Genomic DNA, 57,671 nt, shown 5'->3' with positions numbered 1-57,671 from the left:
AACTGTGAATCCCGGCGGGGAGTCCGTGCCGCACCCGCGGCGGGAAGACCGCGACGAAGTACCACACCCCACGCTTCATTCTCGTCCCCGCGCTCCGCGAGGAGCTGGAGGTGCTCATCCCCGAGGACCGCGAGAGGCGGCCGTAGAAGCCGGGCCCGCCCATCGATGCGGCCCCGGCGGCGCTGGCCACTACGCCGATCCGGGTTTGGACGCCCATCGTTCAGCATGAGGACATTTCCAAGCCAGAATTTCTCATGCCTCGCGAGGCGTCGGAGGTTTACGTGCTGAGCTGACTGAGCTGCCCTATCTCAAGTTAGTCTGACGGTTCCTCTGCCTTCGGGCTGTCGCCACTTTGGGTGGGTCGTCCCCGGAAGGCCGAACCCTTCGTGACTCTGGACCCGACCCGTTCAACGATGCGGTCGATGACCCGTTGGGGATCTTTCCACTTCATGGCCAGCCGATCGTGGTCCATCCCGTGTTCGGAGACGATGTCCCGCAGCTGTTCGAGGCTGAGTTCCTTGAGTCGCAAGCGCAGGCCGGACTCACCCGACTCGGCGAAGACGGCAAAGGGGTCGATGACACCTGGGGTTCGTCTGCTGGGACGCCTCGGCCGTTCACTAGGACGTGATACCGACGGCGGCTCGGGGCTAGCAAGTGCTTTGTTGAGTGCCTTGGCAAGACGCGATGTGCGTGCGGCTTCGGATGCGACTACGCCAAGGACACGCGCGAGCGTTCCTGCAAGTTCTGGATCGGACGCTCCGAGCTTCAACAGGGCTTCGCCGGCCTGCTGAACTTCGGCATGCAAGGTGATGCTGTTGTTCCGACTCGGGGCGCCCTCGCCGGAGGAATCGCCGCCCACGGCGTCGGGCTGGCTGTTGCTCTGCTCGGTCATGCGTTCTCCTCGACCAGTTCGATGAATTCCTCCGTCATCGAACGAAATGCTTTGTACTCGCCTTGGTATCCATACTTCTGTCGCAGAGTACTGCGGCCGACGAATTCCGCGGAGCCAGCGATGTTATCCCTCTCCGGGATGTAGGTCGGCAGCACGACAGGAAGCTCTTCGTCGTCTTCAAGCCTGGCGACGGTGTTTCGGTGCACAGCAGAGGCTGCCCTGTATTTTGTTACGACGATTCCGATTTCAGTGATCGTCTCTCCTAGGCTGTCAGCGAAGGCACGCACGCGCTGTTGAATCTGAGGGATTCCGTAGGTCGAAAGGACGTCTGGAATCGTGGGAATGATGTAGCCGTCGGAAATTCGAAGACCGTTCAGGGTGACAATCCCGAGGTTCGGCGGGCAGTCCACCAGCACGTAGTCATAGTCGTCGAGGATCTTCCGAACCGCCTTGCGCAGAAGGTCGGTCGGATTGTTGGAATAGAAGCGTCCCGAAGACATGGACGCCAAGCGGTCCTGGACATCGATGAGATCAAGCGAAGAAGGGAGGAGATCCACCTTTCTGACTGCATCAACTGACGAGACATTTTGCTGGAGAGTCTTTCCCAGGTCGAATTTTGGAGACTCGCCTTCAGGGCGGAGGGCATCCTGGAACAGAGTGGCCAGGGTATAACCACTGTCGTTGAGGCTCTCCCACTTCTGCTCCCCGACGAGGACCGTTGTCAGATTGGTTTGCGGATCAAGATCGATCACCAGGACTCTCTTATTGAACTCCGCAGAGAGAAACTCTGCGAGCGCAGCCGTGGTGGTCGTCTTTCCGACCCCGCCCTTCAAGTTGATGGTCGCGATGACATGGGCCATATGACTCTTCCTCCGCTTGAGATAACGACGAATCTGGCTTGCACGAAAAACCGGGCCGCTGCGCAGGTCTGCGATGGGTGCCGGGAAGCGCTTGTCGCGAGTGCGCCAGTTCGCGACGACCGTCCGACTGACTCCGGCCATCTCGGCCACTTCGAACAGCCCGACGAGCTGGTCGCCCGACTCGGATGTATCCGGCAAGGCGCCTCCTGTGAACGTCATTCACGCTTGCCTGACCATCGTGAATGACGTTCACACCTCCAGTCAAGTCTCCAGCTCGGTTCCATCGGCCCATCAGGCGAGGGGCGAGCAGGTGAAGCTTGGCGTCTGTGGTGGCCGCCGACTCCTTCCGCAAGTAGGAGATCTCTGCGTGCTGGGCTGCGAGGCGGGAAAGCGCCTCGGCTAGGAAGCTCTGGAGCTCGTCGAGTTCCACGTTCTTCCTGCTGAGGCGTTCGCGCAGAGTCGCGACCTCGCCCTTGAGCCATTCGATCTGCGCCAGTCGTGGGTCGGGATGCTGTCCGGCTTCTTGGGCGGCGGCCCGCTGACGGTCGAACTCGGCTTTCAGGTGCGGGTCGGTGCGGTAGAACGTCGCGCGCGGCACTCCCGCGAGGGTGCAAAGGCTCTTGACGTCGCACTTCAGGCCGTCGGGAACGGGGCCAACGAGGAGTTTGCGCATCGCGTTCGCGTGCATCAACAGGTACATGAACACCGCCGCCAACCCGGCGTCCCGCTGGCTCTTTCCAACGCCGTCCCGGCCAGCCTCTCGGCCCCGATCACCTGTCCTCGCTCCTGAACCAGGTCGGAATCCCAATCGCCGCCGCCCGCGGCGCCGCAATCCGCCAGCAACTCGTCGAACTGCCCGCACCTGTGGTCGCGGACGCTCTCGGCTACCACGACAAGACCACCAGCCGCTTCCGCAACGAGACAGGTGGAACCTGGAGCCGATACGCCGCCGGAGACCACGGAAGGTCGCCAGCAGGCTGGGTACCTCGGGGAACCAGCAACCGCTGAACGCGGGGCCAACTACTACCTCGGCCTAATACGGCGCGGCTGTGCTGATGTTGTCCGCTAGATCGGTCAGTCGAGACGCAAGCTTCTGGAAGCGGCCCTGCCGCTTGGCCCAGGGCCCAGCGCTGCCAATTCGTTGCAGCTTGAGGACGTTGAGTACCTTGGCCTTACTTGCCGGACTCTCGTGGGCTGCGAAGTTCCGCAGAGCGACAAGTTGGTCCAGCGCATCCTTGAACTTCGGGTCCTTCACAGCCGTGGGCAGGTAGTGGGTGGGGGGCATGAACTGCTTGAGGACCTTGAGCAGGCCGTCCCGTCCCTTGAAGTCGAAGTACCCCCCACCTGTCACGAGGTACTCACACACCTCATCCGTAAGATGTTTCGGGAAGTTGATCCCGGTCTGACTAGAAATCGTCCCAGTGTCGTTATTCACTGCGCAGACGATGCACTCAAGCATGAGGTGCTCGAAGGCGACGGCGGTCTTGATCAAGGCGAGCTCGAATGTCCAGGTCATCGCCTGGTCCGTGAGCTTCGAGTCTTCGGCCTCTTGAACGAAGGCAAGGATGCGGTCGATCTCGTTCTTGAAGGCGTTGGCGGCGTACTTGGCGCTCTTCTTTCGGCTCACGGGCGAACACTAGGCGGGGCCATTGGTCCAAATCCACCAATGCACCGAACTACATCACACCCGGTCACCAGCAGAGTGGCAGCACACGCACAACTGACGACGGCTGAATACGAGAGCCCACCAATAGCTGTACCGCCGTGCCTACCGGCCCCGTCACCTACGGCGCCCCAAGGTTGGCAGGCCACCGGAAACCGTACGCAGACTGACCGAGGGGGTGCGTTCGTCCTGCCGTCCGTGCGCCGATTGCCGCCGCTCCGCCTCGCGACGCTTCGCCACCTCTTCAGCCTCTCGGCCAGCCTCAGTCTCTGGGTGCATCTCCACCGCGGACGTCACCAGCTCGATCAGCGACTGCCTGCCCTTACCCGTCTGCGACCCGGCCACAAGGGCGCCCCGGTTGGTGCTCCTCGTGATCACGATCTGGCGGGGTGGCGTGGGTGGATCAGGAACCGCTACGCGTACGCCTTCTCCGGCTCTCAGACGGTCGAGAACTATGTCGAGCGCGGCCAGGTTCGTCGTCAGGCGGACCTTGGTGTACGTCCAGCCCTTTCGTGGAGTCAGGGACGCCTCGACGACATCGCCGTCGGCGCAATGGACGAAGGCCACGAAGCTGGGCCACGGCTGACGGCGTTCGCTATTCCCCATGCATCCGAATGTTCCACCAGATGCACAGCTGCCACCATCCCCCCAACGGGCCATCCCCGCATGTGATTTTGCCGGTCCAGCAGTGCGGAGGAACCTGCGAGCCGACACCGCTGGCGATCGCACAGGGTCACCAGCAGGGTGGGGCCCACGAGGAACTGGCGACAGATGAACAGGCGAGCCCACCAGTACCGAGGCCGTCCTAGGCGGATCTCATCTACTCCAGGCTGCGTGACCGAACGTGTCAGACCCGGCCGGACGGTTGACACCTGGACCGGAGAAACGTGAGCCCACCAGTAGGGCCGTACAACTCGCTTTCCCTCCCTCGGAGTGGGCCGCGTTCGTGCGTTTGTGCCGTGGAACGCGGCCCACTCCGAGGCCCTGAAGCGGCTCAGACCGGCAGGTAGGGGCTCGGCTTGTCGTGCCAGCTGATGCGGAGGGCGTCGCGGGCGCGGGTCGCGGCCACGAAGAGCAGAGAACGGGCCCTGAGTTCCTCGCGGGCGCAGCGCCGGGGGTCGGTGGTGCGGTAGCGCTCGAGGATCTCCGTGCGGGGGATGACGCCGTCGCGGGCGCCGACGATGGCGAGCTTCTGGTACTCGAGGCCCTTGAAGCGGTGCATCGTGCCGACGTGCACCTCGCCGTCTCCCTTGGGGCCGTCCTTGGTGAGCTCGGCGACGGTGATGCCCGCCTTGGTGGCCAGGTGGAACATCACCTGGCTGGCCATGTCCCGCTCCGCGACGCACACGGCGATGCTGCCGCGAGGGTCACGGCGCGGGCCGGCGCCGCCGTTGCCCGTCGCGATCTCCTCGCGCCAGGCGGTCAGCGTCGTGGCGAGCCGGTCGAGTTCGTCCTCCCAGGAATCGCAGCGGACCAGGTCGGGCACGGGGCCCCGCAGGACGGAGCGGTACCCGTCGAGGGTGTCGGTGCTGTCGTCGAGGTCGTCGTAGGCAAGGTCCTTGCCGGTGAGGTCCACCACCCGCAGGGCCCGGGAGAGGATCTCCCTGGTGGTGCGGTAGCTGAGGGTGAGCCGGGAGGAGCGGCCCCGGATATTGATGCCGACGGTGGAGAGGGTGACCTGTTGGTCGTAGATGCGCTGGTGGGTGTCGCCGGCGATGAACAGGTCGTCGGGGCCGGGGGCGACCATGGCGCGCAGCATCTTCCAGTGGGCGGCGCGCAGGTCCTGGGCCTCGTCGACGACGATGTGCCGGTAGCGGTGGTGGAGGAAGCGCATGCCGGAGCCGTCGTCGCGGTGGATGAGGTCCTTGCCGCCAACGGCCTCTTTGTGCTCCTGCCGGGCCCTGATCTTCGCGTCGCGCTCCGCCTCGAGGCGGGCGGCGCGCTCGGCGGCCTGCCCCCAGGTCTCCAGCCCCTCTTTGTCCAGGCGGGCCGTGAACTGCTCCAGGATCTTCCAGATCTGTGCCCGTTCAGGGCGGGTGACGGAGCGGCCGCGGCCGGCGCGGCGGGCGTCGAAGTACGCCTTGCGGGTGCCGATGGACTGGCCGAGGATCACCTGGTCCCACTCCTCGTAGAGGAACTCGGCGTCCCAGCGGCGCTCGTCGAGTTCGAGCAGGAGTTGGCGCAGCACGTTGAGCGCGGTGCTGTCGTACACGCGCTGCCGGGCCGCGCCCTTGACGGAGTTCTCGCTGAGGACACGTGCGGCGAGCTGGTCGATGTGGGCGATCTCCACGCGGGCGAGCAGCTCGGGCTCCATCAGTGAGGCGAGGCGGGCGCGCAGGTCGGTGGTGAGGTTCTTGGTGAACGTCGTCAGCAGGATGGGCTTGTTGTGCCCGGGCGGCAGCTGCTGCGCGAGGTGCTTGACCCGGTGCAGGGCGACGATCGTCTTGCCGGTGCCGGGACCGCCCGAGACGCGGGCCGGACCGCTGTAGGCGCGGTGGACGAGCTTGGCCTGGGTGGGATGCAGGAAGACCTTCCAGGCGCGGAAGTCGCCCTCCTCCAGGGCGGCCTGAATGTCGGCGTCGATGGTGGTGACGGTGGTGCGGGCGAGCGCGGCGCCGAGGTCCTGCGCGTAGTCCTGGCCGAGGTCGACCTTGACGGGGGCGGTGATCTCCTTGCGGACCTCGTCCAGGGGCATGCCGGCGGCGAGCCCGTACAGGATGTCCTTGGACAGCAGGGGTGCGCCCTCGACCAGCTGGTCGAGCTCCTCGCTGCCGGTGACGGCGAGCGCGAGGTCGATGAGCTGGTCGGCGACGCCGAGGTCTCGCAGGTCGTCCGCGGTGACGCCGGTGAGCAGGGGCTCGGCGGCGGCCGGGACGGATTCGGGCTCGAGCTCAGGTTCTGGCGCGGGCGCGGGTTCGGGTTCGGCGGGGGTGAGGGTGACGCCCGCGCGGCGCAGCACGCTCTCGCCCACCACGGAGAGGTCCACGAACTCGATCTCGCCGGTGACCCGGTTGATCGCGACCGAGAGTTCCTCGTAGACGTGCTTGCGGTGGCGCACCGCGATGACGAGCCAGTTCTCCTGGCCCTTGTCGTCGACGCCGGCCCTGGCCAGCAGGGCGCGGTACGACTGGTCGATCTTGGCGCGAAAGACCCGGCCGTCGCCCTTGAGGGGCTTGAGGTCCAGGCCGGGGTGGTCCGGGTCCTCGCGGAAGCGGTGGCAGAAGTCGTAGAACTTGCCCTTGACCGAGCGGTCGAGCTTGTACAGCTCCTGTTCGGCCTTCTGATACAGGCTGAGCCGGGCGGTCATGGGATCAGTGCTGCCTTCCGTCGTCGGGGAGTCGCAGGAATTGTGAAGGCCGGAGGAGTAGCGGAGGTCGTAGGAATCGCGGAGGTCGTCACGACCGGGGGAGTCGTTCGTGCCGGGTGCTCACGAGGCATCGGGGAGCCTCTCGGTGAGCGAGTCGAGGTCGTCGAGCCAGTCGGCCGCCGTACGGGCCGTCCACCCCGCGTCGGCGTAGGCCTTGTCTCGGCGGAGGGCCTCCTCGTCGTCCTCGCCGTGCGGTGCGGCGACGACGGCGATATGGACGCCGGAGTCCTGCCAGGCGAAGTCGGCCGGCCAGCCGCGTTCACCGAGCTCGAAGCCGAACACGGGGGCCCGCTTGCCGTGTTCGGCGAGCGCGCGGGCGAGCCGGGTGAGCGTCGAATCCGGCTCGTCCTCCTCGAGGAGGGGGAGGATCTCCTCGTCCCAGGCGGCGTCGCGCAGCAGCCCGGCGACGGCCCGCTCGGCCACCGAGCCACCGGCCTCCGCCTCGGCGACCGCAGCGGCCACGGCAGCACCGGTGCCGGTACCGGCGGGCGGCGCCTCCCGCGCCACCGCCCCCTCCGCCGTCGGCATGTCCCCCGGCCGGCGCACGGCGATGAGCGAGTCGAGTTCGCCGACGCCGCCGGTGACGGCCAGCACGTCGACCGGGAAGGCGGACGCGCGGCTGCCGGCCAGCTGGACACCGTCCCCGCCGGCGAACGCGAGGAACTGCAGCAGGTTCGACCAGTAGAGCCAGGCCCGCCAGCGCAGCTTGTGCGCGTCGGTGCCCAGGGCCTCGTCACGGTCGTCCAGCACGGCGAGCGCGCTCCACCGCACCGCCTCCGGCTCCTCGCCGTCGCTCGCGTCGACGGTGAAGAGGAGCGGGAGCCCGTACGCGTCGCTCGCCTGGAGCACCAGAACGGCCCCGTCGCCGGTGACCGGTTCCGCGGACGACGGCTCTCGGCCCGCGCCGTATGCCTCGAGCGCGGACCTCAGTGCCTGGCGTGCCTGGGTGCGGTCCGCTTGCATGGCCAGGGCGGCGGGCTCGTCCATGAGGCCGGCCACCAGGGCCCTGGCCCGGCGTCCCCACCGCTCCTTTGCCGGGTCGCGCAAGTAGGCGAGGAGCGTCTCGACGGGGTTGGCGAACACGGCCTGTGCGAAGTCGGCGCGCGCGCCGTCCATCTCCTCGTACCAGTCCTTGGCCGCGTCCTGCGCGCTGCGCGGGTACGGCGGCCAGACCGGCTTGGCCTTCGCGGCCGCGCCCTTCTCGAACAGCTCCAGGTCGTCCCAGGTGAGCTGGAAAACGACGTGGTTGTTGTCCCGCAGCCGGTTGCGCTTGTCGCAGTCCGCGGCGATCCGGTTGTGCGCGCGGGTGGCGTGGTAGCGGTGGCCGTCGAGGTAGACGGTGACGTACTCCTTGGGGCCGTCCGTGGACTCGAAGGTGAAGTCGGTCCGGGTGTACTCCATGTCCCGCTGCGCGGTGAGCCGCCAGTTGGTGCCCTGGCCGAAGCGCAGGTAGCCGCTGGCCGTGCTGCTCTCCTCCAGTACGGCGTCCCGCTCCTCGCCGGTCCAGGCGCGCAGGGCGGCCAGGAACCGGGCCTCCAGGTCGGACTCGACCTGCTTGTCCAGGCCGATCAGGTCCGTGCTGGGCAGCTCCGCCACCTGCCAGAGGTCGACGGGCCGCCCGTCCTCGCCGAGCACCGGCTCGCCGTCCTGGTCGACCGGACCCAGCAGGTCGTTGATGATCCCCAAGGCCTCGAGACGCGAGACGGTGTCCTGGTGCCGCTCCTCGGTGTAGCGGTGCAGGCAGCGGTGACAGGCGTGCCGCCCCTCGTCGCGGCACGGGCACGTCAGCAGCGCCCGCCGCGCGTCGGCGAGCGCCGCCCGGAAGTGGGCCGGATCGGTGAGCCGGTGCAGATAGCCGGTGCCGCCCGGCAGGCGGTCGAAGAGCACCAGGAAGTGCCGCGTCTCGCCGGTGCCGTTGTCGGGCATGCGCGCCAGGGTCGCGTCCAGGTGCTGCGGATCACCGCCGAAGTGGTGGTCGACGCCCAGCCGCAACGCGGCCCGGAAGGAGTGGATCTTCTCGTCGACCAGGACGGTGGCGGCCGGCAGCAGCACCCGTAGCGCCTCGGTGCGCAACTGGTGGGCCAGCAGCACCGGTTCCTGCGCCACGTCCTGCGGGTTCTTCCCCCGGCGCAGCGGGCACCACGGCTGGTGGTGCTTCAGCTTGGGGTTGCGCGCCGCCGCCGAGTCGAGGGCGTCGGTGTCGTGGTCGAAGACGGGCCGCCCGTCGGCGGTCGCCGCGCCGCAGCCCGTGCACACGTGGAACGGCGCCATCCGCACGCTGTGCCCGGCGAAGTCGTCCTCCGCCTTCGCGTCGAACCGCATCGGGCCGACGTTCACCCGCCGGATGACCGCCTTGCGGCTGAAGTCGACGCCGAACGTCTGTGTCGCGTGCCGCCAGGACGTCTTCGGCTCGATGTCCTGCGACGCGATGTCGACGGCGTCGATCACCGTGTAGTGGCGCTGCTCCCGGTCGTCCTTGTCGTCGCTGATCCGGGCGTCCTCGCGTTTGTCCCGGGAGGTGACGACGGCGGGCTCGACGACCTTGTGCAGGCAGGAGCCGTCGTCCGCGATCCGGGCGCTGCCGCAGCGCGGGCACGGCGAGCGGTCGCCCTCCGCGTTCTCCGTGCGCACGTACCCGCACTCCTGGCAGAACCGCCACAGCCGCCAGTCGGGATCGGTGGCGGTCCCGATCTCCAGGCCGGTGACCTGGTGCTTGTAGCCGTTGACGTAGAACGTGTTGCCCGGCGCGAACTCGGACAGCGCGTAACGGCGGGGCCGCTCGTAGGCGCGCGGCTTGGACTTGTACGTCTCCCGGCCGGTCTTCTCGTCGACGCCCTCCGGCCAGTACAGCGTGGCGTTCAGCGTGGTCACCGCGTCGATGAGCGCGTAGTTCGGCAGCAGCGCGAGGTCGCACAGGGCCTGCTGGGCCGTGGTGAGCCCCAGCGACAGCAGCCGCTTGCCGACCGACCGGTGCTCGGCGTCCAGCTCGGCCTTCTGGCGCGCCTGTTCGTCGTCGCTGTCGTGCAGTTCGTCACGCGCCTCGCCGATCAGCTTCAGCCGGCGGCGCAGCACCTCCTCGCCGCGCCGCCACTGGCGTTCGGCCTCCTCCGCCGCGCTGCGCAGCCTGTGGGTGGCGTACTCGCGCAGTTCGGCCCGGGCCTGGTCGCTCACCCCGCCGGGGAACAGCTCCAGGAAACCGTCGACCATCTGGTCGCCACGGGCGAGGGCTGCCTCGACCAGGTCGGCGAGGTAGCCGGAGGGGCCGAACAGCTCCGGGGCCCTGGCCGGTATCGCGGCCAGGGGCTTGCCGTCGGGGCGCGGCAGGCGCCCGCGCGCGGCCAGGTCCAGCAGGTGGGCCAGGTACTGGCGGCGCAGGATCTCGATCGCCGACAGGTGGCTGCCCGGCGGCACGATCCGCCCGGCGATCATCTCGCGCGGCTGGTCCAGGAAGTACAGGTCGCGGCGGCTGCGGTCGGGGATCGTGAGTAGGAACGCGTTGCCCGTCCGCCGCCCGGCCCGCCCGACCTGCTGGGCGTAGTTGGCGGGCCGGCGCGGCAGCGCGGCCAGCACGACGGCGGACAGGTCGCCGATGTCGATGCCCATCTCCAGGGTGGGCGTGCACGACAGCACGTTGGGGTCCTTGAACCCGGTGCCGTGCTTGAACGCCGCCTCGACCCGTTCCCGCTCCGGCCGGGTGAGCATGCCGGTGTGCTCGGCGGTGACCACCTGGTAGGTGCCCGCCTTGCGGTACAGCCGCCGGTAGTAGTCGTCCCGGTAGTTGCGGTCCCGGTGGTGCATGCCGAGTTCCTCGGGGCGGTTCCCGGCGACCAGTCGGCCCCGGCGGCAGCGGTATGACGGGCACGGCTGCCCGTGCCATTGGTCCAGCAGCTCCGGGTGGACCGTCTGCTCCCAGAAGCAGACCGGGCAGCGCACGAAGGCCTCGTTGACGACGTCGTCGGCGAGCAGCCGCACGTCGACCGCGCCCGGCTGCAGCCCGTACACGCGCAGGCTGCCGTCGGCCGGGGTGCGCACCGAGAGCAGCCCGGCCGTGACCAGCTCGGGCAGCAGCCGGTTCCAGAAGCCGGCCGTCTGTTCGCGGGGCAGGTCGAGGCAGCGCTGCGCCCACCGCTCGTACCAGGACAGCCGTCCCGTCGCGAAGTCGAACTCGCTGTTGGCCTTGGGCTGATCGAGCAGGAACACCGGGGCCGCGACGCCCCGGGGGAAGGCGCGCATGCCCACCGGCCGCTTGCCCCAGATGAAGTAGCGGCTGGTCCCAGCCTCCCTCAGATAGCCGTCCAGCCACTTGTGGCCGATCGCACCCCTGGTGCGCAGCCGCTCCAGGAGGATCCGCAGGAACGCAAGGTAGCGGGCGTCGTCCTGCTCGACGGGAGGAAGCCCGCCGTGCCGGCCCTCCTCGGCCAGGTGCGCGTCCTTCACGAGCGCGACCGCCGCGGCCACGTCCGCGATACGCACCTGGGCCGCCGCCGTCCGGGTCAGCTCCAGGGTGCGGCCGTTGCGGGAGCGGAACCCGAACTCCATCAGCGCCTCGAACGCGAAGCGCTCACCGATCAGGTTCCACGTCCTGCGGTCACCGCCCCGTCCCTGGCCGGACAGCAGCCGCTGCACACCCCGGATGTCGTGCAGATCGGTCGGTACGACGGCGGCGAGCGTCGTGCGGTCGGTGGTGGCCGCGACGACGTCCGCGATCAGGTCGTTGAGCGCGGTCGGCCGATCCTCCGACAGATGCTTCTTGAACAGGGCGCGCAGGGAGAAGGTGTACGAGCGGGAGGCGACGAAACCGGCCCGGTGCGCGGCGTCCTGCACCGAGTCGTTGAACATCAGCGTCTTGTCCTCGCCCTGCTCCTCGTCCAGCTCACCCCCCGTGAACAGCTGGGTCACCGAGGCCGCGGCGAGCGCCGCCGCACCCGTGCCGAGGAAGCGGATCGCGTTGCGCGACCCGCACGCCGGACACCAGTCCTCCTCGGCCGCCGTGTTCGCCGTCTCGCCCAGGTTCACCAGCACGAAGGCCGAGTCACCGGTGGCCGGACGCGGGTCCCCGGTCGAGGGCTCGTAGTCCCTGACGGGATCGGGCAGCCGCAGCGTCCGATTCGGCCCGTCCAGCACGCGCAGCTGCCCGCCCCGGCCGGCGGACAGCGCGGAGACGGCCCGCCCGCCGTCCGCCCCGCGGCCGGCCGACGCCATCGGCGCGGCACCGGATCCCTCGCGCGCCTCGGCGTGGGTCGCCGCGATCAGGTTGCGCACCCGCATCTTGTCCTGGCTGACCGAGGCCCGCCGGATCTTGTGCGAGTCGACCTGCACGTCGGTGTCGTCCGTCTCCGGCGAGAACACCGCCCAGCCCGAACGCCCGCAGTCACGGCAGTAGACGGCGGGCAGGAACAGGTTCGCGGCCTGACCCGCCGTCGCCGTGGTGACCGGCGCCGTCCGGGCGTGCCGGTCGCTCTGCCGGTCCGCCGCACCGGCCGCGTCCCACTGGAACTCCGCCTTCGGCCACGGCAGCACCCCGCGGACCAGGCGGGAGACCGAGCGGGCCCACTGGTGCACCTCGATCTGCACCAGGGGCCGCGGCCGCTCCGGCGTGGACCCCGGATCGCGGGCGACGGCCAGCAGCGCCACGAACCGGGCGAGGGCCGAGGCGGCGACCTCCGGCCGCTCGGTGATCGTCTTGCCCCACGACCGCGCACCCCTGCGCCACATCAGGTCCAGCACCTCACCGGTGGTGCGGACCTCGCCGTCCAGCGCCTGCATGACGGCCGAGGTCAGCGTCTGCCGCTTCAGGTTCCGGCCCAGCAGGAACGGGTCCGGATCGCGCGTCCCCGTCACCGTCTCGACGAGATCGGCGAACTCCGCCTTACCGAGGGACGGATCGGGCAGCAGCGCCAGCTCGTCGGGGGAGGGATCCGGCAGCGCCGGGTCGAAGTCGTCCGGCGGGATGAACTCGTCGACGCTCTGCCGGTCCTCACCGATGATCGCGTCCTCGGTGAACTGCGTTCCGAAGACCTGGGTCGCGACGTCCAGCAGTTGACGCACCCCGTCCCCGTCCGTACCGGACGCGAGCGTCGCGGACGTGGCGACCGGACAGATCCGCCCCAGCGGCCTCCCCGGCTCCGGCGCCCCGACGGCGGCCGCCAGCCGCCGCAGCAGCATCGCCACGTCGGTGCCCTGGGCGCCGTCGTAGGTGTGGAACTCGTCCACGACGACGTACCGGATGTCCGCGCCGTTCCACAGCGCCGCGTCCTGGGACCGCTGGAGCAGCAGATCCAGCATCTTGTAGTTCGTGATCAGGACGTCCGGCGGCGACACCCACATGTCGGAACGGCGGGTGTACACCCGGTCGTATGTCGTCTCCGCCCGGTCGCCGATGTACAGGCCGGCGCGGAGTTTGCCGAGGTCCGCGTCATGCTCGCACAGCAGGTCGTTGATGCGCTGCGCCTGGTCGGTGGCGAGCGCGTTCATCGGGTACAGGAACACGGCCTTGACGCAGTTGTGGCCGGCGTCGCGCTCGCGGGCGCAGTGGTCCAGGACCGGGTAGAGGAACGACTCCGTCTTGCCGGAACCGGTACCAGTGGTGACGAGCGTCGGCCGAGGGGTCCGGCCGCCGGCCGACGACAGCCGCGCGAACGCCCTGGCCTGGTGGGCGTACGGGGTCCAGTCGTCCGTACGCCGCCAGTCCAGCAGCTCCTTCCAGGAGTCACCGGCCCGCGTGAACGGCGTCCGGATCCGCAGGAACGGCCCCCGGAACATCCCGGACGTCTCGTCCCCCAGGAACCGGTGCAGTGACTCCCGGGCGCCCTCGTCGGTCAGCGCGTACGTCGTCGACAGGTACTGCAGCAGGCTCTCCTTGAGCCCCTGCGCCTCGAGCGTCGGCCTCACGGCGCGGGCACCTCCTGCTTCACCGGGTCCCACTCACCACGGGCCACGGCCTCGTCCAGCCGCTTCTGGAAGTAGGCGTGCGCCTCGCGCATCTCCTTCTCCCGGTCGGCCTTGTAGAAGGGGGCGGTGTAGCCGTCGGGGACGGGGGCGTTGTCGGGGTCGGCGAGGTAGGCCTGGAACTGGGGCCAGGTCTCCTTGGTCTGCCGCTGCCCGATCGTGCGGGCGTTACCGGCGAGCTTCCATCCCTCGGCGTCGAACCAGGTCACCGCCTCGTACTTCTGCAGCACGGGGAACCGGCCCCGGTAGGCGGCGATGAGCGCGTCGGCGTCCATGCCGAGCCAGACGGCCACGAGGGCGTCGATCTCGACGAGGGCAGAGCGGCGGGCGCGTTCCGTACGGAGTGGGGTGTTTCGCTGCCAGGTGGGGGTGACGTGATCCAGATGCTCGAGGCCAGACCATGGGATGGCCCACGGCTCGTTGCCGCACCAGGACGGAGCGTAGAGCTCGGACCAAAGGTCGGCGTAGGCGTTAGTCAGGCAGTTGAGGCGGAGGATGCGGAGGAGAAGTGGGCTTGCCAACGGGTGGTTTGTAGTGGGGACAGGCATGGCTCGTACCACATGCGCATGTAGATCGCTGCAGCCTGTGGCGCGGACGAAGTAGTCAACTGGCAGGGATGCAAAGAATCCGGCAGTCAGCGATGTCAGCCGTGCCGTGCTCATGGCCAGGCTATTGATGCCGCTAACGTGGGCCGTGCCTCGCGGCAGCAGAGCTGCGTAGAGCGCACGCTCCGTGTTAGGGGCCACTTGACGTCGGTAAGCCAGACGGGGGTACGTCACATACCGTCGACGCGCCCATTGGGCCAGCACTTCATCCATCTGCTCTTGTTGCACGGCCTCTTCGGGTACCTTTTCCCGTTGCGCCACCACGCCTCTCGCCCGCACGAGTGCGGACTCCGACGCACGCAGGCGCGTAAGCCCCTCCTGACTGAGCCACCGGGCTTGGTCCGCGAGGTATTCCTGTGTCCGCCCTGGAACCCGTATGTACAGCGTGTCCGGAACGAAGTTGTCAGGGAGAGACACCAAGTCAGTGCCGTATGGATCGTTACTGTTTGCATCATGACGTTTGAATACTGGTGTAGCTACGCTGATCTGCGTGCCTTTGATGATGGTGTGGCGCCATCGGACAGGCTGGAATTCTTGGCCAGTGGCAGGAGCGGGTCGGTTGTAGTCGATTAGGTTGGCTTTCTTGGCTGCGCTCTCGTCATAGCCACGTGAGATCTGCGGGCCGACCATGCCGAGTCGCAGCGGGTACATGGCCAGAGCCTCGATCGCCGCAGCTTCCGCCGTGCTTACCGGAAAGAGGAGTCGGGCCTGGGTAGCAGGCGCATCGGTATCGGACATCATGCGCTGCCACTGGTGCAAGAGTGCAGAGGTTACGCGGACAACGCGCGACTTATGTGCCCGAATATCCCAGGCGTTATCGCGTTTCACGCCGGGCGGAGCACCTGATCCATCATGACGGAGGGAATCACGCAACGTGTCGACCGATACAAGCCACGACAAGTGGACGAAATCAACACTGGCTCGCCGACCGTAGATGTGAACACCGAAGTGAGTATTCTCATCTACCGGTTTGGGGAAGAACCGGTGACCGGGGTTTACGAAGTCCGCGTGAATTCGCAACCGTTGATACGCTGCCTCCCGAATTATCCCTTCCTTGTCCCCGGTGAAGTGTGAGTCTGGGTGTACCATCCCGGACGTACCGTCTGCCGAGGTATGCGCCCACACTTGAGACATAAATGCCCGATAGAGGTCCGGGCGTGTCCCTTGGAGTAGGGGGTACATCTGAGACGAGCCGTACACCGCGGCCTGTCCGCTGGTGTGCGTCGCCTCGGCTAGGACGTACGCCAGGGCCTGCGGGGACCGTAGCACTTCCGCACGATGGTGGGCTTTCTCCTCTATTGAGGGCTTTTCCGCCAGTTCGAACCATGGCTCCTGCTCCGCGTAGACGGCTGCTGCGTCCCAATCGGGCCGTACCCACGGTGGGTTCCCCACTTGCAGGTCAAATCCGCCTCGCTTTGCGAAGATCAAAGCAAAGTCCAACTCCCAGTGCAGGAAGCCTTGTTCCTCCGCGATGTTGGTGACTGTGTGCATCCAGGGGAAGCGGGTCTCCGGGTCCGCGAGGTCCATCCCCATCAGGTGAGGAAGGTTCTTCTCGAAGTCCTTGAGCGCGTCCAGGTTGTCGAACTCGGTGACCAGGTTCTGCTCGTCGGGGTCGACGGTGCCCAGGAGGGACTCGAGGAAGTCCAGCCAGTCGTCCAGCTCGACCAGCGGGATGGTGTTCCGCCACGTCCGCCGCTTGGACTGCCTCGGCGCACCGCGCCTGGACTGACCGGGCACCTCCACCGTCTGGAGGTCGATCAGCGGCTCATCATCCGCCAGTGCGGACGTCAGGGTGTCCTGCGTCGGTCCCGACGCGAACAGCACGGTCTGCTCGGTGAAGCGCGGACCCGGGATCGCCGCCCGCGCGCCCTCGCCGCTCTCTCCGCCCCCGTCCGGGGAGATCGCCGCCGCATCCCCGCCGACTAGCGGCACGCCCAGCAGGTCGCCGAGCGCGTCGGCGGAGGCCACTGCTGGCACCGTGTCGTCGTACATCCCGTCCGTGCCGTCCAGCAGGGACGCCTTGTCCGCCGGCCAGAACCACAGGGCACACCACGCGTCCATGACCTTCTTCAGACGCCAGTACGGCGTCTCGGTGGCCTCGAACAGGTCGGCCATGACCTGCTCCTTCGGCGTCGCGCCCGCCGCCGTGCGCAGGAAGTCGTACTCGGGGTCGTCCGGCTGGGCGCCCCACACGTCGATCTTCCGCGCGATCGCGGCCTCGGACAGCTGCATGCGCTTGATGACGAGCGACCACAGGAACTCTGCCCGCTTGGCCGCGTCCCGCAGCCGGGTGAACTGGGAGGCGGCCTCACGCTTCGGCCTGCCCGCCTTGTCGAGTTTGGGCGTGCCATCTTTGTTCAGGTGCGCGGTGCTGCGCTTGGGCCGCTGGAGGACGCCCTTCTTCCAGGCAGCCAACTGCGCAACCTCGGCCTTGGCGAGTTCCTTGGCCTCCTTGGAACCGGTCACTGCCGCCCACCCGGGGCTCGGCAGCAGGAACTGATGGACCGCGTCGGCAGGCAGCGGCTGCGGCTCGCCGTCTTTCAAGAACGGCAGCGGCGTCGGCGCGAGCGTGTTCTTCGCGGCGAGCCAGGCCTTCGCCGGGGAGGCGACGTCTTCGCCCGCGTACACCGCCCGCCGTCCGCCGATCAGCGAGTTGCCCCGCCGCAGGTGCAGCCCGAACCACGGTGCCCGCATCCCCGGGTGCATGGTGTTGAGCCACAGGGAGACTTCGGCCAGCTCCACGCCCGTGGCGTTGAGGTCGACCCCGTACGCGTTGTGCAGGGCGACGTACGCCTTGACCTTCTGCTTCTCCGTCAGCGCGGCCGAAGCCGGGAGGGAGACGCCCAGCTCGTCCTGCCGACGGCGCAGGTATTCCTCGGCGACCTGGTTGATCGCCTCGTTGAGGAAGGCGCCGGAGCCCAGCGCGGGCTCGCAGATCTTGTACTTCAGCAGTTCCGAGGCCCGCGTCCGGACGACCTCGCCGTTCTCGTCGCGCTCCTGGTCGAGGAGGTGCTTGAGCGCCAGCTCGACGGTGACCTTGGTCAGGGACTCGGGGGTGTAGTACGAGGCGGATGTCTCGCGGTCGCGGCCGGCCAGCCGGTAGACGAACTCGCCCACCTTGTACTTCTTCGGTCCGCGTCGGCCCTTGACCGCGTCGTGCTCGTCGTACTCGACCCAGGTCTTCTCCGGGTACTCCTTCAGGCGGTGCGCGGGCACCAGCCAGGAGCCCTTCTCCGGGTCACCGCCCTTGGCGACCTCACACAGTTCCTCCTCGGCGATGATGCCGGTGTACGACATCAGGCCCTCGTACACGGCGCCGAGCTGGTTGATGCCGAGGTTGCGATAGGAAATGAAGCCGCCGCGCTCCCCGCGCCGCCTGGCCTTCTTCATGGTCAGCAGCCGCAGCACCTCGTGCAGGGCGTGGTTGCGCAGCCGCAGGTCCAGCCACTTCGGCTCGGTGTCCTCGTCGCTGCGGGGGTCGAGGACACCCCGGCCGATCAGCCGGATGGACTTCGGCTCGAAGAGTTCGCTGCGCAGCGGCTCGAAACGCAGGCCGCGGTCCTCGCTGCGCCGCTTCGCCTTGAGCTTGCGGGTCTCCTCGTCGTCGTCCGGCAGGTCGTCGTCGGGCTCGGTGCCGTACAGGCGGTGGCCGCGGTTGACCTTGTTGAACAGGACGTCAAGAGAGGCGAAGAGGTGGTGGCCGTTCTTCGCCTCCTCCTCGACGAGCTGCTCGTCGCGCTCGACGAGCTCCCGCAGTCGCGCCACCGAGTAGCCGGCCTCGTAGGTGCCGTCGTCGGCGGGCAGGATGCCCAGCTCCGGGCGGGCCTCGGCATACAGCAGGAAGAGGATGCGGTAGAGGTAGCGCAGCGACTCGCGGGTGAGTTCCTTGGCGAACGGCAGCTTCGGGTCCTCGATCTGCCGGGGCTCGATGCCGGCCTGCTTCAGCCGGGCCAGGACCTCGTTGGCGATGATCTCGACCGAGCGCTGCAGTCCCTCACGCAGTTCCCCGGAGACACCGACCGCGTTGTCGCGGGAGGCCTTGACCAGGGCGTCGATGCCCGGCCCCTTGCCGTCCTCGGCGGGGGCGAGCAGTTCGTGGCTGAACAGGGCGGCGATGGTGGCCAGCTCCCCGCCTTGCTTGCGGTCGTTGCGTTCCAGCGCGGCGTCGAGGTTGGCGGCGAGGAAGCGGCCCTCGCCCCACACCTGGCGGTCGGCCAGGACGATCACGCCGCCGCACAGCAGCAGCACGAAGCGGGGTGGTTCCCCGCCCGGCTCGCCCAGTTCGCTCTGGAAGAGCCAGGTGGCGAGGGACTGGCCGCTCTCGTAGACCTCGCTGCCGCTCACCCGCAGCGGGTGCGGCAGGCGGCCGGGGCCGTCCGCGTCCAGGGCCGTGTCGTTGCCGGCGGCCCAGCCGCACTCGAGGGCCACGATGCCGTCGCCGTGCCAGGCCGTGGTCACGGTGTGCTCACGGCCGGCGCGGTGGACGGTCAGCTGCCGCCGCTCGGAGGCGCCGGCGAAACCGAGAGCCGCCAGCACCTTTCCATGCCAGGCGCTGAGTCGCTCGCGCCAGTCGCCGTCGTTGTAGGTGTTCAGGCGCGCTCCGGCAGCGGCGCTGTTCTCGTCGGCGTCGTCCTCGGCGTCCAGCTTGGCGCGTTCGGCGAAGAAGTTGCGGTACTCCTCCGAGAGGTACGTGCCGCGCAGGGCGCGCAGCATCTCCCTCGGTGTGGGACGCGGGTCCTTCTCGTCGGTCTCCCGGACGGTCCAGGTGGCGAGCAGGCCCTTCTTGAGGTCCTGGCCCAGCTGCTCGGCGAAGTAGTGCGCCGACAGGTACTCGCCGCGGTTGGAGAAGGAGTCGAAGTCGGTGCTCATCGGGTGGTCTCCCCAGCGGCGGCGGTGGACAGGGGCTGCAGGACGCAGAGCAGGCGCAGCATGGGCGCTCCCGAGGTCTTCAGCGACTTGATGAGGGTCTTACGGCGGCTGGCCGTGAGGTTCACGTCGTTGCGGTCCTTCGCCGAGCGGGCCGAGGCGAACAGCGCGTCCTGCTGCCACCGCGTCACCCGCTTCTCGTACGGGGCGAGCATGTCGTCGATGCGCCGCGCGTACTCGGCCTCCTGCTCGCGCAGGTACCGCGCAGCCTCGTCGACCGCCTGGGGGACGAGCCGCTGCAGTGCCTCGCGCTCCTCCTCGGACACGGCGCGGCCGGGCATCTTCGGTCCGACGCCGCACGCGGCGAGGAAGGCGGCGTTCATGCGTACGACCCGGGGCGCGTCGGGCAGTCCGACGACGGCCATCCACTCCACCACGGTGGGGCGGCCCACGGCGTTGGAGTGGATGCCCTGCACCAGACAGACCGGCCCGGACAGTTCCGCTGGCAGGCGGGGATCCAGCTTGGCCGCCGCGGCGATGTCGGGACGGTAGGCGAGGACGAACGCCTCGTCGTGCCGCAGGGACGCGAGCGCCTTGTCGGTCACCCAGTCCAGGACGGGATGCACGTCCGAGACGTAACTGACGTTGGGCCATTGGGTCTTGGACGACTCGCGGGCCGCCTTCAGCCGCTTCTCCCCGAGCCCCTTGTCGAAGGTGATGCGCAGCCGGCCGGGGGCCTTGCTGGTGGGAAGGATGTGCTGCTCGGTCAGGTACGACTTGGGCAGTGCCTTGAAGCGGTACTGGAGGTCGGCCGGCGGCTCGAACGCGATCGTTCCGTCGTCCTCGTGGCGCAGCTTCAGCTCGTTGTCCGCGCCGGTCGGGCAGATCTGGCGCAGGGCCTCCTCGAAGTAGGCGGAGGTCGAGCGGAAAACGCTCGGGACGGTCGCGGACGCCACGTCGTCCTGGGCCGACTTGGACCCGATGTTGCCCATCATCTTCCTGAGCAGCGACGAGGAGCCGCCGCTGGACTGCTTGATGGACTCTTCCACGGTGCGGCCGGCGAGCAGGTCCCGCGTGAGGCGGTTCTCCTCCTCCTGCGCCCGGTACAGGCCGGTGACCGTCTCGGCCGAGCCGTCGATCCGGTGCGCCTCCTCCTCGCGCTTGAGGAGCTTGGCGCCGACAAGCCGGTCGTCGAGCGGCAGGGCCTCCCCGGTCTCCGGAACACGCCGCCACTCCACGTCGCTGGTGAGCACCAGGGCGCGGAACTGCGGTTTCTCCTTCTGTCCGTAGCGGTCGATGCGGCCGTTGCGCTGCTCGATACGGATCAGCGACCAGGGCAGGTCGTAGTGGATGAGCTGGTGGCACTCCTGATGGAGGTTGACGCCCTCGGAGGCGACATCGCCCGTGAACAGGATGCGCACCGGGTCGTCGCGCAGCCCGAACTTCTCGACGATCCGCTTCTGCTCGTCCTCGTTGGTGGCCTCGCCGTGCATCACCTGCACCGCTCCGCCGTACGCCAGCCAGGGCCGGTTCTTCTTCTCACCCGCCTCGACGGCACCGGTCTTCTGAAACCCGAGTCGGGCGGGGACGGCCTCGGCCAGCCAGGTCAGCGTGGGGATGCGCTCGGAGAATACGACGACGCGGGTGTCCGACCCCGGGCCGACACCGATCTTCTCGAGCTGCTCGACCAGCGCGTCCAGCTTCGCGGAGTCGTCGTCACCGAGCTCGCCGGCCAGCCGCTCCAATTCCACGATCGCCTCGCGCTCGATCTTGAGCGCGGCCTCGCGTGCGGCCGGGTCTTCGCCTTTCTTCCCCTTCGCGGGCCCGGCCAGGTAGCGGCGCCGTGCCTCCAGCGACTTCTGGAGCGCCTTGTGGGAGGAGAGGAAGGCCTTGAAGAAGTTGTAGGCGGCGAGCGGGTCGGCGCAGACCGAGGAAGCGGCGGGATCACGCGGGATCCAGCGGGCGGCCAGTTCCTCGAAGACCGCGCGCTCCTTCCTGGTGGCCCGCGCGGGGACCGGCTCGGACGGGCCTCGGTCGGCCCACACCCCCTTGAGGGAGTCCCGCACCTCCTTGTCCGTCTTGGTCCGCCGGATGTAGAGGTGGTCGAGATCCTTCACGTCGTAGTCCGAGGTGTTCGCGATCGCGGCCTCGTCCAGCATCTTGATCAACTCGGCGAACGACCCGGCGTCACCGTTGTGCGGAGTCGCCGAGGCGAGGATCAGCGCGTCGGTCCGGCGGGCCAGCAGGCGCGCGAGGTCGTTGTTCTTCGTGCCGCGGTTGACCAGGTTGTGGGACTCGTCGATCACGACGGCGTCCCACTCGGTGGAGTCCAGGTGGTGGGCGTACACGTCGCTCTTGAGCGTGTCCACGGAGATGATCGCCCGCTTGAAGTAGGCGAACGGGTTCCGCCCCGCGGGGATGTCCTGCTGGATGCGCTGGATGCCCGTGGAGTCGAGCCTGACGAGCGGGATCGAGAACCGGGTCCACAGTTCGCGCTGGAACTGCTCCAGGACATGCGCCGGCGTGACCACGAGGATCCGCTCGCCCCGCCCGCGGCGGATCAGCTCGGCCAGCAGGATGCCGATCTCCAGGGTCTTGCCGAGCCCCACCACGTCGGCGATGAGCAGCCGCGGCTGCGGGTTCTTCATGGAGAGGGCGAGCTCGGCCGGCCGCAGCTGGTGGGTCTGCTTGTCCATGAGGAACCCGTCGGCCAGCGCGAGCCCGTGCTCGGTCTGGGGCAGCGCCGTCTTGCGGATCACCGCCTCCAGGTAGAGGCGGGCCTTGCGGTGGTTGGGAGAGCCGTCGGGAACCAGTTCTGTCTTGCGCGGGTCGAGCACCTGGATGTCGTCGAGCAGACTGTAGAAGACGGCGTCGGTGCCCCGCACGAACGAGGAGACACCGGTGACCTCCACCATCCAGCCGTCCCGCGCCGTGGGCGCGACCTTGCGGACGAGCCACTGCTCGTCACGGATCCGCACCTGGGCCCCCGGCGCGTAGGAGACCGCCCCGCCGTCCGGCAGCGCCACGTCACCCGACGCGTCGAGAACGATCCCGTCCTCGCTCACCGCGTCGTCGAGCACACCCTGGCCGTCACCGGCCCCCGCAACGGTGGTCACGTCCTGCTCCACTTCCCGCCCCGATCTTCCTGGACCACCGCCGTCGTACACGGTCCGTCCGTATCAATGCTGCCTACATGTACCACCCGCCTTCGACACCGCCCCCACGGTGTCACCGGAAGCCGGGCTCAGAGGCCGGGCTGTGCGGCGTACCGGCTCCGCAGCTCCTCGGCCACGCGCAGCGACGCGGGCGGTCGTCCCGGCTTCCGGGGCACGGGTACGGGCGCACCGGCCACTGGGGCGGGGGGCGCCGGGCTGCCCGCCGGCGAGCCGGGCGACTGCTCGGCCCCGGCGGCGTTCTCCGCCTCCTCCGCGTCTTTCGCGTCCGCCGTGACCGGCTTCGGTGCGCCTGGTGAGGGACCGTCCAGCGGACTGTCCGGCTCGTCCTCGCCGAGCTCGACCGCCTGCTCGGCTATTCGCCTCCACACCGTCGAGGGCGACTCGTTCCCGGCAGCCGGCTCCTCCACGTCCTTCGCGGTGGCGTCGATCAGGGCGTGCCGTGCCGCCATGGGAGACAGCCCCGCCTCGGACAGCACGCTCGTGCATCCGGCCATCACCGCATCGAGGGAAGGCCGGTCGGCCGGATCGTGGGCCAGCATGGAGCCGATCAGCGGCTCCAGGATCTGGGGGAGGCCGCTCAGGTCCGGGGCCTGGTCGGCGTTGGCGACCTGCCCGACGATCGCCTCCCAGCGCGCCCCGTCATAGGGGTAGTGCCCCGTGGCCGCGTACAGCAGCACCGTGCCGAGGCCGTACACATCGGCGGACTCCTTGACCTTTGTCCGCCCCTGAGCCTGCTCGGGCGGCATGCAGCGCACGGTGCCGATGATCATTCCGCTGTGGGACAGCGTGTCCTTGGCGGTATCGAGGAACGCACCGAGGCCGAAGTCGATCAGGATCGGGCCGTAGGTCCCGAGCATGACGTTCTGCGGCTTCAGGTCCCGGTGGAGCAGCCCTACCGCGTGCACGGCCTGGAGCCCCTCCGCCAGCAGGGCGCCGAGGCTGGCCGCCAGGGGAGCGGACAACGGGCCGTTCCCGTCCACGTACGACAGCAGCGTCTGGCCGGGCACGTACTCCATGGCCAGCCACGGCCGTTCCGCGTAGGGGTCGGCGTCCAGGAAACGGGCGACCCGGTTCGTCCCCACGACCGTCCTGGCGATGAGCGCTTCCTTCTCGAAGCGTGCGCGCGCGACCGGGTCCAGCCGGTCCGAGCGGATCAGCTTCACCGCGACCGGATCGCCTGCGGGTGAGAAGGCCAGATAGACCTCCCCCATTCCCCCCGAGCCCAGCTCCCGCTCGACCGCGTACCGGCCGATCTGTCCGGGCACCCCGTTCATGAACCGTGCACATCCTCTCGTGTGCTGCATGTCCCCCAAGCAGCCTTCACTGAGCCCAACAGCCTAATCCCAGAATGAAGCGGAGTAACCCCATCTCGCCGTAGCCTCGATCTCCTCCTCGCAACTTCTGTCGCCATGGCAGGGCGCCGACGGGGGCAGGCTGGTCCACGACCACCAGGACGGTGCCGAACTTAGCCTTGAGCTTGTCGAAGACGGCCCGCAGTTGGGACTCGCCGTTGGGCAGGGCCTTGTCGAAAACGTTCTTCCCGGCCAGGGTGAGTCCGTGGCCGTGGAGGTTGCTTTGCCGACGTCCAGGCCGAGGAAGACGCCCGCCTCGTCGATGCCGATCACCGTGCCTCCCACATGCGTCGGTGCTGTGCCGACCTCGGCGGCGGGACCGTTCGCGCGCATCCACGTTATGCAGACCTGCCGCCCGCGAGTGGCATTGCGCCCGGGCCGGGCGGTGGCCGGACCTCTGATCAGCGTCTCCGACGGCACCCCTCGGACCCGGTGACACCCCCAGGTCATCCGTTCGACAGGGGGCAACAGTCATGCCGGGCCCAGAGGCCAGCGGCCCTCTTGCAGGACCGCGAAGAAGATAACGGGGTGGCCAGAGGTCGCACAGTGCGAAGCGTCTCCGGGCTGCTCTGAGCACAAAATTCCCTGCGCCATGAGACTCCAACGCCAGCAATGATCTTCAATATCCTCCCTCACTCAAACTTCAGTGAGAATGCTCAACAATCGCTGCGACAGGTCACCTCGCGCCGGTAGCGTCGCCGGGTGACCTATCTCAGTCCGCTCGGCTATCTCCTGGGGGTGGAAGGGGCCGCCTTGCTGCGCGGTTTCCGGGAGGGAAGCGCCGACCGCGCCTTCGTCGAGGCCCGGCTCACCGAGATACGACGGCTGCTGGCGACCCCCTCGCTCGCCCGGGCCGAGGCCGTCACGGCGGCTTGCGGCACGATCGGCACGGCCGAGGTGTACCGGTCCTGGGCACCGCACTACGACGCGCCCGGCAACCAGATGATCGACGTCGAGCAGCCGGTCGTACGGCGCCTGCTGGACGGCCTGCCCGTCGGTACAGCGCTCGATGCGGCCTGCGGGACCGGTCGGCACACCGCTCATCTGCACGGGCTCGGCCACCGGGTGATCGGCGTGGACGCCTCACCGCAGATGCTCGCGCGGGCCCGCGAGCGACTGCCGGACGTCGGGTTCCTCCAAGCCGATCTGCACCGGCTTCCGCTGCCCGACGACGCGGTCGACACGGTCGTCTGCACGCTCGCGCTCACCCACGTCCCCGAACTGGCGCCCGTGCTGGCCGAGTTCGCCCGGGTGCTGCGTCCCGGCGGACATCTGGTGATCTCGGACGCGCACCTGACGGGGTCCTACCTCTGGCCCACGCTTCCCCGCCGCCCCGGCCCCGACGGCCGCCCCTCATTGCTGACGGAGCACCACCGCCCGCTCAGCGCCTACCTCGCGGCGGCCCTCCCCCTCGGCTTCCGGGTCCGCCACTGCGAGGAACCCCACCGTCCGCGCACTCCTCTCCCGCCACCGCCCGACCCCCTCCCCACCGACATGTCCTGGGACCTCCTCCACTGGATCCCGGAGGCCTCCGCCACCGCACTGGGCGACTCCCCACTGGTGGTCGTGTGGCACTTCGAGCTGGAAGACCGCGGGGAGAAGTGACGGCCGCCGCCTCACCCGAGCCGAATCCCGTACTCGCCGAGCCATCCCGCCAGCGTCTGACGGGAGGTCGTGACCAGACTCCCGCCGGTGAACCGGACGTCCTCGGTGACCTCAGCCGCACACCCGACCGGCGGCACGAATGCCAAGGCCGCCTCGTCGCTGTCGAATTCGGCCTCCGCCAGAACCAGGCCCGCGAGCGGCCCGCCGAAGACGTCGACTCCCAACGGGGGCACGCTCAGCCGCGTCTTGGTGAGTACCGCGGCCGGCAGCGAGGCGAGCAGGTCGTACTCGGCCGGGGACAGGTACGTGTTGGTGATGAACCCCTGCACGGCGCCGGGCCGCTCGGCGGGGATCTTCTGGGTGAGTTTGAGCTCCGGTCCCCCGCCGTCCCGGCGCTCGGACCGCCGTAGCCGCAGCCGGGTCCCCGGCAGATAGCGGTCGGTGATCACGCGGGTGGCGGTGACCGACGCGGGAGCGGGAGGCGTTTCCAGGAGGAAACGTCTCTCCCGTTCGACGCGAGCATACTTTCCCGGGCGCATGCTCCTAGCCGGCCACGTATTTCGCCAGGTGTTCGCCGGTGAGGGTGGATCGGGAGGCGGCCAGGTCGGCCGGGGTGCCCTCGAAGACGATGCGGCCGCCGTCGTGGCCCGCGCCGGGGCCCAGGTCGATGATCCAGTCGGCGTGGGCCATGACCGCCAGGTGGTGCTCGACCACGATGACGGACTTGCCGGAGTCGACCAGGCGGTCGAGGAGGCCGAGGAGTTGCTCGACGTCCGCGAGGTGGAGGCCTGCGGTCGGCTCGTCGAGGACGTAGATCCCGCCCTTCTCGGCCATGTGCGTGGCCAGCTTCAGGCGCTGGCGCTCACCGCCGGAGAGGGTGGTGAGCGGCTGGCCGAGGGTGAGGTAGCCGAGCCCGACGTCGGCGAGGCGTGTCAGCACGCGGTGCGCGGCCGGGGTCGCCGCCTCCCCGCCGCCGAAGAACTCCACCGCCTCCGTCACCGGCATCGCCAGCACCTCGCTGATGTCCCGCCCGCCGAGCCGGTACTCCAGCACCGAGGCCTGGTACCGCTTGCCCTCGCAGTCCTCACAGGTGCTGGCGACACCCGCCATCATCGCGAGGTCGGTGTAAACGACACCGGCGCCGTTGCAGGTCGGGCAGGCGCCCTCGGAGTTGGCGCTGAACAGGGCCGGCTTCACCCCGTTGGCCGAGGCGAACGCCTTGCGGATCGGGTCGAGCAGTCCGGTGTACGTCGCCGGGTTGCTGCGCCTGGAGCCCTTGATGGCGCCCTGGTCGACCGAGACGACGTTCGCGCCGGGCGGGATCGAGCCGTGGACGAGGGAGCTCTTGCCGGAGCCCGCCACACCGGTGACCACGCAGAGCACCCCGAGGGGGACGTCGACGTCGACGCTTTGCAGGTTGTGGGCGCTCGCACCCCGGATCTCCAGCTGTCCGGTCGGCTTGCGCACACTCTCCTTCAGGCCCGCCCGGTCGGCGAGATGACGGCCGGTGACGGTGTCGCCGGAGCGCAGGCCCTCGACGGTGCCCTCGAAGCAGACGGTGCCGCCCGCCGTACCGGCGCCGGGGCCGAGGTCGACGACGTGGTCGGCGATAGCGATGGTCTGCGGCTTGTGCTCGACGACGAGCACCGTGTTGCCCTTGTCCCGCAGGCGCAGCAGCAGTTCGTTCATCCGCTGGATGTCGTGCGGGTGCAGGCCGGTGGTCGGCTCGTCGAAGACGTACGTCACGTCGGTGAGCGAGGAGCCGAGATGGCGGATCATCTTGACGCGCTGCGCCTCACCGCCGGACAGCGTCCCCGAGGGCCGGTCCAGCGCCAGATAACCGAGGCCGATTTCGGAGAAGGAGTCGAGGGACTGCTGCAACGCGGTCAGCAGCGGGGCGACGGACGGCTCGTCCAGCCCGCGGACCCACTCGGCGAGGTCCGTGATCTGCATCGCGCAGGCGTCGGCGATGCTGATCCCCTTGATCTTCGAGGCGCGGGCGCCCTCGGCGAGCCGGGTGCCGTCGCACTCGGGGCAGATGGTGAAGGTGACGGCCCGCTCCACGAACTCCCGGATGTGCGGCTGCATCGCCTCCTTGTCCTTGGAGAGCATCGACTTCTGGATCCGCGGGATCAGACCCTCGTACGTCATGTTGATGCCCGCGATCTTCATACGGGTCGGCTCGCGGTGCAGGAAGTCGTGCAGTTCGCGCTTGGTGAACTTGCTGATCGCCTTGTCCGGGTCGAAGAAACCGGACTCGATGTAGAGGCGCGAGTTCCAGCCGCCGCCCTTGTAGCCGGGGACGGTGATGGCGCCCTCGTTCAGCGACAGGGAGTCGTCGTAGAGCTGGGCGAGGTCGAGGTCGGTGACGTTGCCACGGCCCTCGCAGCGGGGGCACATGCCGCCGGTCCGCTCGAAGGTCGCCTTCACCGCTTTCTTCGCGCCCTTCTGGACGGTGATGGCGCCGGCCGCCCGGACCGAGGGGACGTTGAAGGCGTACGCGCTCGGCGGGCCGATGTGCGGTGTGCCGAGCCGGCTGAAGAGGATCCGCAGCATCGCGTTGGCGTCGGTGGCGGTGCCGACGGTGGAGCGGGGGTCGCCGCCCAGACGCTGCTGGTCGACGATGATCGCGGTGGTCAGACCGTCCAGGACGTCCACCTCGGGCCGGGCCAGGGTCGGCATGAAGCCCTGCACGAAGGCGCTGTAGGTCTCGTTGATGAGCCGCTGCGACTCGGCGGCGATGGTGTCGAAGACGAGCGAGCTCTTGCCCGAGCCGGAGACACCGGTGAAGACCGTCAGCCGGCGCTTCGGGATCTCGATGCTGACGTCCTTGAGGTTGTTCTCACGCGCGCCGTGCACGCGGATCAGGTCGTGGCTGTCGGCGGCGTGGCTCATCGTGTCTCCAACCTCTCGGGCGGCCTGCCTGGCTCGGTCCAACGCTATGCGGGGGCCGCCGGTCGGCGCTTCTCGAATCCTGACCGCTTCCCGGACGATCGACGGGATCGGCCATCAGGAGGCCAAGTCGGGGTAACCGGACAGGAAACAGCCCGCTCGGAAGGAGGCACGATGCCCCTCACGTTCCGCAAGAGTTTCCGGATACTGCCCGGCGTGCGCCTGAACATCAACCGGCACTCCTGGTCCATCACCACTGGCGGCAAGAACGGTCCGCGGCACACCCACAGCAGCACCGGACGTCGTACGACATCGATGGATTTGCCCGGACCTTTCGGGTGGCGGAAGACCCACAGCGCCAAGCGACACTGACGGGGCATCACCCGAATGGACCCCCCGGGATGCCCCATCTCATATCTGAGATAGCCTCAACCCCATGGCAGACGACTACCTCGTACGCATCGGCAAGCTCATCCGTGACGCCCGGCAACACCGAGGCTGGACACAGGCACAACTGGCGGAGGCGCTGGGCACCAGTCAGAGTGCTGTCAACCGCATCGAGCGGGGCAATCAGAACATCAGCCTTGAGATGATCGCTCGAATCGGTGAAGCGCTCGAGAGCGAAATCGTCTCACTGGGCTACGCGGGACCGATGCATCTGCGGGTGGTCGGCGGCCGTCGGCTCTCGGGGGCCATCGACGTCAAGACGAGCAAGAACGCGTGCGTGGCGCTGCTGTGTGCGTCCCTGCTCAACAAGGGGCGCACCGTGCTGCGCCGGGTCGCCCGGATCGAGGAGGTCTACCGCCTCCTGGAGGTCCTCAACTCCATCGGTGTCCGCACCCGTTGGATCAACGACGGGGTGGACCTGGAGATCGTGCCGCCGGCCCAGCTCGACATGGCGGCGATCGACGCCGAAGCGGCCGTGCGCACGCGGTCCATCATCATGTTCTTCGGCCCGCTGCTGCACCGTATGGACCGCTTCAAGCTGCCCTACGCCGGCGGCTGCGACCTGGGCACCCGCACCATCGAGCCGCACATGATCGCGCTGAGGCGGTTCGGGCTGGACATCGCCGCCACCGAGGGCCACTACCACGCCCAGGTGGACCGGGCGGTCCGGCCCGACCGTCCGATCGTGCTGACCGAGCGCGGGGACACCGTCACCGAGAACGCGCTGCTGGCCGCCGCCCGGCACGACGGCGTCACCGTCATCCGCAACGCCTCCTCCAACTACATGGTCCAGGACCTGTGCTTCTTCCTGGAGGCGCTCGGCGTCAAGGTCGAGGGCATCGGCAGCACGACGCTCACCGTGCACGGCGTGCCGGACATCGACACCGACGTCGACTACTCCCCCTCCGAGGACCCGGTCGAGGCGATGAGCCTGCTGGCCGCGGCCGTCGTCACCGAGTCGGAGCTGACGGTGCGCCGGGTGCCGATCGAGTTCCTGGAGATCGAGCTCGCGGTCCTGGAGGAGATGGGCCTGGCGAACGACCGCACCCCGGAGTACGTCGCGGACAACGGCCGCACCCGGCTGGTGGACCTCACCGTCCGGCCCTCCAAGCTCGAGGCACCGATCGACAAGATCCACCCCATGCCCTTCCCGGGCCTGAACATCGACAACGTCCCGTTCTTCGCGGCGATCGCGGCCGTGGCCCAGGGCAAGACCCTCATCCACGACTGGGTCTACGACAACCGGGCGATCTACCTCACCGACCTCAACCGTCTCGGCGGCCGTCTCCAACTCCTCGACCCGCACCGCGTCCTGGTCGAGGGCCCGACCCGCTGGCGGGCGGCCGAGATGATGTGCCCGCCCGCCCTGCGCCCCGCCGTCGTCGTCCTCCTGGCGATGATGGCCGCGGAGGGCACGTCCGTCCTGCGCAACGTGTACGTCATCAACCGCGGTTACGAGGACCTGGCCGAGCGCCTGAACTCGATCGGGGCGCAGATCGAGATCTTCCGGGACATCTGACAGGTGATGGGGTGCCCCCGCCGGGGGGCGCCCTTTTGCGTTGGGCCGTTACTCACTTTCGGGTGACGGCGTTCTCGCAGGTGGGGTGGCGGGGGCTGGCGGACAGATGCCACATTCCAGTGTTTTCAAGGGTGAACGATATTACACATCGTCAAACTGGTGCATTCGGCCGATAAATGGTCGATACAGCTGAGAGTCATAGATATCTGTTGGATCTGTAATGACGCACGCATTTCCTTCACCGGACGTGGGGATTCCGTGCAGGGTGTGGATGTGCGGCCGACCGGTCGCCACCCGCACAACACACCCCGCCGACCTGCGGTTTCATCGCCGTGGCCGGGGTGTTCCACCCTTGCGAAGGGGGACACTCGTGTCCGTTTCTGCTTCCGTCCGTCGACTGACCGCCGCCGCCGCGGTCGCCGCCGCCGTCGTCGGTGCCGCCGCGCTCCCCGCCGCGGCCGCCGACCACCAGCCCGGCCGCCCGCACCACGGCTCGGTGTTCATCAGCGCCGTGCACACCACGTCCCCGTGGCGTGACGGCCGGGGCAACCGGTCGCTGAACGCTGAGTGGGCGGACATCACCAACGGCTCCCGCCGGGCGGTGAACCTGGACCACTGGACGCTGTCCGACCGGCAGGGCCACACCTACACCTTCCATCACGTCCTGCTCCAGGGCCGTGCGACCGTCCGCGTCCACACCGGTCTGGGCCGGGACACCGGGAGCGACGTCTACCAGGACCGTCGCGGGTACGTGTGGGACCGGAACTCCGACACCGCGACCTTGCGTGACGAGCGCGGCCTCCTGGTCGACGAGACCTCCTGGGGCCGCCACGACCGCGACGGCTGGCGCGACGGGGACCGCCGTCACGACCGGGGCGGCTGGCGGGACGGGGACCGCCGTCACGACCGCGACGGTGACCGCCACGACCGGGACGGCTGGCACGACCGCGACGGCCGGCACGACGGAGACGGCCGCCACGACCGCGACGGCGGGCACGACCGTGACGGTGGGCACAACGGGCACGGTGGCGACCGCCGCGCCTGACCTACCCGGCACGCCGGCCTGATCCCGGCTGACTGACTGGTGGCGCGCTGCCCAGAGGGCGGCGCGCCACCGGCGCGTTGCCGCATCCGCCCCCTCCTCGCTCACGGAACGACGCCTCCTTTTTGTTCTACAGAACCTTGACGCACTAAAGCGCTTCTGTAGACCATCGGGATATCGGTACCCGCACCGGCGCGAGGAGGCGCTCGGCATGGTGGAGGTGTCCTTCGACCGGAGCCCGGAGACGTACCGGCACTGGAGGCTGCGTACGGACGGGCCGGTCGCCTGGCTGGCACTGGACGTCGACGAGGACGGCGGGCTGGTGCCGGGTTACGAGCTGAAGCTGAACTCCTACGACCTCGGTGTGGACATCGAGCTGTACGACGCCGTGCAGCGGCTGCGCTTCGAGCACCCGGAAGTACGGGCCGTTGTGCTGACCAGCGCCAAGGAGAAGGTGTTCTGCGCGGGCGCCAACATCCGTATGCTCGCCGCCTCCCCGCACGAGTGGAAGGTGAACTTCTGCAAGTTCACCAACGAGACCCGCAATGGCATGGAGGACGCCTCCGAGCACTCCGGGATCACCTTCATCGCGGCCGTCAACGGCTCCTGCGCGGGCGGCGGTTACGAGCTGGCGCTGGCCTGCGACCTGATCCTGCTGATCGACGACAACTCCTCGGCCGTCGCGCTGCCCGAGGTGCCGCTCCTGGGCGTGCTGCCCGGCACCGGCGGCCTGACCCGGCTCACGGACAAGCGGCGGGTGCGCAAGGACCTCGCCGACGTCTTCGCCACCCGGAGCGACGGGGTGCGCGGCAAGACTGCCGTGGACTGACGGCTGGTGGACGAGATCGTGCCGCGCCGGGACTTCCGGGCGGTCGTCGAGCAGCGGGCCCGGGAGGCGGCGGCGCGCAATCCCCGGCCCGCGGACGTGCGGGGTGTCCGACTCGCGCCGCTGGAACGCGAGATCAGCGACGCCGGGATCTCCTACCGGTATGTGCGCGCCGAGTTCGACCGGGCGCTCGGGCTCGTCCGGATCACCGTGGGCGGGCCAGAGGACGGCACTGACGGGTGGCTGCTCCGCCTCACCCGTGAACTCGACGACCTGATCCTGAGGCTGCGGGCCAACGAGCCCGAGCTGGGCACCTGGGTGCTGCGCACCGAGGGCGACCCTGACCTCGTACTGGCACAGGAACAGCGGCTGTTGAGCGGCCGTGGGGACGGTGACTGGCTCGCCGACGAGATCCTGCACTACTACAAGCGCACCCTGAAGCGTCTCGACGTCACCAGCCGCAGTCTCGTCGCTCTGATCGAGCCCGGGAGCTGCTTCGCCGGCCTGCTGCTGGAGTTGGCTCTCGCCTGCGATGTGCAGTACATGCTGGACGGGCCGCCCGTCGAGGACCCGGACAGTGATGAGCGGGCACAACTCCGGCTGTCCGTGGTCAACTTCGGGGCCCTCCCGATGGGCAACGGGCTCTCCCGGCTCGCGTCCCGCTTCTACGGGGACGACGACCACCTCGACTGGCTGCGCCGTGAGGCGACCGGGCATCCCCTGACCCCCGCCCAGGCCCGCGAGCTCGGGCTCGTCACCGACGCGCCCGACGACATCGACTGGGAGGACGAGGTCCGCCTGGTGCTGGAGAACCGGGCGGCGCTGAGTCCCGACGCGTTGACCGGGATGGAGGCCAACCTCCGCTTCGTCGGCCCGGAGACGATGGAGACCAAGATCTTCGGCCGGCTCAGCGCCTGGCAGAACTGGATCTTCGTACGGCCGGGCGCATCCGGTCCGGAGGGCGCGTTGCGCCGCTACGGCACCGGCCAGCGGGCCGTCCACGACCGGAAGCGAGTGTGATCCGATGCCCACGGCCATCGACTACGACGCCAAGATCCCCAACAATGTCGGCCTCGCCGACGACCGCCGGCTGCAGCGGGCCCTGGAGGGCTGGCAGCCCAAGTTCCTCGGCTGGTGGGGGGAGATGGGCCCCGCCCTGGAGAACCACGGTGTCTATCTGCGCACGGCCGTGTCGGTGGGCCGGGACGGCTGGGCGCACTTCGACCATGTCCATGTGCCCGACTACCGCTGGGGCATCTTCCTGGCCGAGCCCACCCCGGACCGCCGTATCGCCTTCGGCGAGCACAAGGGCGAGCCGGTGTGGCAGCAGGTGCCCGGCGAGTACCGCGCCGACCTGCAACGGCTCATCGTCGTCCAGGGCGACACCGAGCCCGCGTCGGTCGAGCAGCAGCGGCTGCTGGGGCTGAGCGCGCCGAGCCTGTACGACCTGCGCAACCTCTTCCAGGTCAACGTCGAGGAGGGGCGGCACCTGTGGGCGATGGTGTACCTGCTGCACGCCTACTTCGGCCGTGAGGGGCGGGAGGAGGCCGAGGCGCTGCTGTACCGCAACTCCGGCAGCCCCGACTCGCCGCGCATCCTGGGCGCGTTCAACGAGGAGACCGCCGACTGGCTGGCCTTCTACATGTTCACGTACTTCACCGACCGGGACGGCAAGTACCAGTTGGGCTCGTTGAAGGAGAGCGCCTTCGATCCGCTGTCGCGGACCTGCACCTTCATGCTGAAGGAGGAGGCGCACCACATGATGGTGGGGACGACCGGGGTCGACCGGGTGGTCGCCCGGAGTGCCCAACTCGTGGTGGAGAACGACACGTTGGACATCGCCGCGTGCGGCGGGATACCCCTCGACATCATCCAGAAGTACATCAACTTCCACTACACCGTCTCCCTCGACCTGTTCGGGAGCGAGACCTCCACCAACGCGGCCAACTACTACACGGCGGGGCTCAAGGGCCGTTGGCAGGAGGAGCGCCGGGGCGACGACCACCGGCTCACCGAGGACGGTGTGCGGTTGGACAAGCCCGCCGAGGACGGCACCTGGGGGGCCGACGAGGTCCCCGCGCTGCTCGCCCTCAATCTCGACCTGCGCGACGAGTACATCGCCGACTGCCAGACCGGCGTCAAACGCTGGAACCGGATCCTCGAGGACCACGGCATCGACGTCCGCTTCCGCCTCCCCCACCCGGGCTTCAACCGACAGGTCGGCCTCGCCTCCGGCCACCACGTCACCCCCGACGGCACGATCGTCGACGAGCGGGCCTGGGAGGCGAACCGGCGCCACTGGCTGCCCACCGCCGAGGACCTGGCGTTCGTACGGTCGCTGATGCGGCCGGTGTACGAGCGCGGGCGGATCGCGAGCTGGGTGGCGCCGCCGGTCAACGGGATCAACGGCAAGCCGTTCGACTACGAGTACGTCCGACTGGTGTGAGGCGGCCTCCATGCCCGAGCTGTTCAACGCGGCGGACTGGCTGGTCGACCGGCAGGTCGACGAGGGCAACGGCGGCCGTACCGCCGTCGTCACGCCGACGCGGAGCCTGACGTACGGGGAACTGGCCGACGAGGTACGGCGGTCGGCGGCCGGGCTGCGTGCCCTCGGGGTACGGCCCGAGGAGCGTGTCCTGTTCTGCATGGCCGACGACGTCGAACTGTTCGCCGGCATCCTCGCCGCCTTCCGCATCGGCGCCGTGGCCGTGCCCGCGTCTACCATGCTGACCGGGCCGGAACTGGGCAGGCTGGTGGCGGACTGCCGCAGCCGGGTGGTGGTGGCGTCCGAGGAGTTCGCGCCGGTCGTCCACACGGCGGTCCGGGACGCGCCGGAGGTCGAACGCACCCTGCTGGGCCGGGACTTGGACCGGCTCTCGGCGGCGCGCGCGGACGACGGGCCATATCCCACCTGGCACGACTCCCCCGCCCTGTGGCTCTACACGTCCGGCACCACGGGCGCACCCAAGGCGGCGATGCACCGGCACGACGACATCCGGCTGGTCGCGCAGAACTACGGGCAGCGGGTGCTGGGCATCGGCCCCGAGGACCGCTGTCTGTCGGTCGCGAAGCTGTTCTTCGCCTACGGGCTCGGCAACTCGATGTTCTTCCCGCTGTCGGCCGGCGCCACGGCCGTACTGGAGCCGGCCCGGCCTTCGCCCGCGCTGTTCGCCAAGCGGGCGGCGGCCGACCGGGCGACCGTGCTGTTCGGTGTGCCCGGGTTCCTCGGCGCGCTGCTCGCGAGCCCGGACATCCCCGACGACGCATTCGCGACCGTACGCGTGGGCGTCTCCGCCGGTGAGGCGCTTCCGGCGCGGATCTACCAGGGAGTGCGGGAGCGGTTCGGCGTGGAGGTGCTCGACGGGATCGGCTCGACCGAGATGCTGCACATCTTCATCTCCAACCGGCCGGGGCGGGTCCGTCCCGGCTCCTCCGGCGAACCTGTTCCGGGGTACGCCGTCGAGTTGAGGGACGGCGCGGGGCAGGTGGTGGACGGAACGGGTGTGCCCGGTGAGCTGTATGTGCGCGGGGAGTCGGCCGCCGTCGGCTACTGGTGCCGGGCGAAGACCAGCCGGCAGGTCTTCCTCGGCGACTGGGTGCGCACCGGCGACACCTACGTCCGCAACACCGACGGCACCTACACCTGTCTGGGCCGCACCAACGACCTGCTGAAGGCGGGCGGCATCTGGGTCTCGCCCGCGGAGGTGGAGGAGCGGCTGCTGGCGCATCCGGACGTGGCCGAGGTCGCGGTGGTCGGGGCGCGGGACGCGGACGGACTGGATCTGCCGGTGGCGTGCGTGGTGCCGCGGGCGGGGTGCGAGGTGGACGCGGAGGCTCTGGTCGCCTGGTGCCGGGAGGGGTTGGCGGCGTTCAAGCGGCCGCGCGCGGTCGTCGCGCTGCCGGAACTGCCGCGCACGCCGACCGGGAAGATCCGGCGTAACGTGCTGAGGGAGATGATCCGCTTCGAGGAGGCGCCGTGATCGACGGTGACACCGTGGTGGACGCGCACGTCCACGTGCCACGGCTGTCGACGCTCAAGCCGGCCTGGTTCGAGTGGGCGCGGGAGTTCTCCCGCGGGCATCCCTGGCGCGACGCCTACGACGAGCGGGGCGATCCGGTGCCCGAACGCCTCGACGCGCTGCTGGAGTCGGAGGGCGTGGACCGCGCTCTGCTGTTCTGCGAGTACAGCCCGCGGGCGACCGGCATCCAGCCGATCGAGGACCTGCTGCCGGTCGTCGAGCACAACCCGGTCCGCTTCCGGCTGGTCGCGAACGTCAACCCGCATCTGCACCACCCGCTGGCGGCGGAGGCCGAACGCCAGCTGGAGCTGGGCGCGGTGGCCGTCAAACTCCATCCCGTGCACGGCGGTTTCGACCCGGCCGACAAGGAGCTGTACCCGCTGTACGCCCTGTGCGCCGAGCGCGGCATCCCGGTGATCGTGCACTCCGGGACCTCCAGCTTCCCCGGCGCCCGTGCCCGGTTCGGCGATCCGCAGCTGATGCTGGACGCCGTGGAGGACTTCGGGGACGTGCAGTTCGTCTTCGCGCACGGCGGGCGCGGCTGGTGGTACGACACCGCGGCCTTCCTGGCGCTGGCCAGGCCCAACGTCTGGCTGGACCTGGCCGGACTGCCACCGCGCAAGCTCCCCGAGTACTACGCCCGGTTCGACCTGGCGCGGCTGGCCTGCCGGTGGATCTTCGGGACGGACTGGCCGGGGGTGCCGGGGACGGCGAACAACGTGCGTGCGCTACGGGAGTTGGGTTTGCCGGAGGAGACCCTGCGCGCGGTGCTGTCGGGCAACGCGGGCAAGGTCTTCCCCGGGCTCGGTGTCTAACTCCTGTCCGCCGCGCCGAGGTGCCGGGCGAAGAAGCGGGCCGCGCTGTCGGACTCGAACCGGGGCAGTTCCTTGTGCCGGCCCGTGTTGGCGTGCAGGGTCTTCTCCGTCGAGGCGAAGGCGTCGAACAGGGCGAGGGCGGCCTCGCGCGGGATGTGCTCGTCGTCCCACTGCAGGGTGAACTCGATCGGGACGGTGATCCGCCTGGCCTGCTCGGCCAGGACGTCGGGCCAGTGCAGACCGAGGACGGCGGCCCTGATCCTGGGCTCGGCCGCCACGAAGGGCACGCCGATCGCGGTGCCCATGTTCAGGCCGTAGTAGCCGACCGGCCCGTCGGGGCCGATCTCCGGGAGTTCCTGGAGGGCGTCCAGGGTCGCCCGCCACTCGGGGACGGCGCGCTCGGCGAGGTGGGCGTTGTAACGGACCACGATCGGGCCTTCCGGCTCGCCCGCCTCCCTCGCCCGGTACAGCTCGGCGATCTCCTGCTCGTCGTACGCCGTGCGCGGCCGGTCGCCGTGGCCGGGCGCGTCGATGACGGCGACATGGAAGCCGCGGGCGGTGAGGAGCCGTGCGCGGCCCGACATGGCGGGCCACTTCTTGTGGGTGCCGCCGCCGTGGCCCATCAGGACGAGGGGTGCGCGGTCGGTGCCGGAGAGCGGCGACCAGAGGACGCCGGGGATGTCGCCCAGGGTGAAGTCGCGTTCGCGCATGCCGTCGGCGGACGACTCGGTGGTGAAGTGCACAGAGGACATAGGTGTTGCCTTTCGGGAGTGCCTGGTGGTGGAGGCGCTCCCGGCGACACCCGCGTCAGTCGCCGGACCGTGGAGAAAGAGGGAGCACCCACGTCGATACAGCCTTCATGGGTCTCACCTCCTCGCTCGGTCGCACGGCCGACCGCAAGCTAGCAGCAGGGACCCGCAGGCCGGCAACCGCTTTTTGCAGGGCCGCTTTCCGCGCCCTAGTCCTGCAGTTCCTCCCACCGCCGCCGGGCCTCCGTCGTCCAGTCGGCGTGCCGGCCGTGGAAGAGAGCGGTGGCCCTGGCGCCGCTCCAGCCGGGCGGGAGGAGTTCGGGCGGGAGGCGCGGGTCGAGGAAGGGGAAGCGGCGCCACTCGTGGACGAGCAGGGTCAGGGCGCGCAGTGTGGGGTCGCCGGGTGCCGGGTGCAGGCCGGTGAACCCGTCGATGAACGCCTCGTACCGCTCCTCCACCTCGCTCAGGTCCCAGGCGCGGGCGACCATGGCCGCCTCACTGCCGAGGGCGCCGTAGGTGGCGGTGAAGGACAGGGCTCCGTCGGCGAGCTGGAGTTCCTTGAGGACGGCGAGGGCCTCGGGCTCGCGGTGGGTGTGCGGGGTGATCCACACGCCCGGCTCCGGGGAGCCGAAGCCGGCCCAGCTGAGGCGGGTGCGCACGCGGTGGCGCAGGTCCCGCTTGGTCTCGGGGACCGAGACGAGGACGACGAGCCAGGTGCCCTCCCAGGCCCGCTCGCCGCTGCCGAAGTCGTAGATGCGCTGCGCGCCCTCGGTCAGCAGCCGCCGTCCGGGCGGGGTCAGCGCCCAGCGCACCCGGCGGCCCACCCGCTCCGAGGCGAGCCAGCCCTCGGCCGCCGTGCGGGCCAGCGCCTGGCGGGCCGACTTCTCCTCGACGCCGAACAGCGCCAGCGTCTCGACCAGCGCCGATGTCCATACGGGGCGGCCGCGCGGCAGGACGAACTCGCCGAGCACGGTCATCAGCAGCGAGCGCGCGCTGGTGTCACCGACCTCCCGGCGCCGGCTGACCACCGGCCTCGCGGACGCCTGTTTCGCCATGTGCCACCACTCCCCTCCCCGCCGGTTGCATGCTCTCTACACACTATCTTGTCGGCACGCAACTCATCTGTGGAGTGTGGGGGCCGTCGTGCCCGCGGTCCGTGGTCCCGCCGGCACGGCGGCGGCGGTCAGCTCCGGGTCAGGGTGATCTCCTGGCGCTGCAGGGCGTGGAAGCGAGGCAGGGGCAGGCCGCCGACGGGGCGCAGTTCCATGACCGTGGCCTCGACGGTGGCCGCGCCCGGCTGGATCGGTTCCGAGGAGACCTTGCCGGTGTTCGCCCAGGCGTGCGTGACGCCGTCGCAGACGGCACGGGTGCCGCCGATGCCGTGCCGGACGGTCGAGGAGCCCTGGCTCAGGGACGAGCTGACGAAGACCGGGCCGGTGTTGCCGAGACAGCTGTAGGTGCCGGAGAGCGTGACGGTGCCGTCCGCGGCGATGGTGCCGGTCGGGTCGACAGTCACGGTCTCGGACGGGTCCGCGCTCGCCGGTGCGGCGGTGGCGGTGAGCGGGAGCAGCGCGGCCGCCGCGGCGGCGAGGGCGAGGGCGGGGCGCAGGGAGAGCGCGGGCATCGGGAACCTCCTGAAGGTGGGGCTTCCACTGGTACCGGGCGCGCGCGCGTGTTGCCGTGACCGTCACCCCTTCGGTGGCGAGTCCGCATCGACGGTCGTGGAACCGTCCGGGTGTTGTCCGCGTGTTGTCACGCTTCTCGTCCAGCCGTTCCGATGAGTTCGCGACGGGAGCATGGTCTTGTTCACAGGGACCCGGACCGAGGGGTCCCGACCGACCTGGAGGTGCGCCATGTGTACACGTCGGCCCTCGTGCCCTGCCTCCGACGGCCACGCCCCGCACATCGTCGCCGCCCACCCCGAGCAGGGCTGGGCGCTGCTGTGCGACGGCGGGATCGTGTTCGACGACAGCGGTGAGCTGACCGCCGACGGCCGCGTCGTCGCGCCGCACCGGCTGCCCGCCGAGCGACTGGCCGTCGCCGCCTGACCGACTCCGCTCAGGGCAGCACGGCGAAACCGTCGAGCTCCACCTGTGCCTGGTCGTCCCAGAGGCGTACGACCTCCACGACCGCCATCGCCGGGTAGTCCCGTCCCGCCAACCGCCGCCAGATGCGGCCGAGTTCGGGGGCGTGGACGCGGTAGGCGGCGACGTCCGTGGCGTAGACGGTGACGCGGGCCAGGTCCGCGGGGGTGCCGCCGGCCGCGGTGAGCGCGGTCAGCAGATTGGTGAGCGCCTTCTCGAACTGGGCAGGGAGCGTGTCGCCCGTGACCTTGCCCTCGGCGTCCAGGGCGGTCTGGCCGGCCAGGAAGACCACGCGGGTGCCGGTGGCGACGACCGCGTGCGAGAAGCCGGTGGGCGGGGAGAGTTCGGGCGGGTTGACGCGTTCGGTGCTCACTGGCCTGCCTCCGGGGTTTCCGTCTCCGCATCCAGCTCCTTGTACAACTCCTTGGCGATGATGCCGCGTTGGACCTCACTCGCGCCCTCGTAGACACGCGGGGCGCGCACCTCGCGGTACAGGTGCTCCAGCAGATGCCCGCGGCGCAGCGCCCGGGCACCGTGCAACTGGACGGCCGTGTCGACGACTTGCTGCGCGGTCTCGGTGGCCAGCAGCTTCGCCATCGCCGCGCGCTTGGGGACGTCCGGGGCACCCTCGTCGTACGCCGTCGCCGCCGCGTACACCATGAGGCGGGCCGCGTCGGTGCGCAGGGCCAGCTCGGCGACCTGGTGCGCGACGGTCTGCAGATCCCTCAACTTGCCGCCGAACGCCTCCCGTCGGGCGGTGTGTGCGAGGGTCGCGTCCAGCGCGGCCTGTGCCATGCCGACGGCGAAGGCCCCGACGCTGGGCCGGAAGAGGTTGAGGGTGCCCATCGCCACGCGGAAGCCGCGGTCGACCTCGCCGAGCACGTCGTCCGCGGTCACGGGTACGGCGTCGAAGTCGAGGGCGCCGATGGGGTGCGGCGAGAGCATGTCGAGTGCGGTCCCGGTGAGTCCGGGGCGGTCGGCGGGGACCAGGAAGGCGGTCACCCCGCGGGCGCCGGCGCCGGGGGTGGTGCGCGCGAAGACGGTGTAGAAGTCGGCCTCGGGGGCGTTGGAGATCCAGCATTTCTCCCCGGTCAGGCGCCAGCGGGCCGCTCCGTCGGGCTCCGCCCGCAGCGCCAGCGCCGCCGCGTCCGAGCCCGCGTCCGGCTCGCTCAGGGCGAACGCGGCCACCGCGGTGCCGTCGCCCACCCTCGGCAGCCAGCTCTCCCGCTGGGCGGGGCTGCCGTGGGCGTGCACGGGATGCGCGCCCAGGCCCTGGAGGGCGAGGGCCGTCTCCGCCTCCGTGCAGGAGTAGGCGAGGGACTCCCGCATCAGGCACAGGTCGAGCGCGCCGGAGGTGAACAGGCGGCCCAGCAGGCCGAGTCGGCCCAGTTCCTCGACCAGCGGGCGGTTGACGTGGCCGGGCTCGCCCTTCTCGGCGAGCGGGCGCAGCCGCTCCGCCGCCAGCGTACGCAGCCGCGCACACCAGGCGATCTGTTCCGGTTCGAGTGAGAATGCGGGCATCGCCGGTCTCCTCTCCGCCGCGTCTCCCTCGACGTTATCGCGCTCTGTTGACTGCCGTCACCAACGCGATACGCTCGTTGCCGCGAGCCCACCACCACGCCCACCAACGGCGGCCCACAAGGCAAGGGGGCGAACCGCCATGATCGTCTCGGCCCACGTCGACACCTTCGCGCGCGACCACCTCCCGCCCCCCGACCAGTGGCCCGACCTCCGCTTCGAGCTGCCCGGGCTGCGGTACCCCGATCGGCTGAACTGCGCCGCCGAGCTCCTCGCCGACCCGCCCGACGAGCGCCCGGTGTTCCACACGCCGGACGGCCCCGCCTGGACGTACGGCGAGCTGCGCGCCCGCGTCGACCGGCTGGCGCACGTCCTCACCGACGAGCTCGGGGTCGTACCCGGCCATCGCGTGCTGCTGCGCGGGCCCACCACGCCGTGGCTCGCCGCGTGCTGGCTGGCGGTACTGAAGGCGGGGGCGGTGGCGGTGACCGTGCTGGCGCAGCAGCGGCCGCACGAGCTGGCAGTGATATGTGACATGGCACAGGTCCGGCACGCCCTCTGCGACATCCGCTCCGTCGACGACCTCGCCAAGGCCGAGATACCCGGCCTGCGCATCACCACCTACGGCGGCGACGCCCCCGACGACCTGCTGCGCCGCCCCGCGCCCGGCGCCCCCTACCCGGCCGTGGACACCGCGGCCGACGACGTCGCGCTGATCGCGTTCACCTCGGGCACCACGGGTCGCCCGAAAGGGTGCATGCACTTCCACCGGGATGTGCTCGCCATAGCGGACACCTTCTCGAAGCATGTGCTCAAGCCCCATGCCGACGATGTCTTCACGGGCAGCCCGCCGCTCGGCTTCACCTTCGGCCTCGGCGGACTGGTCGTCTTCCCGATGCGGGCCGGCGCGAGCGCGCTGCTGCTCGAACAGGCGCACCCCAAGCAGCTGCTGCCCGCCGTCGCCGACCACCGCGTCTCGGTCCTTTTCACCGCCCCGACCGCCTACCGCGCGATGCTGGACGACCTCGACGCCCATGACGTCTCGTCGCTGCGCCGCTGCGTCTCCGCCGGCGAGAACCTCCCCGCGGCCACCTGGCGGGCCTGGTACGAGCGGACCGGGCTGCGGATCATCAACGGCATCGGCGCGACCGAGCTGCTGCACATCTTCATCTCCGCGGCCGACGACGACGTCCGGCCCGGGACGACCGGGGTGCCCGTGCCGGGCTGGGAGGCACGCGTGCAGGACGCGGACGGGCGGCCCGTTCCCGACGGGGAGCCGGGGCTGCTGGCCGTGCGTGGGCCGGTCGGCTGCCGCTACCTCGCCGATCCGCGCCAGCGCGACTACGTGCGCGACGGCTGGAACGTCACCGGCGACACCTATGTCCGGGAGCCGGACGGCTACTTCCGTTACGTCGCCCGGGCCGACGACATGATCATCTCGGCCGGGTACAACATCGCGGGGCCGGAGGTCGAGGACGCATTGCTGCGTCACCCGGACGTGGTGGAGGCGGCGGTGGTGGGGCGGCCCGACGAGGCCCGCGGACAGGTGGTCGTGGCCCATGTGGTCCTCAAGGAGGGCGCCGTACGGGACGCGGAGGCCCTGCGCGCCTTCGTCAAGGCGGAACTCGCGCCGTACAAGTGTCCGCGCGAGATCGTCTTTTCGGACGCGCTGCCGCGCACGGCGACCGGGAAGCTCCAGCGGTTCCGTTTGCGCACCGATGGTGACCAGCAGTGATCGCGAAGACCTAAGATGATCAACGTGTCCGACCAGCATGCACCGCGGTCTCTCATCGTCACGCTCTACGGCGCCTACGGCCGCTTCGTGCCGGGCCCGGTGCCCGTCGCGGAGCTGATCCGGCTGCTGGCCGCGGTCGGCGTGGACGCCCCCTCCGTCCGCTCCTCGGTGTCCCGTCTCAAACGCCGCGGACTGCTGCTGCCGGCCCGCACGGCCGAGGGCGCCGCGGGGTACGAACTCTCGCCGGACGCACGTCAGTTGCTCGAGGACGGCGACCGGCGCATCTACGCCACCGCGCCGCCCGAGGACGACGGCTGGGTGCTCGCGGTGTTCTCGGTGCCGGAGTCGGAGCGGCAGAAGCGGCATGTGCTGCGCTCACGGCTGGCCGGGCTCGGCTTCGGCACGGCGGCGCCGGGTGTGTGGATCGCCCCGGCCCGGCTGTACGAGGAGACACGGCACACGCTGCGCCGGCTGCACCTGGACCCGTACGTGGACCTCTTCCGCGGTGAGCACCTGGGCTTCGCCGCGACCGTGGAGGCCGTCGCCCGCTGGTGGGACCTGGCCGCGATCGCCAAGGAGCACGAGGCGTTCCTCGACCGGCACGCGCCCGTGCTGCACACCTGGCGGGAGCGCGGGGACACCCCACCCGAGGAGGCGTACCGCGACTATCTCCTCGCCCTCGACTCCTGGCGCCACCTTCCCTACACCGACCCCGGCCTGCCCGCCCGTCTCCTTCCCGAGGACTGGCCGGGCGTTCGCTCGGCCGCGGTCTTCCGGGAGCTGCACGAGCGGCTCAGGGACGCGGGGGCGGTGTTCGCGGGCGGAGGGCAGCCCTGAACGTACCGCACGTGCGTCGGCGCGATCGGCGTCAACTCCCCAGCGTCAGACGGGGTTTCGGGGCGTCCGTGCGGCCGGTCCGGGGGCGGCGGCTGCCCGCTCGGTACGGGGCCGGCCAGACGACGCCCGGACCGTCGTAGCCCTGCTCGGCGGCCGCGTGCAGGGTCCAGTGCGGGTCGTAGAGGTGCGGGCGAGCGAGGGCGCACAGGTCCGCACGCCCGGCCAGGATCAGGGAGTTGACGTCGTCCCAGGAGGAGATCGCGCCGACCGCGATCACGGGGACACCGGTGGCGCGCCGGATCCGGTCCGCGTACGGCGTCTGGTACGACCGCCCGAACTCCGGCCGCTCCTCGGCGACGACCTGGCCGGTCGACACGTCGATCGCGTCGGCGCCGTGCGCGGCGAAGGCGCGGGCGATCTCGACGGCGTCCTCGGCGGTCGTCCCGCCGTCGGCCCAGTCGGTGGCGGAGATGCGGACCGTCATGGGTTTCTCCTCCGGCCACACGCCCCGGACGGCGTCGAAGACCTCCAGCGGGAAGCGGAGTCGTTTCTCCAGCGAGCCGCCGTAGCCGTCGGTGCGGCGGTTGGTGAGCGGCGAGAGGAAGCCGGAGAGCAAATAGCCGTGGGCGCAGTGCAGTTCGAGGAGGTCGAAGCCGGCGCGCGCGGCCCGCCAGGCGGCGGAGGTGAACTGCTCTCGGATGTCGGTGAGTTGAGCACGGGTCAGCTCGCGCGGGGTCTGGCTGTCCGGCTTGTACGGTAGCGGGGAGGGGGCCACGAGGGGCCAGTTGCCCTCGGGCAGCGGTTCGTCCATGCCCTCCCACATCAGCCTGGTCGAGCCCTTGCGGCCGGAGTGGCCGAGCTGCACGCCGATCGCGGTGCCGGGGGACCGCGTGTGCACGAAGTCGGTGATCCGCCGCCAGGAGTCGGCCTGCTTGCCGGTGTAGAGGCCGGTGCAGCCGGGGGTGATCCTGCCCTCCGCGCTGACGCAGACCATCTCGGTCATCACCAGCCCGGCACCGCCGAGGGCACGGGCGCCGAGGTGGACGAGGTGGAAGTCGCCGGGGACTCCGTCGACCGCGGAGTACATGTCCATGGGCGAGACGACGACCCGGTTGCGCAGCGTCAGTCCGCGCAGCCGGAACGGGGTGAACATCGGCGGGGTGCCGGGCGGGCAACCGAACTCGTCCTCCACGGAGCCGGTGAACCGGGCGTCGCGCAACCGGAGGTTGTCATGGGTGACGCGGCGGCTGCGGGTGAGGAGGTTGAAGGCGAACTGGCGGGGCGGCTGGTCGACGTAGAGGCCGAGGTTCTCGAACCACTCCAGGCTGGCGCGGGCGGCGCGCTGGGTGGAGGCGACGACGGGTTTGCGCTCCTCCTCGTAGGCCGTGAGCGCCTTGTCGAGGGACGGCTGTTCCTCCAGGCAGGCGGCGAGGGCGAGGGCGTCCTCGACGGCGAGCTTGGTGCCGGAGCCGATGGAGAAGTGGGCGGTGTGGGCGGCGTCGCCGAGCAGGACGACGTTGCCGTGGGACCAGCGCTCGTTGGTGACCGTGCGGAAGGTCGTCCAGGCCGACTTGTTGGAGCGCAGGGGGCGACCGCGGAGCGCCACCGCGAAGATCTTGGCGCAGCGGTCGATGGATTCCGCCGTGTCGAGTTCCTCGAAGCCGGCCGCGCGCCAGACGTTCTCATGCATCTCGACGATCACGGTGGAGGCGTCGCCGGAGTAGGGGTAGCCGTGCAGTTGCATCACGCCGTGCTCGGTCTCGGCGATCTCGAAGCGGAAGGCGTCGAAGGGGAAGTCGGTGGCCAGCCAGATGTAGCGGCAGTGGTGGCCGGTCACCCGGGGGCGGAACACATGGGCGTAGGCCTCGCGGGTGGTGCTGTTGACTCCGTCGGCGGCGACGACGAGGTCGTAGGTGCCGGCGAGCCAGTCGGGGTAGGGGGCCTCGGAGCGGAAGCGGAGGTCCACGCCGAGGTTCCGGCAGCGGGTGTGCAGGATCTCCAGCAGGCGTTTCCGGCCGAGGGCGGCGAAGCCGTGTCCTCCGGAGGTGTGGCGGGTGTCGCGGTGGACGATGTCTATGTCGTCCCAGCGGGTGAAGTGTTGTTGGAGGGCCGCGTAGACCGGGGGGTCGGCGTGTTCGATGCCGCCGAGGGTCTCGTCGGAGAGGACCACGCCGAAGCCGAAAGTGTCGTCGGCGGCGTTGCGTTCCCAGACGGTCACTTCGCGGGCGGGGTCGAGCCGTTTCAGCAGGGTGGCGGCGTACAGTCCACCGGGGCCGCCACCGATGATCGCCACGCGGAGGGGATGGCGTGGGTTCATCGGCGACTGCGGGTTTTTCGGGGCTGGTCGCGCCCACGCGGCGGTAGCCGCGATTTCGGCGCCGCCCCGCGCCCCTGAAGCCGGCATCTCTACCGCCCCTTCCACTTCGGAGGGCGCTTCTCCTTGAAGGCCTGATGGAACTCCGCGTAGTCCTCGCCGTTCATCAGCAGGGCCTGTGTGGAGGCGTCCAGCTCCACCGAGGCCGCCAGGGGCATGTCCAGTTCGGCCGTCAGGAGCGCCTTCGTCTGGGCGTGTGCCAGGGCCGGGCCGTCGGCCAGTCGGCGGGCCAGGGACTGTGCCACCTCGTCCGCCGCGCCCTCTTCCACCAGTTCGCTGATCAGGCCGATGCGCTCGGCCTCCGGGGCCCGTACCTGGTCGCCCAGCATCAGCAGCCGGGTCGCGTGGCCGAGCCCGACGACCCTGGGCAGCAGATAGGCCGCCCCCATGTCACCGCCGGACAGCCCGACCCGGGTGAAGAGGAACGCGAACCGGGTGGTGGGGTCGGCCACCCGGAAGTCCGCCGCCAGGGCCAGGACCGCGCCGGCGCCGGCCGCCACTCCGTGCAGCGCCGCGATCACGGGGAAGGGGCACTCCCTTACGGCCCGCACGACCTGGCCCGTCATGCGGTTGAAGTCCAGCAGTTGGGCCGTGTCCATGGACAGCGTGGCGCCGATGATGTCGTCGACGTCGCCGCCGGAACAGAAGCCGCGGCCCTCCCCGGCCAGGACCAGGGCACGGACGGAACGCTCACGGGACAGCTCGGCGAGCAGATCGCGCAGGTCGGCGTAGGCGCCGAAGGTGAGCGCGTTGAGTTTCTCGGGGCGGGCCAGGGTGACGGTCGCGACCCCGTCGGTGAGCTCGACGCGCAGATGCCGCCAGTCGGCGGTGCGGGCGGCGGAGCCGGTGAAGGGACTCATGCGGTGCGGCCTCCTCGGACGGTGGCGCGGACACATCTCGAAGTTATCACCTGTTCGTGACTGTCGTCACGGATGCAATATAGCCCTGTCACCGCCCGTCAATAGAGCGGTAACAACGGGAGCACCCGCGCGAGGCAAGCCGTTTCCAGGGGTAAGCCGCCCGTCAACGGGGCCGAAGGTCCCCCGCGGTGCCCGCCGGGCGTCTCTGACAGGCGGCGCCGTACCATTCATAAGGTTGAAAGCAGGACAGCCTGCTCATGAACGGATCCGCCTTGTACGAACCCCCCTCAGCCCCCGCCGCCTCTTGGCGCATCGCGCTGCCGCACTCCGCCGCTGCCGTGCCTGTGGCCCGTGCCCTGGTGCGCACGGCGCTGGCCGAGCTGGAGCACGGGGCCGACAGCGACACCGCGGAACTGCTGACGGCGGAGCTGGTCGCGAACGCGGTGGAGCACACCGCCGGGGACTCCCCCATAGAGCTCGTGGTGGAGCTGCTGCCGGGCGGCTGCCAGGTCGAGGTGCACGACCCGGACCCGGCGCCGCCGGGCGATCTGACCAGGCCGAACGGGGACGAGCCCGACCCCTGGCAGGAGCACGGGCGCGGGCTGCTGCTGATCCGCGCGCTCAGCTCGTCCTGCGGACACCGCCCGACGGACTCCGGGAAGGCCGTGTGGTTCCGGCTGCCGTCGGTGCCCCCGCAGCGGCGCCCAGTCTGACCGACCTCAGGCCAGCGTGGCCACCAGGATCGCCTTGATGGTGTGCAGACGGTTCTCCGCCTCGTCGAAGACGACCGAGTAGGGGGACTCGAACACCTCGTCCGTGACCTCCAGCGAATCGAGGCCGTGGGTCTCGTGTATCTCCCGGCCGACCTTGGTGCCCAGGTCGTGGAAGGCCGGGAGGCAGTGCAGGAACCGGACGTCCGGGTTGCCGGTGGCGCGCAGGACGTCCATGGTCACCGCGTAGGGGCCGAGGGCGGTGATCCGCTCGTCCCAGACCTCCTTGGGCTCGCCCATGGAGACCCAGACGTCGGTGGCGACGAAGTCGGCGCCCAGCACGCCCTCGCTCACGGACTCGGTGAGTGTGATCCGGGCCCCGCCGGCCCCGGCCAGCTCGTGCGCGCGGTCGACGATCTCCTGGGCCGGCCAGTACGCCTTCGGGGCCACGATCCGGACGTCCATGCCGAGCAGGGCGCCGGTGATCAGGTAGGAGTTGCCCATGTTGAAGCGGGCGTCGCCGAGGTAGGCGAAGGAGATCCGCTCGACCGGCTTGGCGGTGTGCTCGGTCATGGTCAGCACGTCGGCCAGCATCTGGGTGGGGTGCCAGTCGTCGGTGAGGCCGTTGAAGACGGGGACACCGGCGTGGGCGGCGAGTTCCTCGACCTTCTGCTGGCTGTCGCCTCGGTACTCGATCCCGTCGTACATCCGGCCGAGCACGCGCGCGGTGTCCTTGACCGACTCCTTGTGCCCGATCTGCGAGCCGGAAGGGTCGAGGTAGGTGGTCGAGGCGCCCTGGTCGGCGGCGGCGACCTCGAACGCGCAGCGGGTGCGCGTCGAGGTCTTCTCGAAGATCAGCGCGATGTTCCTGCCGCTCAGGTACCGCTGCTCGGTCCCGGCCTTCTTCGCGGCCTTCAGCTCGGCGGCCAGCTCGATCAGGCCGAGGAACTCCTCCCTCGTGAAGTCGAGCTCCTTGAGGAAGTGGCGCCCGGCGAGGGCGGTCGGGACGGTCGCCATGGGGCGCTCCAGAGATACGGGAACAGCGGACCCTGGAAGTCTATACGAGCTTCAGCATTTCTATGCACATGGCTGTACGGTCATACGGCCGCCCGTTCGACCGGACAGCTCATACAGCGCGGCCCGCCCCGGCCCCGGCCGAGTTCACTGCCCGGGATCTCGATGACCTCGATACCCTGCTTGCGCAGATGGGTGTTGGTGGTGGCGTTGCGCTCGTAGGCGACGACGACACCGGGCTCGACGGCGAGGACGTTGCAGCCGTCGTCCCACTGCTCGCGCTCGGCGGCGTGCACGTCCTGGGTTGCGGTCAGCACGCGGATCTCGCTGAGACCCAGGGCGGCGGCGATCGCGCGGTGCATGTGCTCCGGCGGATGGTCGGTGACCTTGAGCTCCTTCTCGCCGACGCCCGGTTCGATGGTGTACGAGCGGAGCATGCCGAGGCCCGCGTACTGGGTGAAGGTGTCGCCGTCGACCATCGTCATCACGGTGTCGAGGTGCATGAAGGCGCGCCGCTTCGGCATGTCGAGGGCCACGATCGTCTGCGCGGAGCCGGCCGCGAACAGCTTGTGCGCGAGCATCTCCACGGCCTGCGGGGTGGTCCGCTCGCTCATGCCGATCAGGACGGCGCCGTTGCCGATCACCAGGACGTCCCCGCCCTCGATGGTGGACGGGTAGTCGGACTGCCCCTCGGACCAGACGCGGAACGTTTCGTCACAGAAGAGGGGGTGATGGCGGTAGATCGCCTCGAAGTGGACCGTCTCGCGCTGCCGGGCGGGCCAGCGCATGGCGTTGACGGCGACGCCGTCGTAGATCCAGGCGGAGGTGTCGCGGGTGAAGAGGTGGTTGGGCAGCGGCGCCAGCAGGAACTCGTCGAGGTCCATGACATGGAAGCGGACCGAGGTCGGCTCCGGGTGCGCGTCCAGGAACTCGCGCTTGGTCATGCCGCCGACCAGCGCCTCGGCGAGCTCCGGCGCGGGGAGGGTCTCGAAGGCGGCCCTGAGGTGGTCGGTGGCGAGGACGCCGTACTCCTTCTCGTCGAAGACCCGGTCCAGGACGAGCGTGCGGGCCGCCGGGACCTGAAGGGCCTCGGTGAGCAGGTCGCCGAAGAGATGCACGGTGACCCCGCGGTCGCGCAGCACGTCGGCGAAGCCGTCGTGTTCGGCGCGTGCCCGGCGCACCCACAGCACGTCGTCGAAGAGAAGGGCGTCCTTGTTGCTGGGGGTGAGCCTTTTGAGCTCCAGATCCGGCCGGTGCAGGATGACGCGGCGCAGCCGCCCGGCCTCGGAGTCGACATGGAATCCCATGCCTCCATCCTGACCATCGAGCGGCCTCTTGACCCGTGGCTCGGCGTTTTCTTCGGTTACTTGTTCTCGTCCTCTTGACGATAAGCAGCCCAGGGGGTTATCGTCTAAGAGACGAAAAGAAGGGGGTCCGATGGCCGACATCACCCGGCGCCTGGGCTGGCGCCATCTCCGGGGCGCGCCGACGGCGCACATCCGGCACCACAGGGGCGGCAAGCTGCTGCACGACGGGCCGGGGCTCAGCTTCTGGTTCCGCGCGCTGACCGCGGCCCTGTCCGAAGTGCCGGTCGACGACCGGGAGTTGGCGATGACCTTCCATGCCCGTACGTCCGACTTCCAGGACGTCGCGGTGCAGGCGACGGTGACCTACCGGATCAGCGACCCGGCGCTCGCCGCGGCCCGGCTCGACTTCTCGGTCGACCCCGACACGGGCGTGTGGCGGGGGGCGCCGCTGGAGCAGCTCGGCACCCTGCTGACGGAGACGGCACAGCAGCACGCGTTGGACGTCCTCGCCCGTACGTCGCTGTCGTCGGCGCTGGTCGACGGGGTGACGGCGGTGCGGGAGCGGGTCGCGGCGGGCCTCACGGCCGAACCCCGTCTCCCGGCGACCGGCGTCGAGGTGGTCGCCGTGCGCGTCGTCGCACTGCGTCCGGAGCCGGAGGTGGAGCGGGCGCTGCGCACCCCCGCCCGCGAGCAGATCCAGCAGGAGGCGGACCGGGCGACGTACGAGCGGCGGGCGGTGGCCGTCGAGCGGGAGCGCGCGATCGCCGAGAACGAACTGGCCAGCCAGATCGAACTCGCCCGCCGTGAGGAGCAGTTGGTCGAGCAGCGGGGCACGAACACGCGGCGGGAGGCGGAGGAGCACGCGGCGGCGGACTCGGTACGGGCCCAGGCCGAGGCGGTGCGCACGGTGAAGCTGGCCGAGGCGGAGGCCGAGCGGTCCGTGCGGCTGGCGGACGCCGAGGCACGGCGGACCGAGCGGCTCGCGGAGGCGGAGGCGGTCCGGTCCCTGCGGCTGGCCCGTGCGGAGGCCGAGGGAGCGCGCGAGGTCGGTGAGGCTCGGGCGCAGGCCCAGGCGGCCTGGCTGCGGGTGCACGGTGAGGCGGACCTCGCGACCCTGCACGCCCTCACCGGGACACGGCTCGCGGAGAACCTGCCGAACATCGACAGCGTGACGATCTCGCCGGACGTGCTGACGGGGTTGCTGGCCAGGCTGGCCAACGGGGACCCGGCGTGAGCCTCGCGCCGCGCGTCGTCCTCGTTCATCGCACCACGGAGTACGAGGAGTTGGTGGCCCACCACGGCACCCACGGGCAGGCCGCCTTCTTCCTCTCCTCCCGGGGCCGGGACATCGAGGAGGTCGCCGAACGGCACCGCCGCACCCGCCGGGCGCTGGCCGACGTCACCGCGGCGATCCCGCTGACCTGGCGTCAGAGCAGGGTGGAGCGGGCCGACCTGGACCGCTTCCTGTTCGCGCCGGAGGACGTCGTGGTGGTCGTCGGCCAGGACGGACTGGTGGCGAACGCCGCCAAGTACCTCGCCGGGCAGCCGGTGATCGGCATCGACACGGACCCCGGCCGCAACCCGGGTGTGCTGGTACGGCACCGGCCCACCGACGCGGCCGCCCTGCTGCCCGCCGCGCACGCGTCCGGCACCGGCGTCGACGAGCTGACGATGGTCGAGGCGGTCGCCGACGACACACAGCGCCTGGTCGCGCTGAACGAGATCTATCTGGGCGCCGCCGGACACCAGACGGCCAGATACCGCCTGGGCCTCGAGAACGACGGGGGTGTCGTCGAGGCCCAGGCTTCGTCCGGGGTGCTGGTGGGGACGGGGACCGGGGCGACGGGCTGGCTCCGCTCGGTGTGGCAGGAGCGGGGAGCCGCGCTGGAACTGCCCCGCCCCACCGAGGACCGCCTGCTGTGGTTCGTCCGCGAGGCCTGGCCCTCCCCCGCCACCGGCACGACCCTCGTCGCCGGCACCCTCTCCAGCACCGCCCGCCTCCATCTCACCGTCGAGTCCGAACGCCTGATCGCCTTCGGGGACGGGGTGGAGACGGACGCCCTGGAGCTGACGTGGGGGCAGTCGGTGCGGGTGGGGGTGTGCGGGGAGCGGCTGCGGCTGGTCGGCTAGGGCCAGTCCGTGCGGCTGGATCAGGTCCGTCTGCGGGAACCGGTCCGGCTCCGGCACCCCCTGTTCGCAGGGGACCGGAGCCGGCCCTACTCACAGCCGCGGGTCCACCGGCTCCGACTCCAGGGCCAGCACCCCGAACACCGCCTCGTGCACCCGCCACAGCGGCTCGCCCTCCGCGAGGCGGTCCAGGGCCTCCAGGCCCAGGGCGTACTCGCGGATCGCCAGCGACCGCTTGTGGTTGAGGAAACGGGTGCGCAGACGGGCCAGGTTGTCGGGGCGCGTGTACTCCGGGCCGTAGATGATCCGCAGGTACTCGCGGCCCCGGCACTTGATGCCGGGCTGCACCAGGCGGCCCTCGCCGCTGCGCACCAGCGCGCCGAGCGGCTTGACGACCATGCCCTCGCCGCCGCGGCCCGTCATCTCCAGCCACCAGTCGACGCCGGCCCGTACCGACTCCGGGTCGCCGGTGTCGACGTGGAGCCGTCGGGTGGTCTGCAGCAGACCGGTGCCGTCGTGCTCCACCAGCCGGTCCAGCAGGGCCAGTTGCTCGTCGTGCGGGAGCGCGGCGAGGCTCCGGCCCTGGACGGCGAGGATCTGGAACGGGGCCAGCCGTACGCCGTCCAGGCCGTCGGTGGTCCAGCAGTAGCGCCGGTACGCCTCCGTGAACGCCGCCGCGTTCGAGGCGCGTTCCCGCTGGCGGTCCAGCAGGCCGGCCACCTCGACGCCCCGCGCCGCAGCGCCCTCCAGAGCGGCCAGCGCCCCCGGGAACACCGCGCCGGACGCGGCACCGACGGCCGCGTACTGCGACCTCAGCAGACCGGACGCCTTCAGCGACCACGGCATCAGCTCGGCGTCCAACAGGAGCCAGTCCGTGTCGAGTTCGCTCCAGAGGCCGGCTGCGGTGACGGCCGCGCGGACACGGCCCAGGATCTCCTCCGTCACCGACGCGTCGTCGAAGAAGGGCCGTCCGGTACGGGTGTACAGCGAACCCGTCGGACCGTCGACGCCGAACCGCTTGCGTGCCGCCTCCGCGTCCCGGCACACCAGGGCCACCGCCCGCGAGCCCATGTGCTTCTCCTCGCACACGACCCGCTCGACCCCGTCCGCCGCGTACTGCGCGAACGCCTCGGCCGGGTGCTCGAGGTAGCCCTCCACGTGGCTGGTCGCCGTCGGTGCCATGGTCGGCGGCAGGTACGGCAGCAGCCGCGGGTCCACCGCGAACCGGCTCATGACCTCCAGGGCCGCGGCCGCGTTCTCCTCACGGACCGAGACCCGCCCCGAGTACCGGGTCTCCACGATCCGGCGCCCGTGCACGTCGTTGAGGTCGAGCGGCCGGCCGTCGTGCCCGCCGGGCGCCTCGGTGCGCAGCGGTCGGGCCGGCTCGTACCAGACCCGCTCGGCCGGTACGTCGACCAGCTCCCGCTCCGGCCAGCGCAGCGCGGTCAGCTTGCCGCCGAAGACGGCGCCGGTGTCCAGGCAGATGGTGTTGTTGAGCCAGGTGGCCTCCGGGACCGGGGTGTGACCGTAGACGACGGCCGCGCGGCCCCGGTAGTCCTCCGCCCACGGGTAACGCACCGGCAGCCCGAACTCGTCGGTCTCACCGGTCGTGTCGCCGTACAGCGCGTGCGAGCGGACCCGGCCGGAGGTGCGGCCGTGGTACTTCTCGGGCAGACCGGCGTGGCAGACGACCAGCCGGCCACCGTCGAGGACGTAGTGGCTGACGAGGGAGTCGATGAACTCCCGTACCTCGGCGACGAACTCCTCGCTCTGGCCCGCCATCTGCTCGACGGTCTCGGCGAGGCCGTGGGTGTGCTGGACCTTGCGGCCCTTGAGGTAACGGCCGTACTTGTTCTCGTGGTTGCCCGGCACGCACAGGGCGTTGCCCGACTTCACCATCGCCATCACACGGCGCAGCACGCCCGGGCTGTCCGGGCCGCGGTCGACGAGGTCGCCGACGAAGACGGCCGTACGACCCTCCGGGTGGACGCCGTCGGTGTAGCCCAACTTGCCCAGCAGCGACTCCAGTTCGGAGGCACAGCCATGGATGTCGCCGATGATGTCGAAGGGGCCGGTGAGGTGGGTCAGATCGTTGAAGCGCTTCTCGGTGACGACGGTGGCGTTCTCGACGTCCTCCACCCCGCGCAGGACGTGCACCTTGCGGAAGCCCTCGCGCTCCAAGTGCCGCACGGAGCGGCGCAGTTCGCGGATGTGACGCTGGATGACCCGGCGCGGCATGTCGGCCCGGTCGGTACGGGCCGCGTTGCGCTCGGCGCAGACCTCCTCCGGGACGTCCAGGACGATGGCGATGGGCAGTACGTCGTACTGCCTGGCCACGTCGATCAGCTGGCGCCGGGCGTCCTGCTGCACGCTGGTCGCGTCGACGACGGTACGGCGGCCGGCGGCCAGGCGTTTGCCGGCGATGTAGTGCAGGACGTCGAAGGCGTCCTTGGTCGCGCTCTGGTCGTTCTCGTCGTCGGAGACCAGACCGCGGCAGAAGTCGGAGGAGATCACCTCGGTCGGCTTGAAGTGGCGGCGGGCGAAGGTCGACTTGCCGGAGCCGGAGGCGCCCACGAGGACTACGAGGGAGAGGTCGGTGACGGGGAGGACCCGTCCCCTGCCGGTTGCCGTCTCGGTCATGCCGCCTTCGCCTCCTTCTCGGTTTTCATCCTGAACACGGCCATCTGGGTGGGCGGCCCGACCTCCGGGTCGTCCGGGCCGACCGGCACGAACTCCACGTCGTAGCCGTGTCGTTCGGCCACCGCGCCCGCCCAGGCGCGGAACTCCTCGCGGGTCCACTCGAAGCGGTGGTCGCCGTGCCGCACATGGCCCGCGGGGAGGGACTCCCAGCGGACGTTGTACTCGACGTTCGGGGTGGTCACCAGGACCGTGCGGGGACGGGCCGCGCCGAACACCGCGTACTCCAGCGCGGGCAGCCGGGGCAGGTCGAGGTGCTCGATCACCTCGCTGAGCACGGCGGCGTCGTACCCCTTGAGCCGGTTGTCGGTGTACGCGAGCGAACCCTGGAAGAGCCTGACGCGCGAGGCCTGCCGCTCCCCCATGCGGTCCAGCCTCAGCCGCCGCGAGGCAATGGTCAGCGCGCGCATCGACACGTCGACGCCGACGATCTCGGTGAACCGCGCGTCCTTGAGCAGCGCCTGCACCAAGTGGCCCTGTCCGCAGCCGAGATCGAGCACGCGCGCGGCGCCGGACGTGTGCAGCGCCTCGATGATCGCGTCCCGGCGCCGCACCGCGAGCGGCGTCGGCTTCTCCTCCGTCCCGGTCTCCTCCTCGACCGCGTTGTCGATGTCCTCGACCTCGCTGTCGTCGGCCTCCGCGAGCCGCACCAGCTCCAGCCGCTCCATCGCCTGCCGGGTCAGCGACCAGCGGCGGGACAGGTAACGGCTGGTGATCAGCTTCTGCTCCGGATGTCCGGCCAGCCAGCCCTCGCCGGCCCGCAGCAGCTTGTCGACCTCGTCCGCGGACACCCAGTAGTGCTTGGCGTCGTCGAGGACGGGGAGCAGGACATAGAGGTGACGCAGCGCCTCGGAGAGGGTCAGTGCCTCGGACTCCAGGACCAGCCGCACGTACCGCGAGTCGCCCCACTCGGGGAACTGGCTGTCCAGCGCGACCGGTTCGGCGATGACGGTCCAGCCCAGCGGCTCGAAGAGACGCTGTACGAGACCGGGGCCGCCGCGGGCGGGCAGTGCGGGTATCTCGATGCGCAGGGGTCGTGCCTGGTCCGGCAGTTCGGGGCGGGCGTGGCAGGCGCCCTTCATCGCGCTGGAGAAGACGCCGCTGAGCGCCACGGCGAGCAGTGAGGAGGCCGCGTAGGGGCGGTCGTTGACGTACTGCGCGAGTGCCGCGTCGGGGGCACCGCCGCGTCCCTTGCCCTTGCCACGCCGCACCAGGGCCACCGCGTCCACCTCAAGCAGCAGGGCCGCCGTGCAGCGCTGCGTATCGGCCTCGGGGTAGAGGACGTGCGCCGTGCCGTAGGAGGTGGAGAACGCCTGCGCCCTGTCGGGGTGCTTGTGCAGCAGGTAGCCGAGGTCGGTCGCGGGGCGTTCGGGAGTGCCGGTGGTGGTGATGGTCAGGAACATGCGGAGACTCTCCGACGGGTGGACGGTTCGGGTGCCGTACGCACGAGAGCCCCCAGGAAGGGTGATCCTGGGGGCTCGGCAGGACGACGGTCTCACCTTCGCACAGGCGGTCGACCGGCGCCTTCGTTTATTCCTGGGTCGATTATTCCTGGGTCACCTGTGACTGCACCTGGGCGGAGATCAGCTCAAGGTGGTCCAGATCGTGCAGGTCGAGGATCTGGAGGTAGACGCGGCGGGCGCCGACCTCGGCGTAGCGGCCGATCTTGTCGACGACCTCGGCCGGGGAGCCCGCCAGGCCGTTGGCCTTGAGCTCGTCGACCTCGCGGCCGATGGCGGCGGCGCGACGGGCGACCTCCTGGTCGTCCTTGCCGACGCAGACGACGAGGGCGTTGGAGTAGACGAGGTCGTCTCCCTTGCGGCCGGCCTCCTCGGCGGCGGTGCGGACGCGGGCGAACTGGCGCTCGCTGTCCTCGACGGAGGCGAACGGCATGTTGAACTCGTCGGCGAAGCGGGCGGCGAGCCGGGGCGTGCGGGTGGGGCCGTGGCCGCCGATCAGGACCGGGATCTTCTCCTGGGCGGGCTTGGGAAGGGCCGGCGAATCGGTGAGGTCGTAGTACGTGCCGTGGAAGTCGAAGGTGTCGCCGAGCTTCGTGCGCCACAGGCCGGTGACGATCTCGAGCTGCTCCTCCAGGCGGGCGAGCTTCTCCTTCGGGAAGGGGATGCCGTACGCCTTGTGCTCCTCCTCGAACCAGCCCGCGCCCAGGCCGAGTTCGACGCGGCCGCCGGACATCTGGTCGACCTGCGCGACCTGGATGGCGAGCACGCCGGGGAGGCGGAAGGTGCCGGCCGTCATGAGGGTGCCGAGGCGGATGCGGCGGGTCTCGCGGGCCAGGCCGGCGAGGGTGATCCAGGCGTCGGTGGGGCCGGGGAGGCCGTCGACGTCGCCCATCTTCAGGTAGTGGTCGGAGCGGAAGAAGGCATCGAACCCTAGGTCTTCGGTGGCCTTCGCCACGGCGAGCAGGGTGTCGTAGTCGGCCCCTTGCTGGGGCTCGGTGAAGATACGGAGGTCCATGCGTTCATCCTGCACCTGTCGGTGCCGGTCCATCCCATCGGTCCCTCCCGGAACACCGGTCCCCGGTCGGGTGAAATCGCGTCAACGCCGTGCATGGGGGTTGTCCGCGGCAGTGACCGGCGCCTTTGGTGATCGTTGGCCGCTGCGGAGCCGGACCGCCCGGCGTCCGCGCCCGGCTGTCCGCGCCGGAGCGTCACCGCATCGGCCTCCGCGTGATCCGGGGCCGGGGGCCGGGGAGGCCGTGATGTCCGAGGAATCCGTATCCGTTGCGCCGAGCGACACGGCGGGTG

At 70.2% G+C, this 57,671-nt stretch carries 39 protein-coding genes and 1 pseudogene (1 of these 40 running past the window's edge); 16 read left to right on the top strand and 24 right to left on the bottom strand.

Translation table 11 applies throughout. The features are described 5' to 3' along the window. Positions 1-313: 313 nt before the first annotated feature. The 10 genes and pseudogenes from ABZZ74_RS04770 to ABZZ74_RS04725 form a co-directional block, all read right to left on the bottom strand. Positions 314-892, bottom strand: a complete 579-nt coding sequence (locus ABZZ74_RS04770; RefSeq protein ID WP_356761889.1) for a hypothetical protein — start codon at positions 890-892, stop codon at positions 314-316. Beyond that, positions 889-1,950 carry an AAA family ATPase gene (locus tag ABZZ74_RS04765; RefSeq protein WP_356761888.1) on the bottom strand — a complete coding sequence of 354 codons (1,062 nt, stop codon included), beginning with the start codon at positions 1,948-1,950 and terminating at the stop codon, positions 889-891. Before ABZZ74_RS04765 ends, ABZZ74_RS04770 begins: the two co-directional genes overlap by 4 nt. An 835-nt stretch (positions 1,951-2,785) precedes the next feature. Then, entirely contained in the window at positions 2,786-3,379 is a 594-nt protein-coding gene (locus ABZZ74_RS04760) for a hypothetical protein (RefSeq protein ID WP_356761887.1), read from the bottom strand. Between the two features lie 153 nt (positions 3,380-3,532). After that, a complete protein-coding gene (locus tag ABZZ74_RS04755) occupies positions 3,533-4,021 on the bottom strand; it encodes a hypothetical protein (RefSeq protein WP_356761886.1) in 489 nt (162 codons plus the stop codon). Positions 4,022-4,409: 388 nt separating this feature from the next. Further along, positions 4,410-6,722 carry a UvrD-helicase domain-containing protein gene (locus ABZZ74_RS04750; protein WP_356761885.1) on the bottom strand — a complete coding sequence of 771 codons (2,313 nt, stop codon included), beginning with the start codon at positions 6,720-6,722 and terminating at the stop codon, positions 4,410-4,412. Between the two features lie 120 nt (positions 6,723-6,842). Next, positions 6,843-13,673 (bottom strand): DEAD/DEAH box helicase, encoded by a 6,831-nt coding sequence (locus ABZZ74_RS04745; protein ID WP_356761884.1) that lies wholly within the window; start codon positions 13,671-13,673, stop codon positions 6,843-6,845. Then, positions 13,670-19,204 (bottom strand): hypothetical protein, encoded by a 5,535-nt coding sequence (locus ABZZ74_RS04740; protein WP_356761883.1) that lies wholly within the window; start codon positions 19,202-19,204, stop codon positions 13,670-13,672. Before ABZZ74_RS04740 ends, ABZZ74_RS04745 begins: the two co-directional genes overlap by 4 nt. Beyond that, positions 19,201-22,317, bottom strand: a complete 3,117-nt coding sequence (locus ABZZ74_RS04735) for a DEAD/DEAH box helicase (RefSeq protein WP_356761882.1) — start codon at positions 22,315-22,317, stop codon at positions 19,201-19,203. Before ABZZ74_RS04735 ends, ABZZ74_RS04740 begins: the two co-directional genes overlap by 4 nt. Positions 22,318-22,445: 128 nt before the next feature. Further along, positions 22,446-23,651, bottom strand: coding sequence for a serine/threonine-protein kinase (locus ABZZ74_RS04730; protein ID WP_356761881.1), 1,206 nt, complete (start codon positions 23,649-23,651; stop codon positions 22,446-22,448). 136 nt (positions 23,652-23,787) lie between these two features. Further along, positions 23,788-24,002: pseudogene (locus ABZZ74_RS04725) on the bottom strand (transposase); the annotation flags it as partial. Positions 24,003-24,431: 429 nt separating this feature from the next. Between ABZZ74_RS04725 and ABZZ74_RS04720 the strand changes: the two are divergent. Then, positions 24,432-25,334 (top strand): class I SAM-dependent methyltransferase, encoded by a 903-nt coding sequence (locus ABZZ74_RS04720; RefSeq protein ID WP_356761880.1) that lies wholly within the window; start codon positions 24,432-24,434, stop codon positions 25,332-25,334. A gap of 11 nt (positions 25,335-25,345) precedes the next feature. Here ABZZ74_RS04720 and ABZZ74_RS04715 read toward each other — a convergent pair whose 3' ends face one another. Further along, positions 25,346-25,783 (bottom strand): hypothetical protein, encoded by a 438-nt coding sequence (locus tag ABZZ74_RS04715; protein ID WP_356761879.1) that lies wholly within the window; start codon positions 25,781-25,783, stop codon positions 25,346-25,348. 94 nt (positions 25,784-25,877) lie between these two features. Further along, positions 25,878-28,229 carry an excinuclease ABC subunit UvrA gene (locus ABZZ74_RS04710; RefSeq protein ID WP_356761878.1) on the bottom strand — a complete coding sequence of 784 codons (2,352 nt, stop codon included), beginning with the start codon at positions 28,227-28,229 and terminating at the stop codon, positions 25,878-25,880. A 171-nt stretch (positions 28,230-28,400) separates the two neighbouring features. Between ABZZ74_RS04710 and ABZZ74_RS04705 the strand changes: the two genes are divergently transcribed. The 8 genes from ABZZ74_RS04705 to ABZZ74_RS04670 all read left to right on the top strand — a co-directional run bounded on the left by ABZZ74_RS04705 (position 28,401) and on the right by ABZZ74_RS04670 (position 36,894). Beyond that, positions 28,401-28,598, top strand: a complete 198-nt coding sequence (locus ABZZ74_RS04705) for a DUF4236 domain-containing protein (RefSeq protein WP_356761877.1) — start codon at positions 28,401-28,403, stop codon at positions 28,596-28,598. 64 nt (positions 28,599-28,662) lie between these two features. Further along, positions 28,663-30,192 carry a UDP-N-acetylglucosamine 1-carboxyvinyltransferase gene (locus ABZZ74_RS04700; protein WP_356761876.1) on the top strand — a complete coding sequence of 510 codons (1,530 nt, stop codon included), beginning with the start codon at positions 28,663-28,665 and terminating at the stop codon, positions 30,190-30,192. A 370-nt stretch (positions 30,193-30,562) separates the two neighbouring features. After that, complete coding sequence (locus tag ABZZ74_RS04695; protein WP_356761875.1) at positions 30,563-31,237, top strand: lamin tail domain-containing protein; 675 nt, start codon at positions 30,563-30,565, stop codon at positions 31,235-31,237. A 208-nt stretch (positions 31,238-31,445) separates the two neighbouring features. Beyond that, entirely contained in the window at positions 31,446-32,063 is a 618-nt protein-coding gene (locus tag ABZZ74_RS04690; RefSeq protein ID WP_356761874.1) for an enoyl-CoA hydratase-related protein, read from the top strand. Positions 32,064-32,069: 6 nt separating this feature from the next. Next, entirely contained in the window at positions 32,070-33,080 is a 1,011-nt protein-coding gene (locus ABZZ74_RS04685) for a hypothetical protein (RefSeq protein WP_356761873.1), read from the top strand. 4 nt (positions 33,081-33,084) lie between these two features. Continuing rightward, entirely contained in the window at positions 33,085-34,506 is a 1,422-nt protein-coding gene (gene boxB, locus ABZZ74_RS04680; protein WP_356761872.1) for a benzoyl-CoA 2,3-epoxidase subunit BoxB, read from the top strand. A gap of 10 nt (positions 34,507-34,516) precedes the next feature. Further along, the gene (locus ABZZ74_RS04675) at positions 34,517-36,040 is read left to right on the top strand and encodes a benzoate-CoA ligase family protein (protein ID WP_356761871.1); all 1,524 of its coding nucleotides are present in this window, start codon (positions 34,517-34,519) and stop codon (positions 36,038-36,040) included. Further along, on the top strand, positions 36,037-36,894 hold the full coding sequence (locus ABZZ74_RS04670; protein WP_356761870.1) for an amidohydrolase family protein: 858 nt from the start codon (positions 36,037-36,039) through the stop codon (positions 36,892-36,894). The genes ABZZ74_RS04675 and ABZZ74_RS04670 overlap by 4 nt, the downstream gene beginning before the upstream one ends. Here ABZZ74_RS04670 and ABZZ74_RS04665 read toward each other — a convergent pair. The 3 genes from ABZZ74_RS04665 to ABZZ74_RS04655 form a co-directional block, all read right to left on the bottom strand. Then, positions 36,891-37,646 carry an alpha/beta hydrolase gene (locus tag ABZZ74_RS04665; RefSeq protein ID WP_356761869.1) on the bottom strand — a complete coding sequence of 252 codons (756 nt, stop codon included), beginning with the start codon at positions 37,644-37,646 and terminating at the stop codon, positions 36,891-36,893. The genes ABZZ74_RS04670 and ABZZ74_RS04665 overlap by 4 nt on opposite strands. Positions 37,647-37,852: 206 nt before the next feature. After that, positions 37,853-38,698 (bottom strand): PaaX family transcriptional regulator C-terminal domain-containing protein, encoded by an 846-nt coding sequence (locus ABZZ74_RS04660; protein ID WP_356761868.1) that lies wholly within the window; start codon positions 38,696-38,698, stop codon positions 37,853-37,855. A gap of 128 nt (positions 38,699-38,826) precedes the next feature. Next, positions 38,827-39,267, bottom strand: coding sequence for a DUF6299 family protein (locus ABZZ74_RS04655; protein ID WP_356761867.1), 441 nt, complete (start codon positions 39,265-39,267; stop codon positions 38,827-38,829). Positions 39,268-39,496: 229 nt separating this feature from the next. On the opposite strand from ABZZ74_RS04655, the gene ABZZ74_RS04650 reads away from it, so the two are divergent. After that, positions 39,497-39,691 carry a DUF5999 family protein gene (locus tag ABZZ74_RS04650; RefSeq protein WP_133046072.1) on the top strand — a complete coding sequence of 65 codons (195 nt, stop codon included), beginning with the start codon at positions 39,497-39,499 and terminating at the stop codon, positions 39,689-39,691. Positions 39,692-39,701: 10 nt separating this feature from the next. Here the strand turns inward: ABZZ74_RS04650 and ABZZ74_RS04645 are convergent, their stop codons facing one another. Both ABZZ74_RS04645 and ABZZ74_RS04640 read right to left on the bottom strand, forming a co-directional pair. Next, positions 39,702-40,100 carry a RidA family protein gene (locus ABZZ74_RS04645; RefSeq protein WP_356761866.1) on the bottom strand — a complete coding sequence of 133 codons (399 nt, stop codon included), beginning with the start codon at positions 40,098-40,100 and terminating at the stop codon, positions 39,702-39,704. Next, positions 40,097-41,248, bottom strand: coding sequence for an acyl-CoA dehydrogenase family protein (locus ABZZ74_RS04640; RefSeq protein ID WP_356761865.1), 1,152 nt, complete (start codon positions 41,246-41,248; stop codon positions 40,097-40,099). The genes ABZZ74_RS04645 and ABZZ74_RS04640 overlap by 4 nt, the downstream gene beginning before the upstream one ends. Before the next feature lie 139 nt (positions 41,249-41,387). Here ABZZ74_RS04640 and ABZZ74_RS04635 point away from each other — a divergent pair, with 139 nt between their 5' ends. Together ABZZ74_RS04635 and ABZZ74_RS04630 are read left to right on the top strand one after the other, a co-directional pair. Next, the gene (locus ABZZ74_RS04635) at positions 41,388-42,980 is read left to right on the top strand and encodes an AMP-binding protein (RefSeq protein WP_356761864.1); all 1,593 of its coding nucleotides are present in this window, start codon (positions 41,388-41,390) and stop codon (positions 42,978-42,980) included. Positions 42,981-42,995: 15 nt separating this feature from the next. Beyond that, positions 42,996-43,817, top strand: coding sequence for a PaaX family transcriptional regulator C-terminal domain-containing protein (locus tag ABZZ74_RS04630; protein WP_356761863.1), 822 nt, complete (start codon positions 42,996-42,998; stop codon positions 43,815-43,817). Between the two features lie 31 nt (positions 43,818-43,848). Here ABZZ74_RS04630 and ABZZ74_RS04625 read toward each other — a convergent pair whose 3' ends face one another. After that, positions 43,849-46,134: a bifunctional salicylyl-CoA 5-hydroxylase/oxidoreductase gene (locus tag ABZZ74_RS04625; RefSeq protein WP_356761862.1), complete on the bottom strand. Its 2,286-nt coding sequence runs from the start codon at positions 46,132-46,134 to the stop codon at positions 43,849-43,851. Between the two features lie 89 nt (positions 46,135-46,223). Then, positions 46,224-47,051: an enoyl-CoA hydratase family protein gene (locus tag ABZZ74_RS04620; RefSeq protein WP_356761861.1), complete on the bottom strand. Its 828-nt coding sequence runs from the start codon at positions 47,049-47,051 to the stop codon at positions 46,224-46,226. 257 nt (positions 47,052-47,308) lie between these two features. Between ABZZ74_RS04620 and ABZZ74_RS04615 the strand changes: the two genes are divergently transcribed. After that, a complete protein-coding gene (locus tag ABZZ74_RS04615; RefSeq protein WP_356761860.1) occupies positions 47,309-47,764 on the top strand; it encodes an ATP-binding protein in 456 nt (151 codons plus the stop codon). A gap of 6 nt (positions 47,765-47,770) precedes the next feature. Here ABZZ74_RS04615 and argF read toward each other — a convergent pair whose 3' ends face one another. Together argF and ABZZ74_RS04605 are read right to left on the bottom strand one after the other, a co-directional pair. After that, a complete protein-coding gene (gene argF / locus ABZZ74_RS04610) occupies positions 47,771-48,778 on the bottom strand; it encodes an ornithine carbamoyltransferase (RefSeq protein ID WP_356761859.1) in 1,008 nt (335 codons plus the stop codon). An 80-nt stretch (positions 48,779-48,858) separates the two neighbouring features. After that, entirely contained in the window at positions 48,859-50,082 is a 1,224-nt protein-coding gene (locus ABZZ74_RS04605) for an arginine deiminase (protein ID WP_356761858.1), read from the bottom strand. Positions 50,083-50,212: 130 nt separating this feature from the next. On the opposite strand from ABZZ74_RS04605, the gene ABZZ74_RS04600 reads away from it, so the two are divergent. Beyond that, positions 50,213-51,316: an SPFH domain-containing protein gene (locus ABZZ74_RS04600; RefSeq protein WP_356761857.1), complete on the top strand. Its 1,104-nt coding sequence runs from the start codon at positions 50,213-50,215 to the stop codon at positions 51,314-51,316. After that, positions 51,313-52,212: a hypothetical protein gene (locus ABZZ74_RS04595; RefSeq protein ID WP_356761856.1), complete on the top strand. Its 900-nt coding sequence runs from the start codon at positions 51,313-51,315 to the stop codon at positions 52,210-52,212. Before ABZZ74_RS04600 ends, ABZZ74_RS04595 begins: the two co-directional genes overlap by 4 nt. Positions 52,213-52,302: 90 nt before the next feature. Here the strand turns inward: ABZZ74_RS04595 and ABZZ74_RS04590 are convergent, their stop codons facing one another. The 3 genes from ABZZ74_RS04590 to ABZZ74_RS04580 form a co-directional block, all read right to left on the bottom strand. Then, positions 52,303-54,849 (bottom strand): polynucleotide kinase-phosphatase, encoded by a 2,547-nt coding sequence (locus ABZZ74_RS04590; protein WP_356761855.1) that lies wholly within the window; start codon positions 54,847-54,849, stop codon positions 52,303-52,305. Next, on the bottom strand, positions 54,846-56,309 hold the full coding sequence (locus ABZZ74_RS04585) for a 3' terminal RNA ribose 2'-O-methyltransferase Hen1 (RefSeq protein ID WP_356761854.1): 1,464 nt from the start codon (positions 56,307-56,309) through the stop codon (positions 54,846-54,848). The genes ABZZ74_RS04590 and ABZZ74_RS04585 overlap by 4 nt, the downstream gene beginning before the upstream one ends. 142 nt (positions 56,310-56,451) lie before the next feature. Next, positions 56,452-57,381: an LLM class F420-dependent oxidoreductase gene (locus ABZZ74_RS04580; protein ID WP_356761853.1), complete on the bottom strand. Its 930-nt coding sequence runs from the start codon at positions 57,379-57,381 to the stop codon at positions 56,452-56,454. 244 nt (positions 57,382-57,625) lie between these two features. On the opposite strand from ABZZ74_RS04580, the gene ABZZ74_RS04575 reads away from it, so the two are divergent. Further along, positions 57,626-57,671: the beginning of a hypothetical protein gene (locus tag ABZZ74_RS04575; protein ID WP_356761852.1), read on the top strand. Its footprint extends 122 nt past the window's final position; 46 of the gene's 168 nt are visible here — the first part of the coding sequence; its start codon is at positions 57,626-57,628; its stop codon lies off the right edge, out of view.

This window comes from Streptomyces sp. NPDC006476, assembly GCF_040612015.1.
Lineage (GTDB): Bacteria > Actinomycetota > Actinomycetes > Streptomycetales > Streptomycetaceae > Streptomyces > Streptomyces griseorubiginosus_B.
Note: the sequence above shows the minus strand (reverse complement) of the source record. Positions and strands in the feature narration are given on the sequence as shown.

Bases quoted from the DNA above. Each gene is read 5' to 3' on its own strand.
- ABZZ74_RS04705 (WP_356761877.1), top strand. From the start codon at position 28,401: ATGCCCCTCACGTTCCGCAAGAGTTTCCGGATACTGCCCGGCGTGCGC.
- ABZZ74_RS04690 (WP_356761874.1), top strand. From the start codon at position 31,446: ATGGTGGAGGTGTCCTTCGACCGGAGCCCGGAGACGTACCGGCACTGG.
- ABZZ74_RS04625 (WP_356761862.1), bottom strand. From the start codon at position 46,134: ATGAACCCACGCCATCCCCTCCGCGTGGCGATCATCGGTGGCGGCCCC.
- ABZZ74_RS04580 (WP_356761853.1), bottom strand. From the start codon at position 57,381: ATGGACCTCCGTATCTTCACCGAGCCCCAGCAAGGGGCCGACTACGAC.
- ABZZ74_RS04640 (WP_356761865.1), bottom strand. From the start codon at position 41,248: ATGCCCGCATTCTCACTCGAACCGGAACAGATCGCCTGGTGTGCGCGG.
- ABZZ74_RS04630 (WP_356761863.1), top strand. From the start codon at position 42,996: ATGATCAACGTGTCCGACCAGCATGCACCGCGGTCTCTCATCGTCACG.
- ABZZ74_RS04600 (WP_356761857.1), top strand. From the start codon at position 50,213: ATGGCCGACATCACCCGGCGCCTGGGCTGGCGCCATCTCCGGGGCGCG.
- argF (WP_356761859.1), bottom strand. From the start codon at position 48,778: ATGGCGACCGTCCCGACCGCCCTCGCCGGGCGCCACTTCCTCAAGGAG.
- boxB (WP_356761872.1), top strand. From the start codon at position 33,085: ATGCCCACGGCCATCGACTACGACGCCAAGATCCCCAACAATGTCGGC.
- ABZZ74_RS04730 (WP_356761881.1), bottom strand. From the start codon at position 23,651: ATGAACGGGGTGCCCGGACAGATCGGCCGGTACGCGGTCGAGCGGGAG.
- ABZZ74_RS04710 (WP_356761878.1), bottom strand. From the start codon at position 28,229: ATGAGCCACGCCGCCGACAGCCACGACCTGATCCGCGTGCACGGCGCG.
- ABZZ74_RS04615 (WP_356761860.1), top strand. From the start codon at position 47,309: ATGAACGGATCCGCCTTGTACGAACCCCCCTCAGCCCCCGCCGCCTCT.
- ABZZ74_RS04585 (WP_356761854.1), bottom strand. From the start codon at position 56,309: ATGTTCCTGACCATCACCACCACCGGCACTCCCGAACGCCCCGCGACC.
- ABZZ74_RS04620 (WP_356761861.1), bottom strand. From the start codon at position 47,051: ATGAGTCCCTTCACCGGCTCCGCCGCCCGCACCGCCGACTGGCGGCAT.
- ABZZ74_RS04635 (WP_356761864.1), top strand. From the start codon at position 41,388: ATGATCGTCTCGGCCCACGTCGACACCTTCGCGCGCGACCACCTCCCG.
- ABZZ74_RS04665 (WP_356761869.1), bottom strand. From the start codon at position 37,646: ATGTCCTCTGTGCACTTCACCACCGAGTCGTCCGCCGACGGCATGCGC.
- ABZZ74_RS04770 (WP_356761889.1), bottom strand. From the start codon at position 892: ATGACCGAGCAGAGCAACAGCCAGCCCGACGCCGTGGGCGGCGATTCC.
- ABZZ74_RS04655 (WP_356761867.1), bottom strand. From the start codon at position 39,267: ATGCCCGCGCTCTCCCTGCGCCCCGCCCTCGCCCTCGCCGCCGCGGCG.
- ABZZ74_RS04700 (WP_356761876.1), top strand. From the start codon at position 28,663: ATGGCAGACGACTACCTCGTACGCATCGGCAAGCTCATCCGTGACGCC.
- ABZZ74_RS04755 (WP_356761886.1), bottom strand. From the start codon at position 4,021: ATGGGGAATAGCGAACGCCGTCAGCCGTGGCCCAGCTTCGTGGCCTTC.
- ABZZ74_RS04590 (WP_356761855.1), bottom strand. From the start codon at position 54,849: ATGACCGAGACGGCAACCGGCAGGGGACGGGTCCTCCCCGTCACCGAC.
- ABZZ74_RS04650 (WP_133046072.1), top strand. From the start codon at position 39,497: ATGTGTACACGTCGGCCCTCGTGCCCTGCCTCCGACGGCCACGCCCCG.
- ABZZ74_RS04605 (WP_356761858.1), bottom strand. From the start codon at position 50,082: ATGGGATTCCATGTCGACTCCGAGGCCGGGCGGCTGCGCCGCGTCATC.
- ABZZ74_RS04740 (WP_356761883.1), bottom strand. From the start codon at position 19,204: ATGAGCACCGACTTCGACTCCTTCTCCAACCGCGGCGAGTACCTGTCG.
- ABZZ74_RS04750 (WP_356761885.1), bottom strand. From the start codon at position 6,722: ATGACCGCCCGGCTCAGCCTGTATCAGAAGGCCGAACAGGAGCTGTAC.
- ABZZ74_RS04675 (WP_356761871.1), top strand. From the start codon at position 34,517: ATGCCCGAGCTGTTCAACGCGGCGGACTGGCTGGTCGACCGGCAGGTC.
- ABZZ74_RS04660 (WP_356761868.1), bottom strand. From the start codon at position 38,698: ATGGCGAAACAGGCGTCCGCGAGGCCGGTGGTCAGCCGGCGCCGGGAG.